The following is a 57,340-nucleotide window of genomic DNA, read 5'->3' as shown; positions in this document are numbered from 1 at the left end:
CAATGCAGGGTGTTAATCTGTGGGTCACGCAATAAGTTCGTGTCCGCCACTAAGCCCATTTCCTCGGGTTCATCAAGCGCCAATTGAATGGTCCAAGGGGCTTCGGCTTCGGTAATCGCTAAGTGAAGTGTTTGGTTGCGCAAAGCATGAATCAAATAATGATGGCGCTCCTCAATGATCTCAAGTCGTACGCTCGGGTGATCTTCAATCCATGTTTCCACTTTATTAACAATAATATCCAACAGGCGGCTACGCAAATCGATACTCGGTAATACACCTAGTAATAAACTTTGACTGAGTTGCAGACGTTGCTGTTGGCAATATTGTCCTAATAAATTAAACACATCCCACATACCTTGTTGGATTTGTTTAATGACTTGTCCCGCACTATTGAGTTGCAATTGGCGTGAGCCTGTTTTGCGCTCTAATACCCGTGTCTGCAAACTATCCTCAAACTGCTTGAGCTGCATACTCAGGGCAGGTTGCGATAAGAATAAGCTTTGTGCGGCGGATGAAACTGAGCCTTTTTCCAAAATTTCGGCAAAATAACGCCATTGCTTGAGACTGGTGTTCGGTTGCCAAGTCGGTAAGGGCGGGTTGGTGTGCCAAGCTTCTTGTAAGGCGTGTGCCAGTACATTGGTAATGGCAAGCGTGGCATCGTGCTGTAGAGCAAGCACCATGTGAGCAATCTTCGGGACTTCGGTACAATGCCAGCCCGGATGAATCGTTTCTGGCAGCAGTAAGCCATTAATAAAAATCACCGTTTTGATATCCGGTGCTTCGCGTAATAGGCTGCTCGCTTCTTGATTGCTCTGCTCAAACATGATGCGATGTTCCGTGCAAAAGAGTGCGGCTGCGTGCAAAAAAGACCAAGGCATTTGCGGAATAATCCAACGTTCCAACGGTAATTCGTTCAAACTCAAATGACGACCTTCTAGAAACTGGCTGTCATAACTCATGACATACCAAGGTGCACTCGCGATAATGGTCTGATCAGCGCTAAGCTGCTGTTTTTCGAGCACGGCTAAATTCACTTGTGCCAACTCATCCCAAGGTGGCTGCCAAGCCGTTTCTAATTCACCAAAACGCGTTTCGGCGTGCATGGGTTTCTCATCAATGGCACTTTGACCTGATAATTCGGGCCAAATTAAGACTTGTGGCGAATGTTGAGCGCACGCTTGTAGGGCATGGCTCAAATGACGGGTGAAGCTCGCATTCCATAAGCGTGCAGGAATCTTGAGGCGCACATAAGTCGGGGTGTGAACTTGAATGCGTTGGGCGAATTGCTCTAGATTTTGGAGTAATAAGACATATTTCACTAAAAAAAGAGCTTGCTCATTCGGGTATAAGCCAGCTTTGTGACGCTCTAATAAAGGTAAATCTAGAATTTGTTTCAGGCTGGAACAAGCTTCGCTAAAGCTGGATTTTGATGTGCCCAAACGCGCGGCCGCATCGGACAAACTGGGACTATAGCAGACCTCTAAGAAGGTACTCAGCATCGCGAATGTTAAGCGATTAAATCGCGGTAAGGTGTCAGTAAGATTTAGGTTCATGAGAGGGCGATATAGCCAACTCCTTTATAGATTGCTTCTTCAATAGCTTCTGGATAACCCGCATCGGCATAGCGAATAATGCTTAGGCTAGTGTCGTTAGTGAGTGATAATTGCAAGCGTTGGGCAGCCGCGGGTGTGCCATCGGCAATAATGGTTACGCCTGCCGAGGTCATATAGCCGCTGTCCCCACCACCGCTTGAGTGAATAGCGACGAGATCTGCACCGGATGCACAATTCAGCATGGCATTAATCAAAGGCCAATCAGCAATGACATCTGAGCCGTCGCGTAGGTTTTCCGTCATGAGATAAGGGTGTGCCATCGCACCCGCATCCAGATGATCACGCGTGAAGGCGACAGGTGCTTTTAAGCGTCCATCGGCCACCATTTGATTGACCGCTAGTGCCAGCTCGGTGCGTTCGCCGTGTCCTAGCCAAGCGATTCGTGCCGGTAATCCTTCAAATGGCACGTACTGCTGAGCTAAACCAATCCAATTAGTGACAATGTGGTTGTCGGCGAAACGCTGCACCATGTACTCATCAATGCGGTGAATATCGTCTGGGTCGTTCGAGAGAGCAATCCAACGGAAGGGACCAATAGCACGGCAAAATAAAGGACGTAAAAATGCCTCGGTAAACACCGGAATATCAAAGGCATCTGCTACACCAGCACTATACGCTTGGGTACGAATTAAATTGCCATGATCAAATACCACTGAACCGGCTTTGTGGAAGCCAAGCATCGCCTCCATCTGGCGTTTAATAGAGGCTAAACCTGCGAGCATTAACTCTTTAGGATTGGCTTGGCGCAGTTCGTGTACTCTGGCTAAATCATAGTCAGCGGGAATATAGCCGTATAACAAATCGTGTGCGGGGGTTTGGTCGGTCACGATATGTGGAATGAAGCCACGGGCTAAAATCTCGGGGAAAATGACTGCGGCATTCCCTAATAGCCCAAGGGAAAGTGCTTCACGCTGGGCGATGGCAGTTTTGATACGTATCAGGGCTTCTTCTAAGCTAGTGACCTGTTGTTGTAAATAACCTTTAGCTAAGCATTTTTGAATACGTTCAGGATCAATCTCCACCACTAAAATAACGGCACCCACCATCCATGCTGCTAAAGCTTGCGCACTTCCCATCGCCCCTAAACCAGCGGTGAGAATAAAGTGTCCTTTTAAGGTGTTGTTATAATAGCGCTCAGCAATTCGACTAAAAATCTCATAAGTGGATTGAATTACCGCTTGTGAGCCGATGTATTGCCAAGCTCCAGCACTCAGACCTCCCCAGCAAATTAAACCCTTACGTTCAAGTTGATAAAATACCTCGGATTTAGCCCAGTGACCCACCATATTACAGTTGGCCATAATGACCAAAGGCGCTTGGGCATGAGTTTTTAATAAACCTACCGGTTTGCCAGATTGAATAATAAGGGTGTAATCCTCGGTCATTGTTTGGAGGGCATGGACAATTGCCACATGACTAGAATAATCACGAGTAGCGCGACCTAGAGTGGCATAGGCCATCATGTCTGGCTCATTACCGACAGCTAATACATTTTCTAGCAGACGTAGTAAGGCTTCTTGACGCCAAGTTCGACAGCGTAAAGGAATGCTGTTCGTGACTTTAAAATCGTTTTTCATAACCTTTCCTGCATTTTTCAACTATAAAGAGATGCTCTGCCCAGTGCATAACACTGAGCCAACACTCAGAAAAAAATCGGTTTTAAGTTAGGCGTTAGTTTTCAAGCACTTATTGCGTTGTACCAATCCCTAAGTGCGTGTAGATGCTTAGGTCAATGGAGGGGTTTTCGCACTTGAAAACAGGGGTAGCAAGGTTTCTGGAATCTAGAAGCCTCAGGTCTTCTTTCCTTCACGCACCTTGCTGGCGCTTGACGGTTGCCCGTCAGTATTGAGAGTTATCATTATCTTCAGGCCGGTTTGCACCTTACTGGTTAAGGCTAGGAGCTAGTCTTTTATGCTTTAGCAATGATGCAAAAGCTAATGCGTTGCACACCTGCACCAAAGGTAATGATCCCCACATCAACAGCTTGCTCGGTATAGCGTAAACATAAACAGCTTGTGCTTAACCGGAAGCTAAAATCTGCCCATCCTTCATGTTACGAAGGTGGCTTACGCTAGTACGAATTTCTTTAGGCTTAGCGGTCACAATAGTCTGACCTAATCCCAAAGCGCTTACAATTTTTTCCCAGTATGACCTCTATAATGGAGTTTTGTTAGTCCAATTACAGGCCAAAATGTACCATTTTATCTGATCTTTTATTGGTGAATTCCTCATCTATTTCATAGTTTATTCATCTGCTTAATTGGGTTTGTAAGCCGTCATAGCGCCTACAATCTGGCCTAATCGATGGCTTGTATTCCACACTATCGTATAAGGTTGTCGTGTATTTGGCGGTTTAGTGTTAGTAGTTATAAATAAAATCTAGGCATTGCATAACGCTTAAACTTATGACTTATATCAAAATTAAGCGCCAAACTGATAAGGGGTTATACTCAAAGCGCTTTTAATAAGGTAAATCAGCACGATAGCAAAATTTGCTATACAGCGTCCTATGGGGAATTTTTTATTATTCTATAATATTTTTAGAACGCTACCTAAGTGCCCTTTATTACAAAGATTTTCTGTGGATTTTGCACAGCGCCTGCACAGGCTTTAGTTAGCATCAACGCTATGATAAGCATTTCTCAGCATAAAATTCGCGTTGTTCAAAAACTTCCATGGCGTTGGTTTAAGGTTGTATTCCACTTAAGTTTTATCTTAGGCGTTTTAATCTTAGGTTTTAGTTTTTGGCTTCATCACCAGATTTTTTCGCCGCCACGTCGAGCCTTGCAAGCTTATCAACAAGCCTATTTAGACAATCCCGAACAGTTTGGCTTAACTATTCGTTCTTATAACTGTCTCGCCGGTCAAGTACCTTGCTTATTGGTCGAGCCAAAACCTAACGCAACGCTAAGTCAGCGTGCACAACGCATTCGCGAGCAGGTCAAGCAGCGAGGGGTTAAGCTATTACCTTATGGGGAAACACGAGCGACTTTAGTGCTATTACATGGGCGTAATGGGCGCAAAGAAAACTTATTGCCCGTCGCTGAGCGCTTTGCTGCGCTAGGTTTTCGTTGTTTGGTGGCCGATTTACCTAGCCATGGTGAGAGTCCGCTACCAGCAATGTCGTTTGGGGCGAGTGACTTTGAACGTAGCTTGCCACGTCACTTGGTATTAGAGGCTCGCGCCCATTTTCACTTGCCGAATGACCCTAATTTTCTATGGGGATTATCGATGGGTGGTGCTTTTGCCGTGAGTGCGGCACGGGAAAATGAAGCGTTCTGGAAGGGGATGATTATTGTGAATAGCTTTGCGGATTTAGCCACGGTCATGCAGCTACAAGTATCAGAAGCATGGCGCACGGAAGCGCGTTGGCTCTATCCTTTTTTAAATGTAGCACAGCGTTTAAGCGCTCAGCCCAGTATTCCACAAATTCGACCCGCTGACTGGGCAAAGGAGGTCACCCTGCCAGCTTTAGTGCTACATGGTACACAGGATCGCTTCGTGCCTTTAGAGCAAGGGCAGCAACTTTACCGCGCGTTTGCAAGTCAGGATAAACAATGGAGTAGCGTACAGGATGGCGGACACAATAGCGTCTTAACTACCCCGCAGCCCGTTTATGCAGAGATGGGTGTATGGTTATTGCAACACCTCACAGAATGAAGAATAAGGAGTTTGGATCAACATGAAGCCACTCAGCTTAAAACAAAAATTAGCTACACTGGGCAGTATTTTTTTAATGTTATGGGGAGCACGTTTAGGCTATGGCTATATCATGAAGCCGGATGGGCAAATGCCGCGTGAACCCATTTATGATTATGCCAATTTGGCGAGTTTTACCTTGGAAAGAAAGAACTATGCCAGTAGCAAGCTAAAAGCCGAGCCAAGTCCTGCTTCTACTCAAGTTGCCATGGCAGTCGATCAAAAATATGAAAAAATTGGTACGCTAGCTAGCGTTTCTCAGGCCTATGATAAGGATGAGCAGGCACTATACGACTTGATTAAAAAAGAAGAGTTAATGATTCAGTTGGAGCAGCGCGTCGGTTTAAAGCCAGAGCGCCAATTGAATGTAGCCTTGGGAGTAAAGCCCGATAAGTTTGATGCGATGATTGCGGCCCTGCGTAATATCGGTAGCTTAAGAAGTATTCAAATCGACAAAAATGACAAAACGAATGAATACAAGAAATTAGAAGCAGAACGCGTATCCTTGGTTAAAGCACGCGATACGCTGCTGGAATTACGTCAGTCAGGCGGAAATACAGGCGAGTTAATTGAATTGACTAATCAACTTTTGGATATTGAGAAACAAATTCAAGGATTAGGAGTGAGCTTAGGGGATTTTGATGTGCAAAATGAATTTTGTACGGTGAAGTTTACCCTACAAGAAATGCGCACACTCAAGCCTGTGCATATTAGCTTGCTTGAACGTGCGAAAGTCGCGTTCTGGTGGTCTACTAAAGTGTATCTGGGTTTTTGGGCGGCACTTAGTTTTGGTTTATTCGGGATTTGGCTGTTATTGTCGATTGTCGAAAAAGTACTGCGTTGGAATCGTGAAAAACCTTAGGTTTATAACTGCCAATTAATGTCACCGCGCCCTTGCTCTGTTAAAAATCGATTGATTTTTGAGAAAGGGCGGCTGCCAAAAAAACCAGCCTTGGCGGATAGCGGCGAAGGGTGAGCGCTTTGTAAAATCAAATGATGGGGATGGGTAATCAGGGCTGTTTTCTTTTGTGCATGAGCACCCCACAGTAAAAATACGACAGGATGTGTTTGCGCGTTTACGGCTTTAATGACGGCATCTGTAAACGTTTCCCAGCCTTTTTTCTGATGACTGCCAGCCTGCGCTTGCTCGACCGATAAAACCGTATTCAAGAGCAATACCCCTTGCTCTGCCCACGCTTGTAAATAGCCCGTGTGTTTATTGTCTATGCCTAAGTCGTCTTTTAATTCTTTATAAATGTTATTTAGTGAACGTGGCAGAGGCTTTACTTCAGGTAAAACCGAGAAGGATAAACCGTGTGCATGACCCGCAGTCGGATAGGGGTCTTGTCCTAAAATAACGACCTTCACTTGCTCTAAGGGTGTTGCCTTTAAGGCATTAAAACGCTGGTCTTTGGCGGGGAGAATTATTTTGCCCTGCTGCTCTTCTTGCTCCAGAAATTGCATCAGGGTGTGGAAATAAGGTTTCTGAAATTCACTTGTCAAAACGGCTTGCCATGAGGGCGCTAATTGCTCAGGAGTCATAAAAGTCTTTCTATCTAGGTGTTAGTCATTTAACATTATTTTGAACGCTTGTATTACAGTTTTTTAAACATCACTTTCGAATTGCGCTTGTAGTTATACAGTTGACGTTTATTGGCTGGCAAATCATCCACGTGTGCTTCGAAAAAGCCGCGCTCCCGAAACCATTCATTGGTCTGCGTGGTAAGAATTAATAGCTGATCTTTGCCTTGAGCCCGCGCGACTTTAACGACATTTTGCAATAAACGCTCGCCACGATTGGCGGCTCGATAATGCGGGTGTACTGCTAAGCACGCTAACTCACCAATTTTCGGATCAGCCGTATCATAGAGCGCCACACAGCCAATAATTTGTTTATCGCGTTCAATCACTTGGAACTTGCTGATTTCAAGTTCAATTTGTTCGCGCGAACGCTTCACTAAAGTCCCTGCGTCTTCAAGCGGACGAATCACCTCCATAATGCCCTTAATATCGTCCACTGTGGCAAGGCGCACTACTTCGAACGCATCCGCCGCAATCATGCAGCCAATACCATCGCGTGTATAAAGCTCCATTAATAAAGAGCCATCAACACTCGCATCCAATAAATGCACGCGCCCAACTTTATGTTGCAAAGCTTCCATAATTTGTGGAATCAATTCGTGTTGATCGCGAAACTGACCCGCTTCTTCCAAGGTTAATTCCGCTGGCAATTGAACGGGAATTGGGCTGAGTAATAAGACTTTATCGGCCTGTAAGGCTTGGGCAGTTTCAATGGCGAGTTGTTCATAACGTAAATTATAAGCTTCTCCAGTAGGCGAATATCCCAGTGGTGACAACAATACAATATGATGCTGTTCTAATTGACGACAAATCGAGTTGTGTGACACGCGCCGAATTAAGCCAGTATGGCGATAATCCACGCCATCCAATACGCCAACAGGACGCGCACTCACAAAATTACCGGAGATCACATTCTGTCGATTGCTACTTGCACCGGGTGGATTCAGCGCTTGGGTCAAGATATTTTCGATTTGAATGCGCACAAAACCGCACGCTTCTTGGGCAGCGAGTAGGGCGGCGTCATCGGTAATCCTTAAACTATTATGGAAGCGAATAGCTTGACCACGACTGATGAGGCGATTATCAATTTGTGGGCGTGTGCCATGCACCAAAACAACCCGTGTACCCAAAGACGCAATAATCGCTATATCTTGGAGAATGCGCCGAAAATAATCTTGTTCAACCACTTCCCCCGGTAAGGCGATCACGAAAATTTTATCGCGATGTTTATGAATATAAGGACTGGCTTCGCGGAAAAATTCGACGCTAGTGCGATTAAGCATGTGCTGCGGCATAACGACATCCAACTTAAAACACATTAAGGGTTAGTGATTGGCGTCGGCACTAAAGGCATCTTTAATCCAGTGAATGGTTTCAGTATTTAGCGCCACGACATCAAAACGAACGGGGTGATCGACCGCCTGTTGCATTAAATAATACTGCGCGGTACGAATCAGGCGCTGCTGTTTGCGGGTATCAATGCTAGACAGTGCGCCACCAAAGTCCTCACATCGTCGAAAACGCACTTCAACGAACACTAGGTAGTCAGCATCGCGGCAAATCAGATCAATTTCACCACCACGCCAACGATAATTACGCGCCAACACTAACAAACCTTGGGCTTGTAGATAAGCACAGGCTTGGTTTTCGGCCAGTTGTCCTTGGGCGGTACTAGTGGCTTTCATCAGTCGAGCGCGCTTGGTTTGCCATTCACAAAGGTTGCTAAATGGAGGCGGCGTTGAATCGTGCGCTGCGGCGTTAAACGAATCGCGCCGGTTTTGCCTTGTAAAGTTTGTTGTTGAGTCAGTGCTCTTAAATTTTGTGCAATTAACACGGAGTCGGCACCCAAGGCGTATAAGCGAGGATAGCTGAGTTGGGCTAAACTGCCATCTTTAATGCTATCTAACACATAAGGAATTTCGGTATAAATAATACCATCCAAATCATTATCTTTGTTTGCCTGAATCTTACCGGAGAAAATATGTGAGGTCGCATACACGGGTAAGTTAGCGGCTTGTGCTTTCAGTAAGGGGCGAATCAGGCGGGCTTGGGTGGGGGAAGCGCCTAGAAATAACATTTGTGCCCCAGAGCCATTTGCCACAGCGTCCTGTACTTTATTCAAATACTGACTGGAAGCATCATTCGGATAAGTCACCTCGACCAGTACAGCACCACCACGCGCTTGATAAGCTGTTTTGAAGCTATCGGCCAAACGTTTACCCCAGATAGAATCAGGGACTAAAATAATCGCCTGACGTTCGCCACGTTGTGCTGACACATCCGCAATTTGTTGGGCTTCATCTTCAGGGGAGAGACCAAATTGGTATAAAAGTGCGGGAACGGCACTAGATTCTTGATAGTTTAAACTGAGTATCGGTGTACTCAAGGCATTAGCATTCGCGACTAAAAGGCTTAAGGCTTCTTTATCCAAAGGCCCAATCACCATATCAGCCCCATCACTCACCGCTTTTTGGTATTCTGCTAAAGCATTAGCTGCTGTGACTTCATACTGTTTATAGCGCACGCTGCCATTATAGGGGGCGACCGCATCTTGCACACCTAAAGCGATTTCCTTACCAACCTCCCCTAATGCCCCTGATTTGGGTAATAACAAGGCTAAGCGCTCAGTACTTTTCGGTAGAATAGGACTAGCATCCGTGATATAGCTGTTAGGTGCCGTAGTGGGGGATTGCGGATTAGTGTTCCCAGATGGTAACTGTAAGAGGTTGCCAGCCTTGGGTAGCCGACCATTTTCTAATTTACCGCCCATTTCAAGCGCGCGTTTACGCACTAATAATACTTTGTCGCGTAAATAAGGTGGCAATAAAGAAGGTTCGGGTGGCAACAAGCGCAGTGCGAGGTCCGCTTGCTTATTCTGGAGTGCAAGAAAGCCTTGCACATACTGATAACGAAAGCGTGTTTCACCTTCCAAGGTGTTTGGAGCGATTTGGCTTAGGTAAGATTGGGTTGCAGTGGTATTATTAAGTGCTGCGGTAATTTCTGCCGCTTGCAAAATAATCCGTTCGCGTTGTGGTGAGGAATAGGTGAAAGCAGCGCGATAATACATCTCTGCCGCTTGTTTTTTGTGACCAGCTTGAAATAAACGATTGGCTTGTTCAAGACTAGGCCGCGATGTAGGCATTCTAGCGCTGTCTGCTGGATCGTAGCTTGCTTTTTCAACAGGTAAATCAGCGCTGACTACATCATCCAACACTGGAGCTGTTGTACAAGCTGTTAATAGCATTGCTAAGACAGCGCCATATAAAGTCTGGCAAAAACCCTTGCTCATGTGCTCACCTATGCCAAATTATTAAATATTAATCTTGATGCTGTTTCGGCAAACGCCGCACTATAACACGGTCTGGTTCATATTTGCTGCGTATGCAATAGAAGAAACAGGCATCAACCCCAAATGATTTTTTGTTTATAAAAAGCGAGCTTTTTTTGATGGCTGGGAATTTATTTATCGTAGCAACACCGATTGGCAATTTGGGCGACATCACGAGTCGCGCCAGCAAAACCTTAGCGGAGGTCGATAAAATTTATGCGGAGGATACCCGCGTTACTTTAAAATTATTAGCCCATTTAGGTATTACCAAGCCCCTTATTAGTTTACACGATCACAATGAAGCTGAGCGTGTGGCAGGTATTATAGCTGAATTAATGGCGGGGATGAACCTCGCTTTAGTCAGTGATGCCGGAACGCCTTTAATTAGCGATCCGGGGTATCGTTTGGTGCGGGCAGTAGCTGAGGCTGGCTTAAGAGTGACTCCCATTCCGGGAGTCAGCGCTTTGATTAGCGCGCTTTCAGCCGCTGGATTGCCGACGGATCGCTTTAGTTTCGAAGGTTTTTTACCCGCAAAATCCTCAGCACGGCGTGCAGCGTTGGAGGTGTTGAGCCGTGAAACCCAAACCTTAGTGTTTTACGAGTCTAGTCATCGGATTGCGGACTTACTGGAGGATATGGCCTGCGTTTTTCCAGAGCGTGAATTGGTGATTGCGCGGGAATTGACTAAGCTTTATGAGCAATTTTATCGTGGAACGGCTGGGGCTTTAGCACGGCAAATAAAATCTGATGCGGATATGCGGCGTGGCGAATTGGTTGTTATGGTCGGCGGTGTACCAGAACGCGTAGAAAATACAGAAAGCAATACCATCGACACAGTGCAATTAATGCAAGTGTTGTTGGCAGAAAATTTGTCTGTGAAGCAAGTTGCTAAAATAGCTGCCCAATTGACAGGGCAGCCCAAGAATCAACTTTACCGTCAAGCGCTTGGCTTAGCTGGCTCTGCTACTGAAGAGTGAGTGTCAACACCTTCAGTCGCTGCCGCTGAAGAAGGCGTTTCGACCCCCTCAGTCGCTGCGGGTAGTTCAAAGTCTGGAATAGGCTCAGCGCCATCTTTATTAATCACAACCAACTTATCGGGGTCAAGCGCTTGAATTTGTTCAGCAATCGCTAAAGGAATTAGGCAGCGCTTACCGTCCATAAAGGTAATCGCTAAGCTGCCATCCGCTAGGGACTTTTGTTGGTCTTCGGTCACGAACAAATATTTTACCGTTTCCCCCACCACAAAATTATAGCGAATGCTCGCATCTTCAACATTTTGTTGGTTCGCTGCAATTAACTCACGTACTTGCGCACGAGTGAGTTTTTTGCGCTCGGCTTTTTCACGGCGTAATTGTTCTTCACGTTCACGTTCCGCACGCTCAACGCTATCACGCTCTTTATAGAACTGTTCTAAATCAGAGGATTGGCGTGGTTTTGCAGGACGAGGCATGTGCGTCTGTTTAGGACGATCTGATGCAGGCCGCTGTTCAGCCTTAGCTTTGGCAGCAGGTACATGTTGCGCCTTTACCGGTGGCTTGGGAGCATTTTTTTGTTGTTGGCGTGCTTTAGCTTGTTCTTTTTGTTGCTGTTTGGCCTGTTCCGCCTGATCAATCTGTTGTTGAGTGATCAGGCCGGCCTTCAGCAATTGTTCGCTGAGTGAGTTTGACATCAATTAAATGACTACTAACAGTTAATAAAAGCCCTATTGAGCTACAATTTAGCTAACTCGGCTTGCATAGCGCGGCTAATGTCTTCCATTTCGCCAACGCCATTAATCCGAATAAGTTTGTTTTGTTTGTCATAGTAGTCAATGAGTGGTGCGGTGTTTTTCTCATAGACCTCTAGACGGTTACCAATGGTTTCTTCATTATCATCCGCACGATGATAAAGTTCAGTACTGCCGCACACATCACACACACCATCAACTTTCGGTGGTGAGAAGTAGCGGTTATACACGGTACTACATTGTTTGCAAGATAAGCGCCCCGTTAAACGTTTCATTAAAATATCAAAATCAACGTCAATTAATAAGCCCGTATCCAACGGTTGCCCTAATTCAGCTAATAGTTTATCTAAACTATCGGCTTGGCTGAGATTGCGCGGAAATCCATCTAAGATAAAACCATTTTCGGTATCAGATGCTTGTAAACGTTCGCGAATCATACCAAGCACGATCTCATCTGACACTAAATTCCCAGCATCCATAGCTTGTTTAGCTTGTTTACCAAGTTCAGTGCCGGTACTTACCGCAGCACGTAACAAATCACCCGTAGAAATTTGTGGGATATTATAAAGCTTAGTGAGGCGTTGTGCTTGCGTGCCTTTGCCCGAGCCGGGCGCTCCTAACAGAACAATGCGCATGGGGTTGTTTCCTTATCTGCTCCAATCAAAGTCAGAATCCTTATACTCTAATTAAATGTTGCAGTGCAAGTTAGACTTAACAGCAGTTATAATAGGCTATTTTTAACCAAAGGAAGGATGGTATGAATATAGACAATATCGCCGTAGGCAAAGATGTCCCAGAATCAGTCAATGTCATTATCGAAATCCCCGCGCAATCATCGCCGGTTAAGTATGAAGTTGATAAAGATAGTGGGGCGTTAATGGTTGATCGCTTTATGTCAGCGCCCATGTTTTATCCAGCAAATTATGGTTTTGTACCACATACCTTGGCGGATGATGGCGATCCGGCGGACGTATTGGTAGTCACACCGGTACCGTTGGTGCATGGTTGTGTGATTCCAGCACGCCCAGTAGGTATTCTGAAAATGTCGGATGAGGCAGGTGGCGACTCTAAGATTGTTGCTGTACCCGCAGGTAAATTATCACCTGAGTACAAAAATATTACATCCTATAAGCAATTGCCTGAGTTATTGATTCAACAAATCAAGCATTTCTTTGAACATTACAAAGAATTAGAACCCGGTAAGTGGGTAAAGGTTGAAGCTTGGGGCGATGCAGATGAGGCTAAAGCAGAAATTTTAGCAAGCGTAAAGCGTTACAACGATAAAGCAAAAGGCTAAACTAGGGGATTGGCTTCAGACCATGGGGATGAAGCCAGTCAAGCTCCCATAATGGCGATTCGCTAAAGAGCTTGTTGTGTAATCCATTATTTATAATTCTATTAACTAGCAATCACAAAGCATGGGCGAGCGTTTATCTATAAAAACTGATCGCGATGAACAGCAGTTGTTCAATCGTCGTGCTATCGTGGCTGCGGTTATCGTCTTGTTTGCCTTGGGTGGTATTGGTTTTCGTTTATATTTTTTACAGGTCGAAAAATACGATTTTTATACCGAGTTATCCAAGCAAAATTATCAAAAACGTATTCCTATCGCGCCCAAACGTGGGCAGATTTATGATCGAAATGGCGTGCTATTAGCCGATAATCATGCGCAATATGTGTTAACGGTTGTACGTGATAGCGTGCCTGATCAAAATAATGATGGTAAAAAGAATTGGGCAGATATGGAAATTATGCTCAATCGCCTGAGTAAGTTGGTAGCCCTTTCCGAAAAAGATTTACGTATTTTCAATCAGCAAATTCGCCGTCGTAGCCGTTATCAGGCAACCCCGCTCAAAGAAAATATGACTGAGCAAGAGGTCGCTATGTTTGCCGTGAATAAATCCCGTTTCCCTGGAGTGGACTTAGATCGGCAAATGCAGCGTTATTATCCTTGGGGGCAAGTCGCAAGCCACGTCATTGGCTATGTAGGGCGGATTGATGAGCAGGATATGAAAAACCTGAACAAGGATGAGTATGAGGGAACTACTTATATCGGCAAATTGGGTGTAGAAGGTGCGCATGAAAAACGTCTGCATGGTAAGGCGGGCTACACCTTAGAGGAAGTGGATGCGCATGGCCGTCAACAAGATACCTTAAGTCGACAAGAGGCGGTCGGCGGTGAAGATCTGATCTTAGGTTTAGATATTAAGTTACAGATTCGTGCTGAAAATTTACTAAGAGGGGAGCGCGGTGCGATTGTCGCGATCGATCCTAATAATGGGGAAGTTCTTGCGCTAGCGAGCGTTCCTACCTTTGATCCTAATTTGTTCGTCGATGGGATTTCGCATAAAGATTATATTGAGTTGCGGGATCATCCCGATCGTCCTCTCTATAACCGTGCTTTGCAGGGGACTTATCCGCCCGGTTCTACCGTGAAGCCTATGATTGCGATGGCAGGCTTATTCGAAAAAGTAGTGTGGCCGGGTAAGTCGGTCTATGACCCTGGCTTCTTCCAAATTCCAGGCCATAAGCATCGTTATCGCTGTTGGAAAAAAGTAGGGCATGGTTCGGTGAATATGGATGTGGCGATTGCCCAGTCCTGTGATACCTATTTCTACGATCTGGCCTATCGTATGGGCATTGATAAGTTTAATACCTACATGAAAACCTTCGGGTTTGGGTCACGTACCGGTATTGACTTAACCTCGGAGTCAGCAGGATTAATGCCAAGTGCGGATTGGAAGCAGACTCGACATAAACAAGTTTGGTATCCGGGTGATACGGTTAATATTGGTATCGGTCAGGGCTATTGGCTTGCGACACCCTTGCAACTGGCTCATGCAGTGGCCACTGTGGCTATGAAGGGTAAACGGATTAAGCCGCATGTACTGCGTGGTTATCGCCTAGCCAAAGATAAACCAGAACAGCTTTTAGTGCCTGAAATCGTCGAGCAAGTGAAGTCGAATAGTCCTAAAGATTGGGAATTGGTTAAACAGGGCATGGTGAATGTAGTACATGCCTCCTATGGAACCGCCAAGCGCATTAATCAAGGTCTGCAATATCACATGGCGGGTAAAACTGGGACTGCACAGGTTTTTGGGATTGCTCAGAATGCCCGTTATGACGCAACACGCTTAGATAAACGCTTACATGACCATGCTTTGTTTGTGGGTTTTGCGCCAGCGGAAGCCCCCAAAATTGCCGTAGCCGTTATTGTAGAAAATGGCGGTGGTGGAAGTGCGACCGCTGCACCTTTGGCACGTAAGATTATGGATGCTTATTTATTAGGCAAATACGAAGATGATCCAGTCGAAGATGGCAAACCTGCCGATGCTCCAGCACCGGTTAACCAGCGTGATTAAGAGTGATGAATGATTACTAGCTTATTACCTAGTTCTTGGATACGTGCTTTCCAGCGCATCGATTTAGTATTGCTGGCAGTTTTGTCTTTACTGATTTTCTTGGGATTGATTACGCTTTATAGTGCGGTCGATACCGAAATGGCGGTGGTTTATCGTCAGGCAATAAACTTCGTATTAGGTTTATTGTCACTTTTAGTCTTTTCGCAAATACAGAGTAAAACCTTAAAGCAGTTTGCTATTTGGCTATACGGCATTGGGATTATTCTGCTGATTTTAGTATTGTTATTTGGAGAGATTAAAAAAGGAGCACAACGCTGGCTTTATGTGGGGATTGATGTTCAACCTGCAGAGATCATGAAATTAGCGGTACCTATGATGGTGGCCTATTTCTTTGCGAATAAAAATCTTCCTCCACGTCTTTTGGATATTGGTATTGCCTTAGTATTAATTGTTGTACCTGTTTTGCTTATTATGAAGCAGCCAGATTTAGGGACTTCGCTATTGATTGCCGTTTCGGGTTTATTCGTTATTTATTTTGCAGGTATTTCATGGTGGCTAATTGCAGGGGCTATTGTATTAGTTGCCGTGGGAGCACGCTTGATGTTTGAGTATGGAATGCATGATTACCAACGTCAGCGCATTATGACCCTCTTAGACCCAGAGGCTGATCTACAAGGAGCTGGGTATCATATTCATCAGTCGAAAATAGCCATTGGTTCGGGTGGATTCTATGGCAAGGATTGGTTGAATGGCGATCAGTCACATTTAGATTTTTTGCCAGAGCGACATACCGATTTCATCTTTGCTGTATTTGGTGAGGAGTTTGGCTTTGTCGGGAATCTTATTTTACTAGGGCTATATATTATTATTATTTGGCGCGGCTTGTATCTAGCTACGCAAGGGGAAGATACCTTTGCACGTTTGTTGGCCGGTAGTTTAAGTTTGACCTTCTTTATTTATCTATTAGTTAATACAGGAATGGTTAGTGGTATTTTACCTGTCGTGGGTGTGCCTTTGCCATTAGTGAGTTTTGGTGGAACTTCGATTGTTACCTTGATGATTGCATTTGGCATTATTATGGGTATGAAAAAGCGCAAAAGAATTTACCAAGCAGAAGACTGAGTGGATTGCTTATGTTTTCAGCGTAGCTGTGCTAGACTGTTCGCTATCTGTGGGCTTGATTTAAAAAGATGATAACAATGATTAAATTAACCAAATTGGCTCCGATCATGTTTCTGCTATTAGCACTGGGGAGTCTTAGTGCTTGTAGCTCAAACAAAAGTAAACTAGCACCAGAGCCTAGTGCTAAAGTAAATCCTACACCTACTACAACTACGCCAACTCAAACCAGTTGTGGCAATGAGCCCAGTTATACTTTGGAAGGCAAAACTTACCAAGTATTGCCGAGTACTACAGGCTATCGCGAAGAGGGGCTAGCTTCGTGGTATGGCGCTGAATTTCAAGGAAGTTCAACCGCCGGTTGTGAAGTCTTTGATATGAAGGCATTTAGTGCAGCACACCGCACTCTACCTTTACCGAGTTTTGTGCGTGTGACCCGACTCGATAACAATAAATCCGTGATTGTCCGCGTAAATGACCGTGGGCCTTTCGACAAAGAAGGGCTAATCCAGTTATCATTTGCCGCAGCAAATGCGCTAGGCATGACGGGTAGCAGTCAGGTAGCCAATGTCAGGGTTGAAGCGCTAGATACTAAACAGCCATCGACTAGCGCTTCCAATACAACCGTTGATAAACGTACAGTGGTGAAACCTTCTCCCGCTCAAAAGAAAGCGATTAGTGAGGCAAAAGCGACTGGTAAAAGTTTTTACATTGTGGTCAAGAATTATCAAGACCAGATGGATGCCTTAGATATGTTTGTGCGCTTGACCTCGGTGGGCTTGAGTAAAACGGAAATGGCGAGTGCAAGACAGGATGGTCGCCCAGTACATCAAGTGCGTATTGGTCCTCTGTATACCCAAGATCAAATTGATAATGTGAAAGATGCTTTAGAAAGCAATGGCTTGGCCACCTTTAAAGTGGTTCCAGTTGAAGAATAATCGCGCTAATAGACGAAATCGGTAGTAAGGAATGCTTAAAAAATTAGTTTGGATCGTTTTCTGCCTGAGTTTTACTGCAGGCGTTATTGCCGCTCAAGAAAAAGGCGAAGTCGATGATAATGGTAAGCCTGTTGCGGCTAGTACTGAGGCAACTGTAAAGCCTACTCAAAATGCAGGCACAGTCATGGCATTAGCCGATGGCACACCGATTGTGGATGCATCCAGCTTTTTATTAGTCGATTTTCAAAGCGGTGAAGAGCTTACGGCAATGAATCCGGGGAATCGCATCGAGCCAGCGAGTATTACCAAATTAATGACCGCGTATGTGCTCTATCGCGAATTGGCCAAAGGAACTATCAAGCTTGCGGACGAAGTTTTGATTAGCGAGAAAGCGTGGAAAATGGAAGGGTCACGCATGTTTCTTGAACTAGGTAAGAAAGTGCAACTTGAAAAACTCCTGCGCGGCCTCATTATCCAATCGGGTAATGATGCTGCAGTGGCTTTATCAGAGCATGTTGCGGGTAATGAAGCCTCTTTTGTAGAAAAAATGAATGCCACTGCCACAGAGCTTGGCATGAAAGATACCCATTATGAGAATGTAACGGGCTGGCCGTCCCCGAATCATTACACCACAGCGCGCGATATTGTGAAGTTGACACGAGCGTTGATTATCGATTTTCCTGATCGTTACAAGTTGTATTCTGAAAAAGAATTCACCTATAACAATATTAAGCAACATAATCGTAATCGCTTGTTATGGCGTGATGCGAGTGTGGATGGGGTTAAAACAGGACATACCGAATCAGCCGGTTATTGCTTAGTAGGTTCTGCGAAACGTGACAATATGCGTTTGATCGCATTAATTTTTGGCGCAAAAAGCGAAAATAGCCGGATTGAAGCAGCGCAACAATTATTAGAGTATGGTTTCCGCACGTTTGAAACGCATAAGCTTTATAAAGGTGGCGATGCTTTATCCGAAGTGCGTATTTGGGGTGGTGACCAAAAACAAGTAGCGGCGGGGGTATTGGATGATCTTTATGTTACCACTATTAAAGGCCGCTACGACCAGCTTAAAGGCTCTATCCAAATGGATAAGAATGTAAACGCACCAATTCAACGCGGTGATGTATTAGGTAAAATTATTTTAGCGGATCAAGATAAGCTTCTGAAGGAAACTAAGTTGCAAGCTTTAGAGGATGTGCCAGAAGGTGGTTTTTTACGACGCCTATCTGACAAGGTGCAGCATTGGTTCGCAGATTAGCGCGGATTTAGCAAAAAGCGAGGGATGGCAAATGAGTAATTGGACTAATCCAGAATTAAAATTGGAGTTTCCAGCCCATTTCCCTATTAAGGTGGTGGGTGCTGCGCATGATGAGTTTGAGATTCAGATTATTGCGATTGCCTTGCGCCACGATCCTGAGTTTTTGCCGGAAAATCTAAAGCGTAATCAAAGTAAAAGTGGTAAATACCAAAGTGTTACCCTGCCCATTACAGCGATCAGTCGTGAACAATTAGATGCTATTTATACGGATCTTAAAGCTTGTGAGCATGTAATGTGGGCGCTTTAAGAGTTCGTGTGTTGGAAGGTTTGCAAGCTTATCTGCCCGTTTGGCACAAGATGCAAGCTTTTACAGCCAATCGCACTTCGGAAACCCCCGATGAAATCTGGATTCTTCAACATGAGCCAGTGTTTACTTTGGGGCGTAATGGGCGTATGGAGCATGTATTAGCTTCAGGTGATATACCTGTCATTCCTATTGATCGTGGCGGTCAGGTCACTTATCACGGCTCTGGCCAATTAATTGTCTATCTACTGCTGGATTTGCGCCGCAAAAGTTTAGGTATTCGCCAAGTTGTAGAGGCGATTGAGCAGGCGATCATTGCTTTTCTCGCAGAGCATCAAGTGCTTGCTTTAGGAGATCGCAAGGCGCCCGGCGTCTATGTGGATGGAAAAAAGATTGCAGCTTTAGGCTTACGGGTGAGCAAAAGCTGCACTTATCATGGGTTAAGCTTGAATGTGGCGATGGATACTGAGCCTTTTACACGCATTAACCCTTGCGGCTATGCGGGCTTGCAAGTAACGCAATGCCAAGAGCTCGGCATTAGGTTGAGTGTGATGGAGGTGGCTAGCGAAGTGGCCACACAGTTAGCGCGACAGCTAGACTATGACTTACTTGAATGGATGCCGGATCCGCCTTAAAAGCGGAAACTGGCACTGGTCATCACTTTTGATAGCAGGGGCATTAGGACTTTGCGAATTGGCAGTGGCAATGTAGCAGCACCTGCTTGTTGCGCGACATGGGCATGATGCTGTTCATCTTCACGCATTTGCTCCAGAATAACACGACTTTCTACATCAGTGCTGGGCAAGCGGCGAAGGTGGTCATCAAGATGTTTCTCTACCTGATCTTCCGTTTCTTTGACAAAGCCTAAACTCCAGCGATCTCCAGCTTTGCCCGCTAGAGCGCCAATCGTAAAAGAACCCCAGTACCACAGTGGATTGAGGAAACTTTTGCGGCTATTCAGCTCATTTAAGCGCTTTTCACACCACGCTAAATGGTCATTTTCTTCAGCAGCAGCACGCTCCATTTGTTCACGTACTTCAGGAAGTCGAGCGGTCAGGGCTTGTCCGCGATACAAGCCCTGTGCTGAAATTTCGCCAGCATGATTCACGCGCATTAAACCCGCCGCTAATTTCCGTTCCGCCTCACTCAAAGGCTGAGTATTAGAGTAATCTTTAGCGGGATTGGCACGCTCCGTGGTTGGCGGTTCGGCGTGAACAGTCCGTAGTGATTGATCAATTTCAGCAAGTAAGCGATCTAACGGAGATAAGGCGCGCATCTGGGTTACTTTTTATTAACGAGGTAGTTCAATACATCAATTAGCTTAGAGCCTTCTGACATCATCGCAGGGCCTGTTAAATATTTGCCGCCCACAATTAAACTCGGAACCGATTGGATACCCGATTTATTAGTGACTTCTTTGGCATAATTTAACGAAGTCTGCAATTCCATCGACTTCAATACTGTATCAACTTGAGCAGCCGTAAAGCCTTGAGCCTCAAAGAAACGTTTAATCGCGTCATCGTTATCAATCCGACGACCTTGCTTGTGTAAGGCATCGAAAATCTTAGTATGAATGCCTTTGCTACCATCGCTATCCAACATTTTACCGACATAAAAGAGCTTAGCGTGGAAAGTCCATTTTTCACCTAAGGTAGCAGGCACGCGATTGAAGTAAACATTCGCAGGCTTAGTTTTTAGGTATTCATTGATAGTAGGCTCGAGTTCATAACAATGTGGGCAGCCGTACCAAAAAATTTCGGTGACCTCCACTTGATTAGACGGTGCTTGAGTAGGAATCGAGGCGGATAAGGTAGCGTATTGTTTGCCATTGGTGTAATTCGTCGTAGCCGCAGCAGCCGTTGATGTGGCGGTAGTGGATTCTGCCATGCAACCCGATAGCAGGCCTAAGCTCAGCGTGGTCGCTAACAAAACGTTAACAGCATACTTCATGCGTGTTGTCTCCATCAATTGTCATTATTACGGGGGCTTTTGTTTGAGACCCATGGACTTGTTTAAAGTTCACCATAAGAATGCAAGCCAGACAAAAACATATTGACGCCTAAGAATGCAAATAAAGTGACAAATAAACCAATAATTGCCCACCAAGCCATAGTGGTGCCGCGCCAACCTTTGGTAAAGCGCAAATGCAACCAAGCCGCGTAATTTAACCACACAATTAATGCCCATGTCTCTTTAGGATCCCATGACCAATAACCGCCCCAAGCTTCAGCAGCCCACATCGCACCTAAAATCGTAGCGATGGTGAAGAAAGCAAATCCCAAAGCAATGGCTTTATAAGTGAGATCATCGAGCATGTCTAAAGAGGGTAAGCGTTTGGCAGTCCAGCCGTCGGGTGCACGCTTAACCGCAGCATCTTTAATTAAATAGGCCACGCTCACCATAGCAGCCAAAGCAAATGCGCCATAACCGATGAAATTTGCTGGAACGTGTATTTTCATCCAATAGCTTTTTAAAGCAGGAACTAAGGGTTGGATTTTGTGAGCGTCACGATCAAAGCTATACCAAAGCAAAAAGGCAACTGCCGCACTAATAATTAATAAAACAAAACCACCTAGTGTACGATTGCGATAGCGTTGCTCATAAAACAGATAAAGCAGGCCTGTGATAACACAGAATAAAATAAAGACTTCATATAAATTGCTAACAGGAATATGGCCGAATTCAGGATCCACAAGATACGATTCATACCAGCGAATCATAAGACCAGACAGTCCCATAACTAAGGCAGTCCAAGTTAAGCCTGAGCCAGTTTTTTCCAGAAATTCACTATTGCCAAATAAGCCAGCGAAATAGAATAAAGTGGCTAATACGAATAAAGCACTCATCCACATAATAGCGGATTGGCTGGAGAACATATATTTTAGGCCAAATACTTTTTCGGCATTGGCATAATCACCGTGATAAAGCCAAATGCCTAATAAGCTAATGAGGGTGACTGCGAGGGTATAAGGCTCTATGGAACGCCAATGCCAACCTAAGCCCACTAAGCCTGGTACAGCGAGCACGAGAAACGATTTCTCGTAAACATCCATCGCTGTGTGATAGCGCATGAACACAAAGGCGGCACCTAACACGACTAAGGCAGCCCAAATCCAATCAAAAGTTTTTAGACGTTGCAATAAACTCGGTTTGTCGAGAAATTCTTGCATCGCTTCTTGTGGAACAGACATTATGCACCTCTTGCTGTTAGCGCGCGCTGGAAAGCGCTTTGTAAACCTTGAAAATAGTGATCAAAATCTTTCTGATTACGATTGGTGGTACCCGCTAAAATCACGTCACTTTGACCATCGTCGCGCGGCTTAATCAATATCCATAAACGTCGACGCGCTATATAAAATAATAAGAACACGCCGATAGTAAGCATAATACTCCCTAGATAGACAATGTTTTGTCCAGGTGAGCGCGTCATTTGTAAACCTGAGGCTTGAATATGTTTGAAGTTCGTCATTTGTACATACCAAGGCGAACCATAGAAAGGCAAATTAGCAATGGCTGCTAAGCTATCATCAAAAAATAACCAGTCTTTATCGGTGAGTTCGGTTTTGCCTTGTTCGGCTAAGGTATCCATATAAACAGCTCTTAAAGCTGCTTGTAGTACTTTCATAAAGGCTTTACTGGCTTCTTCTACTTTTTCTTTCGGGAAACGTTGTGCTAAATCCTGTTGAATCCCTTCAAAACCTGAGCTTGCAAACATTTCGGTCAGGCGAATCATTGAATCAATCACTTGCTCCTGCATGGCTGGATTACTCAGCTCACTGTCTTTCATGGAGTCTTGTGTCATGTTCGTGACGGCTTTACGTACCGCAGCATTGTCTTGTAGTTTGCGTAGATAGTTAAAAAATAGATCAACACTACTGTTGCTATCGGCCGGAATATGTAAAAAGCGTTGTGGATCAGCCGGAGAAGTACGCACGCCACTAATAAAATAGGGACGCCCCTCTATCTCAACGGGGGCCATATAATTGGTGTATTCAATCGCCTCGCCCGCTGCATTACGCAAACGAAAGATTAAACTCGGCCCCATATTTTTTTGATGCACTTTACCTTTTTCATCAGTAACTGGATTAATATTGAAAATTCGAAAATCTTTTAATTCCACTTGATAGTTAGCATTAGAAGCTTTCAACGTATAGTTTTGAAAAATATTGCCTTTTACATCTTGGTTAGCGTACTGCACATTAAAGGGGCGCAGGCGCATATCGATCTCAGAGCCACCATCACCAAAACTAGCCTGATAAATTGCAGTGCCCTTATAAATCATGGGATGATTGACCGAAATAGTTGTACTAATCGGTTCTTTGTGATCTGGATCATAAATCACAATGTCACTTTCAAACGATTTCGGCTGGCCAGTAGAATAATGCTCCACACGAAAGTCTTTGACCTCAACTTCAAAGGGTAAACGCTGTACCAAATACCCATCGCGCACATTCAGAAAAATAACATTGGCACGTTTACCTTCCGGCACATCCACTGAACCGCGATAAGCAAAACTTTGCGGCCCTAAACGGCTGATTTGCGGTACTTCAGAGGCTGGAATATTACGGGTTTCCGGTTTCAGCTTGCCCTGCCATTCTGCCAACATCAACGGCAAACGGCTATCTAACAAACCTCCCAAAAGTAATACAATCATGCCCAGATGCGTGAACCAATAGCCCCAACGATTACCTGCGCCACTCATGGCTGCCAAGGTAGTGTGGCTATCGTTATTAGCAATGCGGAAACGAAACTTTTCACTTTTTAAAGCTTGCTGAGCAATGGCTTGAATATCTGGATTAGGCAAATTTGTCGTAAGCACCGCATGATGTTTCATCGCCAACAAGGATTTTTCTTTTGCGGATTCACGATAATGGCGCAACTCGCGCAAAATACCAGGCGTATAGCGAATGACACATACCGTAATGGAGAGAATCAGAAACGCAAGAATAACCAAAAACCAAATAGCTGAATAAACATCATAGAGGCCGAGCATTCGGTAAATTTCGAACCAAAATGAACCAAATTTAACTTCGTAATCAGTATAAGGCTTATTCTGCTGCAAAATAGTGCCGATGACTGAGGCAATCGCTAGTAATACTAATAGTGTGATGGCTAGGTTCATCGAGCCTAGAAAATGGAACAATCTGGAGCTAGTGGAGCGTGCGTTAGTCATCATGAGGTTTGGGTCTTGTGAGCGCGTCATCTGATCATAAAAACAAGGGGTGGACAATGCCACCCCTGTTTATACGCTATACGGCAAATGTACCGCAAATTACTGTTGTAAACCTGAGATATATTCAGCAACTGCATCCATTTCCGCGTCACTCATTTTATTAGCGACATTTTGCATCATTTTGCCAGCATCATTATTGCGAGCCCCTTGACGGAAGGCTTGTAATTGAATCTTAGTGTAAGCAACGTGTTGACCGCTTAGCGCAGGGAAATTAGCAGCTGGATTGCCTAAACCGGTTGGGCTGTGGCAAGAAGCACAGGCAGCAACGCCTGTTGCAGTGTTTCCACCTTTGAAAACAAGGCTACCCAATTGTGCTTTAGTTTGATCAGCTTTGCCGGGCGCCGCTTTTTGGGTTGAAAAATAAGCAGCCAAATCCGCCATATCTTGTGGATTAAGTGGCGCAACCATCGGTGCCATGGAAGCATTAACACGTTTTTGGGCTTTGAAGTCCATTAGTTGTTTAAACAAATATTGCGCATTTTGCCCAGCAAGCTTTGGCCATTCTGGGTTAGTGCTGTTACCATCTGCGCCGTGACAGGCTGCACAGGTTGCTGATTTGGTTTTGCCAGCAGCGGCATCTCCTTTTATTTCCACATCAGCCGCCCAAACAGCAGAGGATCCAAATGTCATGACGGCTAGTGCCATGATCAGTGTCTTTTTCATCTAAAGGTGCTCCCAAAAAACATCTACTAAGAAAGCTGCATATTTGCTTGCCCGAGGGGATGACCGCCCGTTACGCTCCAAAATTGGCTGGATTGTATATCATATCCGTTCATCCGTCCGCAAAAAAACATTAGAGAACGCTACTTTATGAATCATTACTTTCAACAAGCCACCTTTGCTCGCAGTGCTGCTGGAAGCTCTTCGTTACCGCCGGAAAGTGGTATTGAGGTGGCTTTTGCAGGACGCTCTAATTCAGGTAAGTCCAGTACCATCAATAAAGTTTGCTCACAAAAATCATTGGCACGAACCAGTAAAACGCCGGGACGTACTCAATTGATCAATTTCTTCGCGTTACCCGATGCTAACTATTTGGTGGATTTACCGGGATATGGATATGCCAAGGTTCCGCTCAATGTCAAAATGCAATGGCAACAATTTATCGAGGCATATCTTAGCACGCGCTCAAGTTTGAAAGGTTTAATATTAGTCATGGATATTCGTCATCCTTTGACTGAATTTGATTCAATTTTATTGAATTGGGCAGCGTATCGCCAGCTGGCAGTCCATGTGCTTTTAAACAAAACCGATAAAATTAGCCGTGGCGCAGCAGGTAATACTTTACTGCAAGTGCGCAAAGATCTGAAGCAGCACGGGGAGCAAGTGACTGTACAACTGTTTTCTGCTGAAACAGGGCAGGGCTTGGAGGACATATGGGCTGTTTTGGAGCGCTGGCTTGGGCAAGCAGAAAAAGAGTAATTCAGGAAAGATTCATTTGGAGCTGTTTATAGTGGTTCTATAAAAAAAGAACCCCGGCCAAACAGGGGGTCTAAAAGCCGGGGTTTAATAAACAGGCTTGGATTGGGGATGCCAAACCTGTATCCACGATGGTAATGTAACAACGCCGGGCTTTAGCGTTTAAGTATTACACCGCCATAGTTCGTGGAACTTTTCCAGTAAAACTTGAAACTGAATGCAAGCTTTACCACTTGATCCATTTATAACACCTTTTACGCTATTGTCAAATAATACAACAGCAAAAGGGTTTTAAGTTCCTATCTTTTCACGCGCTTATTCAGCTTCCCAAATTGGCGGACGTTCTGGCGTAGTAGTACCAGCCGCACCACGGGCGGCCTGAATGGTAGCAGAGGCTTTAAAGGTTTTGCCAGAGCGCAAGTACACAATATCTAAGCGAGTGCCTGCCCGAATTGAACCAATAATGCTCTTGACATCACTAGCGCCGTTAATTTGCGATTGATTGATGTTAAGCACAATGTCGCCTGCTTCCAAGCCGGCCTTGTCCGCCGGAGAGCCGGGAAATACACGCTCAATAATCGCACCCCGATTGTTCGGGAGATTAGAAGCGGTAGCGGTTTGCGAGTCAACATTGCCGACTTCGATGCCTAAAAGACCGCGCTCAACTTGTCCAAAGCGAATGATTTGATCGATAATGCCCGCTGCCGTATTGACCGGAATGGCAAAACCAATGCCAATATTGCCACCGCTTTGTCCGCCTAGGATAGCCGTGTTAATGCCAATCAACTCACCCCGCAAATTGATTAAAGCACCGCCAGAATTACCCAAATTGATGGAGGCATCGGTTTGAATAAAGTTTTCGTATTCACCAATGCCCGGATTGCGGTGTAAGGCACTGATAATGCCTGAGGTGACGGATTGACCTATGCCATAGGGATTGCCAATCGCTACGACGAAGTCGCCTACTTTCAGGCGATCAGAATCACCAAAACGCACTGCTGTTAGACGATTGGCTGAAATAGCAATTACCGCTAAATCAACTTTGGGGTCAGCACCAATAATGGTGGCTTCAAACTGGCGACCATCGTTTAAGGTGACAATAATGCGTTCTGCACCTTCCAAAACATGGTAGTTGGTTAGAATATGGCCTAGTTGTGCATGAATAATAACGCCCGAGGCTGTTCCATCAATTTTTCGATCGGTTTGGGTTTCTCCAAAAAATCGCCTAAAAAATGGATCATTTATCAGTGAGTCATCGAGTTTTTGACGTCCCTCTGTGGTGATATTGACTACAGCAGGGGTGACTCGCTCTAGCATTGGCGATAAGGACGGCAAAGCCTGTCCCTCCACGTGACTTGGCAAGACACCGGCAGCAACGCAGCCTTGTAGGCTTATCATTAGTGCAACAGTCATAAAACCATGTTTCAATATTTGGAGGGCCATTGTTTAGAGTTATCCCAAAAGATCAATACGATAAGTTGTTATATATCTTTTCGGTGCGAGCAGCACTTACTCTGCGTGTATTTTGTGTATTGAAAATACCACTATGTGGTCTATTGTGCCAAAAAAACAACTAATTATAAATGAGTCGTGATTAAAATTTAATGCTTACGTGGATTCCAACTAAATAATTGTTGCATACGTTGATAAAAATCGCGCTGAATTTCACTATAGGCGGGCGGGGTGTGAATAACCAAGGTGACATACATATCACCCTGCATCTGATCCAGTTGTAAACCTTTGCCCGCTAAACGTAGTTTCGAGCCATTTTGGCTACTGGGTGCAACTTTTAATTTTACAGGCCCTTGTGGGGTCGGAATAGAAATCGTCGCACCTAAGGCTGCTTCCCATGGTGTGATCGGCAAATCACGATAAATATCCGCCCCTTTAAATTGATAGTGCTCATGCGGTAGCACCCGCAGCGTCAGCATCAAGTCTTGGCCTTTGGCTCCATGCCCGGGTAAGCGTAATTTTTTGCCGTCCGTTGCACCTTTCGGTACGCGAATTTGAATAGCCTTACCCGCTGGAGTGGTTACCGATTTAATTGTATCACTGAATGTTTCTTCAATATGCAATTCTACCACCGTTTCTGGTGAGGCAATTTGCGCTTGGCTAGCAGGATTGGGTTTATTTTTACGCGAGAAAATACTGCCTAAAAAACTGCCAAACCCATTGCTTTCAGGAACATGTGCAGCGGTATTTCGATTGATATCTTCAAAAAACGCCACATCTGGGCGGTCGCGTTTGGGCTGCGGATTGGTTTTTGGAGCGGAATAAGTGCTGCTACTGCGTGGAGAACGTGATTCTCTAGGCGGCTCAGGTTTTTTAGCGTCATAGAGCACACGCTTATCAGGTGAGCCTAAGACATCATAAGCCTCATTGACCGCCTTAAAGCGTTCTTCAGCATTTTGTTCTTGGCTTACATCAGGGTGGTATTTACGTGCTAAACGCCGGTAAGCTTGGCGAATAGTCGTAAGATCTGCCGTGCGACTGACGCCTAAAATACTGTAATAATCCTTATATTCCTTGTGATGTAGTGCCATAAATCATCCAATGTTGCGCCCAATTGCTCTTATTATTTTTTGAATCGGTCGTCGTGTAGCGTTGACTAACCGCCTTATTCTATATTTTGAATCTGTTCGCGCATTTGCTCAATTAACACCTTTAAATCGACGGCTGCCTGCGTGGTTTCTGTGTCATTCGATTTAGAGCCTAAAGTATTCGCTTCGCGATTCAATTCTTGCATTAAGAAGTCTAAACGTCTGCCAATCGGCTCATCACGTTCTAAGACGGCTACAATTTCATCCAAATGCGCCAATAAGCGATCCAGCTCTTCATCAATATCCAAGCGTTGTGCTAACAAAACCAATTCTTGTTCTAAACGGTTGCGATCGGGAAGAATATCCAGTTCTTCTAAACGCTGATGAATTTTTTCGCGAATGGACTGTATAATCTCTGGACGACGTTTACGAATGCGTAAAATAATTTCTGCAATCTGCTCACAGCGTTGGTCAATCATCTCGGCAATACGCTTGCCCTCACGCTCGCGGGTTGCAATTAAATCATCCAGCGTTTTTTCGAGCAATGCTCTGGCTTGTCTAGCGAGTGCGTCTAAATCAGTCGGGCTGTCTAGGGTAACACCGGGCCAGCGTAAAATATCCACTGCCCGTAAAGGTTCTGGGCTATTGGTGAGTAATTCAATTTGGCGACAAGCAATAATTAAAGCACGCGCTAGGGGTTCATTGACCACAATCGTACTATTTTCTTTGCTCCCTGCAGTAAAGCGTAAACTGGCTTCTAATTTGCCGCGTTGCAGACGATTTTGGAGAATCGTGCGTAAATGATTTTCCAGCGCGCGAAATTCTTCGGGCAAACGTAGGCTAATATCTAAGTAACGGTGATTGACGCTACGCAATTCCCAACTCAGCTTGCCTTCTGGACTCGCTGACTCTTGGTGCGCAAAAGCTGTCATACTACGAATCATAATCACCGTTCCTAGCTAGTCTTCATCAATCGATGAAGTATCATATTCGATTGCAACTGGGTTGGCGACGTTATGCCATTGTTTTGTTTTAGCAACACTCCAAATTTCTACTGTTTTTACCCCCGCCTTCAGTAATAAGTGGCTGAGTATTTGTGTTGTTGCGCCTGTTGTGACGACGTCGTCGAAAATCGCAATATGGGTGTAAGGCAGTGGATGGTTGAGAATAAAGGCGTCTTTTAAGTTGGTAGTGCGCTGGTTGGCGGCCAAATATTTTTGTTCGCGTGTGTGGCGTTGACGTGATACGGCCTGTTTCAAAATAGGAATATTTAAACTTTTCGCTAAGTGGCGCGTTAATTCAAGGGCTTGATTAAAACCACGCTGGCGTAGGCGATTGATATGTAAAGGAACCGGTAGAATAGCTTGTGGTTTTTGACGGGTTTGTAGTTGATTTAAAAAGTAGGGCGTTATTAATTCGGCTAGTAATTGCAAACGATCTAAACGCTGGGTTTGTTTGCCAGTCAGGATGAGTTGATCTAGGGGCGAGTCATAATAAAAGGCGCTCAGAATATCAAGACGTTGATCGTCAATTCCAACCCAAGGCAAAACCTTATAGCAGCTTTCACAGACCGCGTGTGTAGTTTTAGCGAATGGCATGGCGCAAAGTGGACAAGGATGGGCGAGCCGAAGACCTAAGTAGCTGCGCCAATCATGCGGCATAGTTAAACTTTTGGTAATGTTGATAAATATCGAAGCTTGCTAAAATGCTTGCAATGACTAGGCCGCTGTAATGAGCACTGAGTATGACGGGTGCACCAATAAGCGCAGAACTATTGGCATCCGGTTCGAAGGTGTCCAGTAAGGCTTTACCGATCACTAAAACTACGAGTGAAACACCTATTAGATAATCTTTAGTGAGTATTAGGCGCACACCGCTGAGTAGAAATAAGCCATACAATGCGCCTGATAAACCGACATACCACATGAGATGTGGCTTCATTAGTAATAAAAATAGGCTGATGCCACTGCTAAGAATAAGTAAAGTAATACTCAAACGTTGGGCAGTCCATACGGAGTAACTCAGTGCTAGTAACAGCCATAAACCAGAAAGATTTAGCGCAAGATGCGTATAATTGGTGTGAACCAAGTGACCTGTCCAAATTCGCCACACTTCGCCCGCGATGATCAAATCACGTTGATAACGCAATTCGAGGGGAAAAGCTTGAAAAGCTATGATGAATAAAGAAAGCGCCACTGCCCATAGCACCAAGGACTTAGACATCGTTGACCTAATAAGTTACAAGTTTGGCTTAGTATGCCATGATTGCGCCCCCATTGACCTAGATTGAAGGATAATAGGATTAAGAGATGATGATGCGACACGTAAAACAAGGCTCAGCCGCCGGTTATACCCTGATTGAATTATTGATTGTAATTACGATTATTGGTGTGCTACTGGGTATTGCGGTAGTGAATTTTGCCGGAGCGCCAGATCAAGCGCGCAAAACTGCAGCGGAGCAAGAAATTCGTACTATGGAAACTGCTTTGGATATGTATCGTATGCATAATGCGAAATATCCTAGTACCGAGCAGGGCTTGAAAGCTTTGGTCGAAAAACCGGCAGACGCAAAAAATTGGCCAGAAAATGGCTATTTAAAAGATAAAGCCGTTCCAGCCGACCCATGGGGCAATGCTTATAAATACCTAAATCCAGGTACGCATGGCAATCCGATTGATGTGTTCAGTCTTGGTCCTGATGGTCGCGAAGGCGGTGAAGACGATATTGGCAATTGGAATATTGGTAAGTAATAGCGCTTAATGATGAAACTGTGCGGCTCATTACACCAAGCTCGCCCCAAATCCTCTGGCTATACCTTGCTGGAGTTGTTAATTGTGTTGGTGATTTTAGGTGTTTTGATTTCAGTAGCTAGTTTATCTATCACCAGTGTTGAGAAAAATCCAGCGGAAGAGGCGTTGCAGCGTTTAAAGTTTGACGTGGATTTGGCCTTGAATGAATCGATTGTACGCTCCGAGCCTTTAGCGATGGTTTTTGCTGATGAGGGTTATGGATTTTATGCGCAAGATGAAAAAAGCGATCAATGGGTATTGATTGAAGACGATGGCTTATTAAGCAAACGCGAATTAGCGAAAGGGCTGAAGACCCGCTTGTTAATCGAACAAAATGAAGTGTCTTTGCCAGCAGAGTTAGTCGACGAGCTAGAGAGTGAATGGCCTGAAGAGGCGTCAGTCGTATTGATAGAGCCGAGTGGGGAAATGACCCCCTTTAGCTATCAAATTATGGCTGAGAAAAAGTCGCCTGCCTATGCGAGCTTTAATAGTATGGGGCAGGTGGAGGCCGATTTAGAGGCAGCCGATGCGGAGACTAAGGATGATAAAAGCTAGTCCACGCAAACAAACTGGTTTTAATTTGCTAGAAGTATTACTCGCCTTATTTATTGTCGCCTTGGTCATTGGCATGGCAACGCAAGTCGTAGGGACAAGTATTCGCAATACTACTGCTATGCAGGAAAGCACTTTTGCGCGTTGGGTCGGCTTTAATCAAATTGAATGGTATAAAATTAAAAAGGCTAATTCAGAAGTCCTTCCTGCATTAGAGGAAGGCGAAGAAGAAATGGGCAATATGAAGTGGCATTGGGTGCGCGAAGTGGGTAATTCAAGTGCGGCTGATATTGCTGAAATAAAAGTTAAGGTCTATCGAGAGGGTAAACAGGGCGAAGAAGATCCGGTAGCTATTGTAAAAGGCTATACGGAAGCTTTGAATTAGTCCTCGCTTTTCTATCTCTCTAGTCTGACTAGAAGTATTACAGGTTAGCGGCTATAGTGGCTGCCCATCGGGCTAGCTATGTTATTGGTATTGCCGTTGAGGAAGAGAGAACTGTTGATGAGAAGACAAAGTTTTGCCAGCACGGCCATCGCATTGCTACTTAGCGTTTGGTATTCAACCACTTTAGCGGCGGAAGTAATTTCTGTCGAATCCGCCCCTTCCCAAGCTCAGTCTGTTCTCGGAAGCTCGGTTATTCCTTATCGTGAAGTAACCTTGGCGGCACAAATTCCTGGTGTGGTTAAGTTTTTGGGTGGGGACGTAGGTGCTTCTTTTCAGTCAGGTGCTGTATTGGCACAAGTGGATGAAGCCCAATTAGTGGCTAAGCGCAATGCCGTATTAGCCCAAATTCAAACCGCCCAAGCCGCCTTGCAAAATTCTGAGGCTCAATATCGCCGCGAAATCATCTCACCACGGAGTAAAGATGTAGGAGCGATGCCAGGTATGGGCTTGCCTTCTTTAATGGATAATATGTTTACCCGTCCCATGGCCGATGCCTTGATGAATAATTATGACTCAGACATGGGGCGTTATTCAGATTTGATGGCAAGTGCGACTGGTGTGTCACAAGCGCGTAGTAGCCTGCAACAAGCCTATTCACAACTTCAAGAAATTGATGCGGCCTTGCAGAATGCAAAAAGTGTTGCGCCCTTTGAAGGCATTATTATGGAAAAGCTGGTGGAGGTAGGCGATACCGTCCAGCCCGGCCAGCCTTTAATGCGCTTTGGTTTTGTAAAATATAAGCGTTTACAAGCTGATGTTCCCTCAGGTTTGGTCAGTTACTTGAAAGAGGGTATGGTGGTACCCGCGCGTATTGATGGTGATTTGGATGTGGTTGCTAAAGTAACGCAGATTTATCCAGTAGCGAATCCAGAGCGCCACACCGTGACTGTCAAGTTTGACCTGCCGATTGATATTTCTGCCGCCCCAGGCATGTATGCAGAAGTACGTTTACCTAGCAGTAGTGGTGATACGAATCGAGTGGTAATACCTCGCTCAGCTTTATTAACGGGACGTAGTCTTCCGAGTGTTTTGGTGGTGGAAGACAATACCTCACAATTGCGTTTAGTGCGTTTGGGCACTGAGCTAGGGGATAATAAAGTTGAAGTCGTATCAGGTTTGAAGCCGGGGGCAAGGATTATTAATAATCCACCCGCGAGTGCGGTGTCGGGTTGGATGCCAACGGCTACTAATTAATTCCTTGTTTTGATCTTGCCTCCGGTAGATAGCGTATGAATGATTCCCCACAGCCTGTTACCGGCAAAGCCCATGCTTTGGGTTTAGCTGGCAAAATTGCACAAGCTTTTATCAACTCACCTTTATCCTTGCTGCTGTTGCTATCCTTTTTGGCCATCGGCATTTTGGGTTTGATGGTCACGCCCCGCCAAGAAGATCCTCAAATATCAGTCCCCATGGTCGATGTATTTGTGCGTTATCCCGGGGCATCGGCACAAGAAGTGGAAGCGATTATTGCGCGCCCTTTAGAAGCCATCCTGTTTGAAATGACCGGTGTTGAACATGTTTACTCTGCTTCTGCACGGGGCGAAGCCATGGTCACCGTACAGTTCAAGGTAGGTGAGCAACTAGAACCCTCACTAGTCAAGCTATACGACAAGCTGAGTTCAAATCGTGATGCGATTCCAATAGGCGCTAGTGAACCTTTGGTAAAACCTAAGGGGGTGGATGATGTGCCCGCGGTCACACTCACCTTGTGGTCGAATCAAGTCGACGACGCTTCCTTGCGCTTAGTAGGCATGGAGGTTTTGCAAGCTTTGCGCAGTGTGCCGAATACTAGCCAAAGTTTCATCGTCGATGGACGCAGAGAAGAATTACAAGTCGATATTATGCCTGAGCGCTTGGCTAATTTTGGCGTATCGCTAGATCAAGTCGCCAACACGATTCGCATGGCGAATTCAGAGCGTGCCGCAGGCGCAGTCGAGCCTGATAATCATGTTTATAAGGTGTATACCGGTTCTTTTCTGACATCAGCCGAAGATATTAATCGTTTGATGGTCACTGTGGTCGATGGGCGACCTGTTTATGTGCGCGATGTTGCGGATGTAAAAGAAGGGCCCAGTGAAGCAAAGAGTATGGTCGGTTATTATACCGGTCCTGCGTATCAAGCTAGCAATAATAAACCTATCGAAGTCGCAGCCAATGCTGCCGCTGTCACCTTAGCGATTGCGAAAAAGCATGGCACAAATGGGGTTGATGTTGCTGAGGCTATTTTAAATAAAGTCGAAACCCTAAAAGGGCGCATTATTCCCGATAATATTCATGTGGAAGTCACACGAAATTATGGCGCTACGGCTAAGGCTAAAGTCGATGAGCTATTGAAAAAATTATTCATCGCGACTGGCATTGTGACGGTATTGGTGTGGCTGGCCTTAGGTTGGCGTGCGGCCATGGTGGTGTTAATCGTTATTCCGGTGGTTATTACCACGACGGTTTTTTCGGCGTGGATTTTGAATATGACGATTGACCGTGTGAGTTTGTTTGCACTGATTTTCTCAATCGGTATTTTAGTCGACGATGCTATTGTCGTGGTGGAAAATATTTATCGACGCTGGCTATTGGCTGCTGAACAATCGTTGGCTACGGCGGTGGATGCTGTGCGCGAGGTCGGAAATCCAACGATTTTAGCGACTTTTACGGTCATTGCGGCTTTACTGCCGATGGGCTTTGTGAGTGGTATGATGGGCCCTTATATGATGCCGATTCCGGTATTAGGCTCAGTGGCTATGATTATCTCATTATTTGCCGCTTTTGCTTTCACACCTTGGTTAACAAACCAATTAAAGCCCAGCCTAAGTAAATTGAATCAAGATGCGGAAAAAGAGCACCGTCAAGCCCAGCGCTTAGATCGCTTCTTTCGCCAATTAATTATTCCGCTCGTGAATAATCGCGCTTTAGGTTATGGCGTTTTATTGGTGATTATTTTGGGCTTTTTTGCCTTGATGACCTTATTTTATCCTTTCAAAGCAGTTCCGGTGAAGATGCTGCCTTTGGATAATAAGCCAGAATTTAATGTAGTCGTGAATATGCCCGAAGGCACAGCCTTACCTGTGACCGCCAATTTGATTCAGGACTTATCCGTTGAGTTAAATAAAATTCCTGAAGTAGTGGCTTTACAAACCTATTCCGGCACTGCATCGCCTTATAATTTTAACGGTTTGGTGCGCCATTATTATTTGCGTCAGCAAGCATGGCAGGGCGATATTCAAGTTCAGTTATTGGATAAAAAACAACGTAAGCGCACTAGCCATGAATTAGCTGTGTTAGCACGTGAAGTCTTAACGCCGATTGCAGCAAAGCAGGGCGCTAAAATTCAGGTAGTCGAAATGCCGCCGGGGCCTCCAGTGCTGCAAACAGTGGTAGCAGAAATTTACAATCCTGACGCAGCAACACGCCGAAAAGTGGCTGAAGATATGACCGAATTTTTCGGCAAAGTCGATAATCTAACCGATGTCGATAATATGCTGGAAGCAGACCACAATATTTTGCGTTTTATCGTGGACGCTGATAAAGCGCAGCGCAAAGGTATTTCTGTCGAGGATGTAAATCGCACCTTAGAAATGGCGATGGGTGGTTATGTGCTAGGCGATATTAAGAAAAACGCCCTTATCGACCCGACCAAAATTGTATTACAAGTGCCTTTAAGTGCGCGTTCGCAAATTATGCGCTTGATTCAATTACCGGTCACAAATCAACAAGGGAAATCTGTTCCCTTGTCTGAGTTAGGGCGTTTTGAATCAGATCAACCACAAGATAAACCGATTTATCATAAAGATTTGGCGGCGGTTGAGTTTGTTACTGCGGAAGGTACAGGTCGTTTGGCAGCGCCGGTTTACGGTCAATCTGCCGTTGAAGGCTTATTGCAGACGGCTAATGAAGGTAAAGGCTATGTGACCCCAGATGGTACTACCTTAACACAGGGGCATTGGTTTAAAGCACCCGATTTAACCAAATTCCAAACAGCCTTTGTCTGGAGTGGTGAGTGGACAGTGACCTTCGAAACTTTCCGTGATATGGGTATTGCGTTTATGGCAGCACTCGTTTTGATCTATATGCTGATCGTGGCGCAGTTCGGGAACTTTATTTTACCTGCGATTATTATGGCGCCGATTCCTTTGACCTTGATGGGGATTTTACCTGGTCACTGGATTATGGGGGCGGAATTTACCGCTACTTCCATGATTGGATTTATTGCCTTGGCAGGCATTATTGTGCGCAACTCCATTTTATTAGTGGACTTTGCGCGTGAAGCAGTGGCTGAGGGTACCCCCGTCATGGAGGCCGTCATTCGCTCCTGTGAAGCACGGACACGCCCCATCATGATTACTGCTTTGGCCTTGTTGGGTGGTTCGATGGTTATTTTATCCGATCCCATTTTCCAAGGCATGGCCGTTTCCTTAATTTTCGGTGGGGCCGTAGCTACCTTATTGACCTTAATTATTATTCCTTTGGGTTGCATTAGTGCCGGTAATTCCTTAGTACCACCGCCAAATGATCCACACCAGCCTTTAAATTCAGATGGTTTACCTGCCCAAACAGTGCTCGGCGAGCAGTCTCATGCTAGTGGCTCTACTCGTGACTCAAGCTTGATGCAAAAGCTGATTTTGGTAGGGCAGTACTTCGTCATGTACTGTATTGCCTTAGTGAGCAGTTTTGTTATCGGCTTACGCGATACTTTTAAAGCCTTATTAAAGTGGATAAAAAAAAGACAATCTGCTAAAAAAGCGCAGCAATCAAGACGCAAGGCTCAGACTGTGGCAAACTCCGCGAGTAGGTCTGCTGAGTTACCCAAAACTATAATTGTTGATGAGCCGACTCATACATCTGTTGAACCATTATCGGTACTTGAGCCAGTAGCCAAAACGGCAGAAGCTGAGTTGAATGCAACTGAGCAAAAACCGGAGGCATTAGAGCCAGAGCCGATGACAGCAGTCAAGCCCAAGGCTAAGCGGGTCAAGTTAACAGTTGATCCGGTCGAAGCACACGCAACAGATACTGAGTTAAACCATACGGAAACCTCGCAGGCGATAGAACCGAACGCTGATGTTCCAAAGCCCACTAAACGGCGCGGCATCAAGCTTAAGAAGGATATTTAGTTTAAGGAGTGGAATTTATGAAATTTTTTAATAAAAAAACCTTGGCATTAGCTGTTGCCGCCGCTCTATTTTCATTAGGCGTGCAAGCCGGTGATTTGCCTCCACCACCACCAGGACCTTTTTCAGATTTTGTAACCGCCCCTTTGCCGCTACCCACTCCAGCTACTGGGAATGGGACAGCTACGAATGTAGCTCCGGTTGCACCGATGACGGGTATGGCTGCACAAGCGCCCACTGCACCGGTCGCCCCCGCCGCCGTTCCAGTTGCACCGATGACGGGAATGGCCGCACAAGCGTCCACTGCGCTGGTAGCCCCAGCCGCCGTTCGAGTTGCGCCTGAAGTGCCTCAAGTAGGAATGGCCGCACAGGCGCCCACAGCGCCGGTTGCCCCCGCCGTTGTTCCAGTTGCACCTGAAGCGCCTCAAGCAGGAATGGCCGCACAAGTGCCCACTGCACCAGTTGCACCAACGGCAGCCTTAGAGCCACCCGCTCCAGCACCGGTAACACAGCCTAGTTTGACAGCACCACAAGCTCCGACCGCTCCTGTACCACCGGCTGCTGCTATTCAAGCTGTCGTTCCGCAAGCTGCTGCGCCTGTTGAAAATGTACAAATTCCAGCGACCAGTTTGGAGATGGTTCCACAATTCAATGAGGAACCTATTGCGCCAAGTGCACCCACGGCACCACAAGCCGCGACAGCACCTCAACAACCTGCTGCACCGACCCATGCGGGGTCAGTACCACCAGCATCATTAGAAATGGTTCCACAGTTAGCGGATATACCGCCTCAGCCTGTCGTACCAGCTGCGCCGCAAGCACCTATTGCACCCAACAACCCGCCTAATGCAGCATTGGAAATGGTTCCGCAATTAAATGAAGGTGTGCCTATGACTGTACCATCCGCTCCACCCGTGCAAACGGAGCAGACGATGGCAATGCTAGAAGGTCAGCAGTGGGCAAACCCACCACAAATGGCTATGCCTCATCATTATGCGATGCCGCCTATGCCAACGCCTTATGGCCAAATGCCACCCATGGGAATGCCTCAGCCACAGTACATGATGCCGCCTATGCCTTATCCGCAGCAGCCTATGGTGCAATATTGGTATGTGGTTCCAATGAATCCAAATGGGCAAGCACAAGTAGCACCTGGCGGCTTTCCGGTGATGATTATGCCACCCGCTGGTTTCCGTGGTATGGGAATGCATCAACGCCATCAGGGTAAAGGCCATCGTGGTTGTCCTATGCATGATGCATGCCCAGAACGTAAAGAGCGCGAGCGTGGCGATAAAATGCGCAGTTGCAAGCACTAAAGGACAAGGCGTCATGATCACAGTCGTTGGTAATTTAAAAGGGGGTACTGGAAAAAGTACGGTCGCTTTTAATCTGGCTCTGTGGTCAGCAACGCGTCGCAATGTCCATGTGGTGGTTTACGACTTAGATCCGCAAGCCACGACATCGGATGCGTTTGAAATTCGGGCGGAGGAAGGCTATTTGCCAGCCATTAAACCGCGCCACCTATTGGATGGTTTGGACGACATTCCAGACAATACGGATGCAATTATTGATGTTGGGGTCTCGAATCAGGCCATGGTAGAAGCTGCTTTAGCGGTAGCGGATCGTATTATTATCCCTGTCACGCCGAGCCAAGCTGATGTTTGGGCGACACAACGCTTCTTGAAAACAATAGAAAAAGTGCGCCAAGGTAAAAAAGTTGCTATTTTTGGTTTGTTGAACCGCGCGGATACGCATACGGCTGTGCGTGAAAGCAATGAGACCTTGGAAGCTTTACGTTTACTTAGTCTAACTGGGGTATTAAATACCCGTTTATACTTGCGTACCACCTATCGACGCTCATTTAGTGAAGGGCTGGCTGTATTTGAAATGGAACCTCGCTCAAAAGCCGCTGCTGAAGTAGACGCTTTGGGGCGAGAGTTGTATAACCTCAGTTAATGATTTACTACCAAAATTTTAGAGGAGATGTTCATGGATAAACAAGATTGGAAAGATAAAGGTATGTGGTTGCTACGTCGGCCTGATGCCTTAGTAGCATTACTGGCATTATTAACCATCTTTTTATTGGCGACCGCTCCTGACTGGGGACATAAGAACGATCAGGCTGCTGAAGCGAAAGGTGGCAAAGGTGAGATGCACGCTGATGCAAAAGGCAAAGCGGGTCATGAAACTAAGGGCGGTGAAGCAAAAGCACATGGCGCAGATAAAGCGCAAGCTGCGGCTACTCAAGAAATGGCAGCTACTTCAGCCGCAGTTTCAGGTGAGGTAACAGCAACGGCTGGGGCGGTTGCGGCAGGGGGTGGCGCCGTAGCACAAGGTGCTTTGGATAAAGTACAGGGGGCGGTTAATCAGGCAGTCGATGCGGGTGCAACGGCTGGGCAAACTATCGTAACCTATACCACTAATGATCCATCCGGTGTTACTAATGCTACTGCTACCGCAGATGGCGCTTCGGTTTCGTATACAGCTCAAGCGGGTGCGCCAGCTGCACAAACAGGTATGTCTGGCATGTCGGGTATGAGCGGAATGCAGGGCATGAGTGGTGGTATGGCCGGCATGTCGGGTATGAGTGGAATGCAGGGCATGAGTGGTGGTATGGCCGGCATGTCGGGTATGAGCGGAATGCAGGGCATGAGTGGCGGTATGGCTGGCATGTCAGGTATGAGTGGAATGCAAGGCATGAGTGGCGGTATGGCTGGCATGTCGGGGATGAGCGGAATGCAGGGCATGAGTGGCGGTATGGCTGGCATGTCGGGGATGAGCGGAATGCAGGGCATGAGTGGCGGTATGGCTGGCATGTCGGGTATGAGTGGAATGCAAGGTATGGCTGGTGCTGAGCAGTTAGCTCAAAGTGGCATGTCGGGTATGGGCGGCATGGCCGGAATGTCAGGCATGAGTGGAATGGCCGGTATGGCGGGTGTACAAACGGCGGTGCAATCGAGCCCTGAAGATTTGTTGCGCGCAGCACGTGAGGCTTATTGGAGCCAAGAGTTTGATCGTTCGATTGAGTTTTATCAAGCTTTACTCAAGCAAGATGACCAGGCTGCCTATCAAGGTGAATTAGCCAATGTATTCTGGAAACAGGGCAATGGCATGGCAGCTGTTGATATTTACGTCAAGATTGCACCTTGGTTAGCCGAAAAACACCCTGAATCTTTACGTGGCATTCAGAATTTTGCAGCAACAATTGATGCTAATAAAGCGGCTGAAATTGGCAAGTATCTAAAATAATAGCTAAGCCCAAATAACTATACGCTATCGAGTACTCTCAATAGCGTTCTGCTCGATTACCACTAAACTCGTGATACAACCGGTTTCGCTGAGAGACGAAACGGGTTGTTTTTTTGATCCAAAAGCTCAATAACTAGCGGGCTTATCGTTTTGGAGTTAGTGGAGAATGTCAGAAACTACTCAACCACAGTCGGTTTTAGAGCCGGAACAAGAGCTAAAACTTATTGATAAACAATCAGAAAATTTAACGCAAGCTCAACAAGTACAAGTTACACGCACCTTACAAATGTTGGTTTATCCATCCTTAGTGGCCTTTGTCATTTTGGCGGCTTATGGTTTTTACTTGGTACAATCACTCACCACAGATGTACATCGCTTAACCTTGACGATTAGCTCCATGAATCAAAGTATGCAAGGTAATATGAATAATATTGCAGCAAGCATGACCAATTTGTCAGGGCAAATCGACAAGATGGTAGCCTCGACTCATCAGATGAGTGCAAATATTCAGGGGATGAGTCAAAATATTGCCAGCATGTCGAATGATATGAGCCAAATGAATAGCTCAACACAAAATATGGCCGTATCGACTTATAATATGCAGCGTGATATGTGGAGTATGAATCGCAATATTTCTAAGCCAATGAAAATGTTTAGTAGCTTTATGCCGTTTGGTTCTAGTGATAACCATGCACCGTATGTGATTCCACCGCCTGCCTATTATGCTAATCCTTATTATATGCCATCATATGCGCCGTCTACGGCATTGGGCGCAGCTAACCCAACGGTGACACCACCAGAGTCGACCGCAAAAACGAATTAAGAATCGCAAAGGAAGATAACAAAGGATGAGTATTACACCTGCCAAGCGAATGGATCAGCGCTTAAAACGTCTCCAAGAACACTTGAAACGCGAAAATCCAGCCCTTGTTGATGTGGTTGATAAGTATCGTCAACTCGATAGTGTGGCCATTAAATTAGGCTTATTACAGCAGGGTGAGTCGTATTCAACCCGTATTTCATGGTGGCCGCTCATTTCTATTTTGGGAACATTTTCAGCAGGTAAATCGAGCTTTATCAATACCTATTTGGGTGTGGACTTACAGCGCACCGGTAATCAAGCGGTAGATGATCGTTTTACTGTGATTACCTATAGCCCCGATGGACAGCAGCAAACCTTGCCCGGTTTGGCCTTGGATGGAGATCCACGCTTTCCGTTCTATCAAATTAGTGAGGAAATCGAGAACGTCGCACCAGGCGAAGGCTCGAAAATCGATAATTATTTGCAAATGAAAGTCGTGCCTAGTGAGCAGGTGCGTGGCAAGATTTTGATTGACTCGCCCGGATTTGATGCAGATGCGCAGCGTCGCGCGATTTTGCGCATTACGGATCATATTATTGATATATCTGATTTGGTCTTAGTATTTTTTGATGCGCGTCATCCTGAACCGGGCGCGATGCAAGATACTTTGGAGCATTTAGTACGTGGTGCCCAACGCCGCAATGACTCCTCGAAATTTTTATTTATTTTGAATCAAATCGATACCTCAGCACGGGAAGACAATTTAGAAGACATCGTTGCTTCATGGCAGAAAGCGCTGATTCAATACGGTTTGTCCGCAGGCAGTTTCTTTGTATTGTTTAACGATAAAGTGGCTGTGCCAGTACAGGATGAAAAAGTATGGGCACGTTATGTGGCAAAACGTAATGCCGATTATGAGCGTATTTTAACCCGTATGGATTCGGTCAATACCGATCGTGTGTATCGAATCATTGGCACAATGGAATCTATTACTAACCAAATCGAACAACAAGCGATGCCTAACTTGCAAAATCTCTTAGCACGTTGGCGGCGTAATACCTTAATTTGGGATGCCATCGCCTTTGGAACTTTAGGTGTCTTGGCCTTAATTCTAAGTGTGTCGTTGGGTTTTTGGCAGGGCGGCAGTTTTACTCCTCCATGGACGGATTTGTGGGGTAGTCCACTGTTAGCTGCTGCGGTGATTGGTATTCCGCTTATTTTAGCGCTTCTCTTGCACTTTTTTATTCGTAACAAAGTCGCTAAGCGTTTAAGCAAACCTCTGAGTGAGAACGAAGTTTACGGTAGTTTACTCAGTGCTTTCCGCAAAAGTACGGGCACTTGGCGCAGTATTATTCAAACTACTCCTTCCGGTTGGTCAAGTCGTACACGTCGTCATTTAGATGCGATTCGTGATGCGGCTGATCACTTAATTCAACGCATGAATGATCGCTTTACCAATCCTTCGGCTGGTCAAGCAAGCCCTAAAAAGTAGTGTGAGCTTGCGGGGTCTTTTTTTTAAAAGCAGCCTGTTTTTGGCGGGGTGCTTTTGTTTCTTATTGCTCAGTGCTTGTGGTGCAGAGAATTCTTTGCAGTTACAAGGTGAAACCATGGGCACTACTTGGCATGTCACTCTGACCGAGCAGCCGCAAACGAGGAGCATGGAAAGCTTGCAACGCGGTCTGGAAGATACCTTTATTCGCGTTAATGCACTCATGTCCACATGGCAAGTGGACTCTGAATTATCACGTTTTAACCAATCCACTAGCAAGGATTGGGTCTATGTGTGGCCGGATGTGGCGAAAGTGGTGGCAATCGCTCTACAGCTTAGTACGGAAAGCGAAGGTGCCTATGATATTACTGTAGGCCCCTTGGTAAATTTATGGGGATTTGGGCCGGGCGAACATGCGGGTGATTCAATCGCCCCTAGCCCAGACGCTATTCAAGCAGCCCTGAAGCGTGTTGGTTATATGAAGCTGCAAGTGACCGAGCATCCCCCCGCTTTGCGTAAATCACAGCCCGATCTCTATGTGGACTTATCGTCAATTGCCAAAGGCTACGGTGTTGATCAGGCACGCCAATACCTTGAGTCGCAAGGTATTCGCCATGGTATGGTAGAAGTTGGCGGCGAAGTGACCACGTGGGGTAAAAGTGCGCGTGGTGATGAATGGCGTATTGCCATTGAGCAGCCGAACGATACGGGCCGTGTCGTGCAGCAAGGTGTGAAATTGACTAACCAAGGGCTAGCAACTTCGGGCGATTATCGAAATTTTTTTAAGCAAAACGGCAAGCGTTACTCACATACCATTGACCCTAAGACAGGTTATCCCGTGGATAATGTATTAGCTTCGGTTTCGGTAATTGCGGAGAACACCATGCTTGCAGACGGGTATGCCACGTTACTAATGGCTTTAGGCTTGGAACGTGCGCGTACTTTTGCCCAAAAGCATCAGTTAGCCGCTTATTTTATTTGGCGTACTGATCAAGGTTTTGCCAGCGAAGCCAGTGCAGCTTTTAAACCATACTTAATTCAGGAACAGTAGTGTGGCGCGCCTCATTTTATTTAACAAACCCTATGATGTTCTTTGTCAATTCACCGACGAGCAAGGGCGTAAAACATTAAAAGATTTTATTCCAATTCCTAATGTTTATGCAGCAGGACGTTTGGATCGGGATAGCGAAGGTTTAGTCGTGTTAACCGACGATGGTGCTTTGCAACAACGGATTACTCATCCGCGCCATAAAACTAGCAAAACGTATTGGGTACAGGTGGAAGGCATTCCTAGCGATCAAGTGCTCAGTATTTTGCGTAATGGTGTGATGCTAAATGATGGTATGACGCGCCCTGCGCAGGTGGAACTCATCGCTGAGCCAGCGCAGTTATGGGAACGTATTCCACCGATTCGTGAAAGAAAAATGATACCTACGACGTGGTTGGCTCTCACCATTTCTGAGGGGCGAAATCGTCAGGTAAGGCGCATGACAGCAGCCGTTGGCTTACCAACGTTGCGCTTAATTCGGTATCGCGTGGGAAGTTGGTCAATAGATGAGCTTGAAATCGGCCAGTTCCGTGAGGTATAACTGGCCGTTAGAATAAAGAGCACTTGCAGTGGTATATGATTGGAGGAGAGGAGGAGTCATGTACCTATGTAACCACAAGTGCTGGCAACTGTTTAGCTATTTTTTCTTTTTGTTCTTGCTATGTAAGCTATCTTAGAAATTTTGCTGCAAGTGCACAAGCTATTATTTATTACCTGAATTAATAAAAAAACTAACCTGAAAATGTCGAGTTTATTTTACTAATTCTTCTAGCTCGGCGACGCGCCGTTCTAAAGTCTCTAAGCGTTGAACCAAATGTTCATATGACTTGCTATCTATTGTAGCGCTGTCTTCTAAAAACGCATTGCGCCTTATCAAATTTTCTTGATGCAGTGCAGCTAAATGTTCTGTCGTTCCCAAGCTATGGTAATAGCGATCTTCGCGTTGTCCAACATTAGCAGCTAAACGGATGATTAGGGGAGATTGGCCTTGAGTCCATGCCTCTAATTGCTGTTGAATGTCTGTTCCGCTCAATTCAGCCATTCTTTCCGTGCGCTGTTTAATTTCACTCAGTGTTTGCGGGCCACGTAGCAACAACACACACAAAATAGCCTGTTGCTTGCTATTAAGGGTCAATTTTTTGTTAACTCGGTGTGCGATACGCTGGGCGCGCTCACTGTTTTGGATCACAATCCAACCAAATTCTACGAGGCCACGGGCTATATGACCTACATCACCTTCTTTCAAATTCATCACCGGCTCACGATTGGTTTTTTGATTGCAGGCTAAGGTTAAAGAATTGATAGTTAAAGGATAATTATTCGGTGTGGTGAGTTGTTTTTCCATTAAACAACCCAATATTCTGAGTTCCTCAGGCGTAAATGGGGGCTTAGTCACGTCATCCAAAAGCGTCATAGGTTCGACCTGTTAGTGTTATTAATTTAATCAGTATGTGACACATAATCGCATTTTCTAAGCAATTTTCAAAACTAGCCTAAAGGAATTTTTGGTATGGAACATATATCCATCCAGCACTTAACGATGCAATTGGCTGAACTTTTGTGTGCGCGGCAGTGGCAGTTGGTTTGTGCTGAATCCTGTACAGGTGGTGGAATTGCTAAGGTTTGTACTGATTTGGCGGGAAGTTCAGCGTGGTTCGATAGTGGATTTGTTGTGTATAGCAATCAAGCTAAGCAGCAGGTATTGGGTGTCTCCAGTGACACATTACAGCGTTTTGGCGCAGTGAGCGAAGCTGTCGTACAAGAGATGGCGCAAGGTGCTTTACAGCAGTCTAGTGCTCACGTCTCTATTGCTGTGAGTGGTATTGCAGGCCCCAGTGGCGCTAGTGCTGAAAAACCAGTCGGTTTCATTTGCTTTGCATGGTGTTTGCCTAACCAAGCGGTAGCGTCGTCTGTTCAGTATTTTCAAGGTGACCGTGTGGGGATACGAGATCAAGCGGTTGAGTTTGCCTTACAGGAATTAGTTAAGCGTTTGGCCGCGTCATAAGCTGATGCGAGAAGTGCTTTTGTGGCTTATGGAGTTGTGGGATAATCGCGTGCTCGCAAGCCACGGGCTGTTAAAAAATTTTATTTTGGAGTAACGCATGGACGATAACAAAAAGAAAGCATTAGCTGCTGCTTTAGGTCAAATTGAGCGTCAATTTGGCAAAGGCGCCGTAATGCGTATGGGTGATGCGCCATCAGTTCGTAATATCGAAGCCATTTCAACTGGTTCTTTAACCTTAGATATAGCCCTCGGTATTGGTGGTTTGCCAAAAGGACGGATTGTTGAAATTTATGGGCCTGAGTCGTCGGGTAAGACAACGTTGACGCTGCAAGTGATTGCAGAATGCCAAAAAAATGGGGGGACGGCTGCTTTCGTTGATGCTGAACATGCACTTGATCCTGTTTATGCTGAGAAGTTAGGCGTTAATATCGATGATTTATTGGTCTCTCAACCTGATACCGGTGAGCAAGCCTTAGAAATTACCGATATGTTAGTGCGTTCGGGTGCGGTTGACGTCGTTGTCGTGGACTCGGTAGCAGCTTTGACGCCGAAAGCGGAAATTGAAGGCGATATGGGTGATTCGCACATGGGTCTCCAAGCGCGCTTAATGTCCCAAGCCCTGCGTAAGTTAACCGCCAATATCAAACGTTCTAATACACTGGTTATTTTTATTAACCAAATTCGTATGAAAATTGGAGTGATGTTTGGTAATCCTGAAACCACCACGGGCGGTAATGCGCTGAAATTCTATGCGTCAGTACGCTTGGATATTCGCCGCATTGGAGCATTGAAGAAAGGTGAAGAGATTATCGGTAATGAGACGCGTGTCAAAGTCGTTAAAAACAAAATGGCGCCACCTTTTAAACAAGCTGAATTTGAAATTCTGTATGGTGAAGGGATTTCACGTTTGGGTGAGCTGATTGAAATTGGTGTCGCTCAAGGTTTGATCGGCAAAGCAGGCGCTTGGTATAGCTATAACGGCGAGAAGATTGGTCAAGGTAAAGATAATGCCAAAAATTATCTGAAAGACCATCCGGAAATTGCAGCAGCGATTGAGCAAACTATCCGGTCATCTGCCTTGACTTTGCCAACGGTGGCGGTCGATGAGGATGACGAAGTAGTGGCGGACGATTAAGGGGAAGTAAGTGGGTGATATCGAAAATGGCTTACGTGCCAAAGCGATGCGCCTACTGGCTTCCCGTGAACATTCACAGACGGAACTGGCTCGGAAGCTGAGCCAGTTTTCTGAGGCTAGCTCAGAGCAAATTCAAGGGGTCGTGGCTGAGTTTGTCGCTGCGGGTTATCTTGATGATCAACGTTTTACTGAAATGCTGCTGCGTTCAGCCTTAGCGCGTGGCTATGGACCTATGAAGTTAGCTTTATCAGCGCGTGAAAAGGGTATTTCAGCTGTGCTGTTAGCAGAAGTTTTAGCGGCTGCTGACGTTGATTGGTTGGAGCAGGCGAAGCTTCAACGTGCAAAAAAATTTGGCGATACAATCCCACGGGATTTCAAGGAACGTGCTCGACAGTCGCGGTTTTTGGCGGGGCGCGGTTTTTATAGCGAATTAATTAATGCGGTTTTCCATGAAAAGTGCTGAATTACGACACAAATTTCTCAATTACTTTGCTGAACGAGGGCACTCGATTGTGTCATCGAGTTCATTAGTACCGAGTAATGATCCTACTTTACTGTTCACCAATTCTGGCATGGTTCAGTTCAAAGATGTCTTTCTGGGCATGGAAAAACGCGATTATGTCCGAGCAACCACGGCGCAACGCTGCTTGCGCGCCGGTGGCAAGCACAATGACTTAGATAATGTTGGCTACACGGCACGCCATCATACTTTCTTCGAAATGCTCGGCAATTTTAGTTTTGGCGATTACTTCAAACGTGATGCCATTCGTTTTGCTTGGGAGTTTCTGACGGAAGTAATTAAGTTACCCAAAGAAAAATTGTGGGTGACGGTTTACGCTGAAGATGACGAGGCTTTTAATATTTGGGTTCAGGACATTGGTTTTCCTGCCAACCGCATTAGCCGCATCGGTGATAACAAAGGCGAGCGTTATGCCTCCGACAATTTCTGGCAAATGGGTGACACTGGCCCTTGCGGTCCTTGCTCAGAGATTTTCTATGATCATGGTGAGCATATTTGGGGTGGCCCCCCAGGCTCTCCTGAGGAAGATGGCGACCGTTATATTGAAATTTGGAATTTGGTGTTCATGCAATATGAGCGCACCAAAGATGGCACGATGAATAAGTTGCCTAAGCCTTCGGTTGATACCGGTATGGGCTTAGAACGTTTAGCCGCGATTTTGCAAGGTGTGCATAGCAATTACGAAGTCGACACCTTCCAAACTTTGATTCAATCCATTGCTAGCTTAGCCAAGCGTGACGACTACGATAATCCCTCCTTAAAGGTTATCGCAGATCATATTCGCTCGTGTTCGTTCTTAATAGTGGACGGTGTATTGCCTTCCAATGAAGGTCGTGGCTATGTGTTGCGTCGTATTATTCGCCGCGCTGTGCGTCACGGCTACAAATTAGGTTTAGAAACACCGTTCTTCTACAAACTGGTTCAACCTTTAATGCAGGAAATGGGTGAGGCTTATCCTGAATTGGTGTCAGCGCAAGCCCAAGTAGAACAGGTATTACAGAAAGAGGAATTACGCTTTGCTGAAACCTTAGAGCAAGGCATGCGTATTCTGGAAGAGCGTATTGCCAATCTATCCGGCGATACCCTTGATGGCGCTACCGTCTTTGAGTTGTATGGTACTTACGGTTTCCCTGATGATTTAACGGCTGATATTGCGCGTGAGCGTAATTTGAAAGTTGATGCGGATGGTTTTAAAGCCGCGTTGGATGAGGAGCGTGACCGTGCGCGTGGAGCGGGTAAATTCGGGGCGGATTATCATAATCGTTTAGATGTGAGCGACGAGACTGAATTCCACGGCTATGACACCTTAGAGGAAACTAGCACGGTGACTGCTTTGTTCCGTCAGGGGCAAGCGGTGCAAAGCCTTATTTCTGGCGATGAAGGCCAAGTCATTTTAGATCATACCCCGTTTTATGCAGAGTCAGGCGGCCAAGTGGGTGACTCTGGGGTATTGCGTACAGCTAATGGCGTTTTCCGTGTGTATGATACGCGTAAGCAAGGCAAAACTTTTGTCCATACTGGCTTAGTGGAGGCTGGGGCGTTAACAGTCGGCACGCCAGTTGATGCACAAGTCAATAAAGAACGTCGTCACGCCATTATTCTCAATCACTCTGCCACGCATTTAATGCATGCCGCTTTGCGTCAAGTGCTGGGGGCGCATGTCGAGCAAAAAGGCTCACTAGTTACGCCTGATCGCTTGCGTTTTGACTTTTCCCACCCTGAGGCAGTGACACCTGAGCAAATCCTCAAGGTCGAAACTTTAGTTAATAGTGAAATTTTGGCGAATAATAGTGCTAGTGCGCAATTGATGAACATGGATCAAGCGAAAGCAGCGGGCGCTATGGCATTATTCGGTGAAAAGTATGGCGATATTGTACGCGTGATGAAGATTGGTTTCTCCACGGAGTTATGTGGGGGTTGCCACGTCGAGCGAACCGGCGATATTGGCTTATTCAAAATTATCAGCGAAGGTGGCGTGGCTGCTGGGGTTCGCCGGATTGAGGCGGTTACGGGTCTCAATGCTTTAGCATGGCTCAATGAAACCAATGAGCGCTTAAGTAGCGTTGCACGCTTATTGAAAGCCAATCAGGGCGAAGTCATTGATAAAGCTGAAGCTTTATTGAACCGCAATCGCCAATTGGAGCGGGAGTTAGAGCAGCTTAAAGGTAAAATGGCCTCTCAGGCTGGTTCTAGCTTAGCGGATCAGGCTCATGAATTGGGGGGTATTAAGATTTTAGCCGCGCATTTAGAAGGTGCTGACCCCCGTTCATTGCGCGATACAGTCGATCAATTAAAGAATAAATTAAGCCGTGCTGTGGTGGTATTAGCCACCGTGAGCGATGGCAAAGTCAGCTTAGTGGCGGGCGTGACCAAAGAGGAATCCGAGCGCTTGAAAGCTGGTGAGGTATTGCAGGCCGTTGCTGCGCAAATCGGTGGTAAGGCGGGTGGTCGTCCTGATATGGCACAAGGTGGTGGCACAGATGTCGCAGGATTGCCGGCTGCTTTGGAATCAGTAAAAACATGGGTTGCACAAAGGTTATAAGGACAGAGAAGGCGCATGGCGTTAATTGTACAAAAATATGGGGGTACTTCAGTGGGTACTCCAGAGCGTATTCAAGCAGTGGCTGATCGCGTAATTCGTTGGGTGAAAAAAGGCAACGAAGTGGTGGTGGTGGTGTCTGCCATGTCGGGCGAAACCAATAAATTGGTCGCTTTGATTAATGCAGTCAATCCGCAAGGTTCGGCGCGTGAAAAAGATGTCATTTTGGCGACGGGTGAGCAGGTCACGATTGGCTTATTAGCCTTAGCTTTAGAAAGCAAAGGTCAACCAGCACGTTCTTATACTGGCGCGCAAGCCGGTATTGTGACTGATGATGCCTTTACTAAAGCGCGGATTCGACACATTGATGACACAGCCATTCGAGCTGATTTAAAGGCTGGGCGCGTTGTAGTCGTTGCTGGCTTTCAAGGTATTGATGAGCAAGGCAGTATAACCACCTTAGGGCGGGGTGGTTCGGATACCACAGGCGTAGCCCTAGCTGTTGCCTTAAAAGCCGATGAGTGCCAAATTTATACCGATGTGGATGGAGTTTATACTACTGATCCACGGATTGAACCTAAAGCACGTCATATTCCGCGTTTAACGCTCGAAGAAATGTTGGAAATGGCCAGTCAAGGCTCTAAGGTTCTCCAAATTCGTTCGGTCGAATTCGCTTATAAATACGATATGCCGATTCGCGTCTTGTCCAGCTTTGATGAGCACGACGAAGGCAAAAGTACATTAGTTACCCGTGAGGAAGATGTAATGGAAGAGGTTTTGGTTCGGGGCATCGCTTTCAATCGCGATGAGGCGCAATTAACGATTTCTGGCGTACCTGACCAGCCAGGGGTGGCTTTTAGTATTTTAGGGCCCATTGCTGATGCGAATATCGAAGTCGATATGATTCTGCAGAATGTAAGCACGGATAAAACAGCCGATTTCACCTTCACTGTTCATAAGAACGACTATGACAATGCCCGTAAAATTCTGGCTAAAACAGGCGAGAAATTAGGTGCAGCAAAATGGGAAGGCGACACCAATGTTGCCAAAGTTTCCATTGTCGGCGCCGGTATGCGTTCTCATGCAGGTGTCGCGAGCAAGATGTTCAAAACGCTCGCAGACGAAGGCATTAATATTCGCATGATTTCTACCTCAGAAATTAAAGTATCCGTAGTGATTGATGAAAAGTATTTGGAATTAGCCGTGCGGGTTTTACATGAGGCTTTTGGCTTAGCTGCCTAATTTCTTTAGCTTTTCCTCTTACTGCAAACCATCTGTTGTGTATAGCTTCAGATGGTTTTTTTCTATTGGGCATTAAAAAATTAAGCTATTTGTGATGTAATCACTGTTGCTTTTTGCCACTAAATGGTAAAAGTGCAACAGAAGCTGAAAAAGTTCAGGCTCAGTTCAGACGCTCTATGCGAAGGTATCACGCATGATGTTGTAGTCTGGCTTCGGGGTATCAGCTTCTCTAGGAGCTTGGTGGTTTAATACAGCGATAGGGAGATTGGTGATATGTTAATATTAACCCGTAGGGTGGGGGAAACCCTGATGATCGGGGATGAAGTGAGCGTTACCGTATTAGGCGTGAAAGGTAATCAAGTCCGTCTAGGTATTAATGCTCCAAAGGATGTTGCTGTACACCGTGAAGAAATTTACGAGCGTATCCACCATGAGAATACAGGACAACAACCTGCCATCGTTGCCGAAGAAAATACAAATTAGTGCAATTTAGGACTTTACCTTATTCACTTTGGCGGTTATCCTTACCGCCTTCGTAAATGTTCGCATGGAGAGGTGGCCGAGAGGCCGAAGGCGCTCCCCTGCTAAGGGAGTATACCCCAAAAGGGTATCGCGGGTTCGAATCCCGCCCTCTCCGCCATTCTGTATGAGTATAATGACAAGTAACAACAAATAGTACTTGACCCAATACTCAAAAATCAGCACAATGCGCGACTTCACAAAGCGTCCATAGCTCAGTTGGATAGAGTACCTGGCTACGAACCAGGCGGTCGGAGGTTCGAATCCTTCTGGACGCGCCATATTTAAAAAGCTGCTTATTAGGCAGCTTTTTTGTTTTTAGCCTTTTCAATGAATTATCAGCTAATCAGCACATAAAAAACCACCGCCCGGTATAGGACGTCCAGCGACATCTCTTGCCTTGCTGTTATAACCTATAGCGCGTCTAAAATTCGCTGCTTGGCAAACAACTTCACCTTCTTTGAGCAGTGATTTTGGTATGGGGTAAAAGTCTCCTTCAAGGCGCCACTCTAGATTATAAGGATGTCGGTTGGCTTTAACCTTCATCATCTGAGGGGGGGCTGAGGGTTCATGTTTCATCATTCGACCCGAGGTTGTACAGGCACTAATCCCAAGAGAGCAGGCTATTAAAATAGGTATTTTCCTTGCGTTGAGCATAGTTGTATCTCCATTACAGCTAGCTACTAGCCCTTAATCATGCTTTGATAGAAGCAAGTAAGTTTTAGATTTCTTATGGGTATAGTCCGGCATAGTGTCTCTGCATCTTCAAGAGTTACACGACTAATGGTGCGGAATTTTTGGTGGAGTTCAGTGGGCTGAAAAATATGAAAAAATCATCAGGGATGAAGCATTTTTGTTAGGACTGGCCAGATAAGCCGGTGGTTTAATGAGAGCGGTTGACAGAGAATCTTGCTAAAGATTCGAGGGCTAGGCGGTAGTTTGATTCAGGCAAGCAATATAATTGGCTAATCGCATTGTCGGCCTCTTGGCGGGCCAATTGCATGGTGTAGTCAATGGCTTTGGTATCCGCTATTGTTTTCAACACCGTCTGAATGTGCTCCAAGCCACCTTCTTCAATGGCGGAGCGTAAAATGGCGGCAGTTTCACCAGAACTACGTTGTAAAGCAATGATAACGGGTAAAGTGGGTTTTCCTTCCGCCAAGTCATCGCCCACATTCTTCCCAAGCGTTTCACTATCAGCGGTATAGTCGAGTACATCATCAACCAATTGGAAGGCAGTGCCTAAATGCATACCATAACGCGCGACCGCATCTTCCACTTCAGTGGGTAATTGTGCGAGTACCGCGCCTAAACGACACGCGGCTTCAAAGAGTTTGGCGGTTTTGGAATGAATGACTTCCATATAACGCGCCTCAGTGGTATCTGCATCCCCACAATTTAAAAGCTGAAGGACTTCACCTTCGGCAATAACATTCGTGGTAGAGGCAAGGATCTCCATAACACGCATTTGCCCTACGGCAACCATCATTTCAAAAGAGCGCGAATAGAGAAAGTCGCCGACTAATACGGCTGCTTGATTGCCCCACACATTGTTGGCGGTTTCGCGCCCACGGCGTAATTGCGATTCATCTACCACATCGTCATGGAGTAGGGTGGCGGTATGAATAAACTCGACAATCGTTGCAATATCAATATGCTGGGAACCTTGATAACCACAAGCACGTGCACATAATAAGGCTAATAAGGGGCGCAAGCGTTTACCGCCACTATTAATAATGTAGTGGCTCAACTGATTCACCAATGAGACGTCGGAGTGCAAACGGCGCTGTATTAAAGCATTAACCGCCTGCATATCCGCCTCAGCGAGCTTGAGAATTGCGTTAAGATCCATTCGAGCTAAACCCATGAAAGCACTGCATCCTAGGAAGCCTAGTCTATCCTGTCAAGCTTGATTGAGCCTAGATAGTCAATAGGGTGATTAAAGACAGTATTTACCTGACTGCATACGGAAATATATTTGACCAATATCTTTGAAACCAGTAAAATCCGCCGACTTTTCACAGGACATTTTTTGGAGCTACAGATTTTATGTACGCGGTTATTGAAACAGGCGGTAAGCAATACCGTGTCGCTCAAGGCGACATCATCCAAGTAGAAAAATTGGATGCCGAAGAAGGCTCTAATGTTGATTTTGCTAATGTCCTGATGGTTGGGGAAGGCGAGTCCGTAAGGATCGGCGCTCCTTTTGTAGAAGGCTGTAAAGTGACTGCAACTGTCAAATCCCAGATGCGTGGCGAAAAAATTGAAATTATCAAATTCCGTCGTCGTAAGCACCATCAGAAGCGTACTGGTCACCGCCAGTATCTGACACAGATTGAAATCAATACGATTACAGGTTAAGGGGATTTTGACATGGCACATAAGAAAGCGGGTGGTAGTACCCGTAACGGACGTGATTCCGAGTCCAAACGCTTAGGTGTTAAGCGTTATGGTGGTCAGTTCGTTATTGCAGGTAATATTATTGTGCGTCAACGTGGCACCGAATTTCACCCTGGTGAAAATGTGGGCTGCGGAAAAGACCATACCTTATTTGCAAAAACAGACGGCATTGTAACTTTCCAAGTGAAAGGCATTAAACAACGTCGTTATGTAAGCATTCAGCCTGTAGAAGCTCAGGCTTAAAACGCAATACGGTTTTACTAAAAGCCCCGCATTGTCGGGGCTTTTTTGTATGCTTAACGGACACAGAGCTGTTAAGCGAGGCAAGGATTATGCAATTTGTAGATGAAGTCGTTATTCAAGTGAAGGCCGGCGATGGCGGTAATGGCGCGGTGAGTTTTCGTCGCGAAAAATTTATTGAATACGGCGGCCCTGACGGGGGCGATGGGGGTGATGGCGGCGATGTTTATTTAGTGGCTGAGCAAAACCTTAATACTTTAATCGATTTTCGCCATGAACGTCATTTTGAGGCGGGGCGCGGTAAGAATGGTGCTGGCCGCAATATGACGGGTGCACGCGGTGATGATAGATTGATTGCAGTGCCCGTTGGAACCATGGCTTATGATGACGAAACTGATGAGCTAATTGGTGATTTGACGGTGGCGGGTCAGCGTTTAATGATTGCTAAAGGCGGCTTTCATGGCCTCGGAAATTTGCGCTATAAAAGCTCCATTAACCGTTCACCCCAACAGTCCAAACCAGGAACAACGGGTGAGTTGCGCCAGGTTCGTTTAGAGCTAAAGCTATTAGCGGATGTGGGTTTATTAGGTTTACCCAATGCCGGCAAATCGACCTTGATTAGTGCGGTATCCTCAGCACGCCCTAAAATTGCTAATTATCCGTTTACAACCTTGTATCCGAATTTGGGTGTCGTAAGAGTCGGGCAATTACAAAGTTTCGTAATGGCGGATATTCCGGGCTTGATTGAGGGTGCTGCGGAAGGGGCTGGTTTAGGTATTCAGTTTTTAAAGCATCTAGCGCGCAATCGTTTGTTATTGCACGTAGTGGATGTAGCACCCTTGGATGAACAAGAAGAGCCCGTCAAAGCAGTCGGGATTATTGAGCAAGAACTCGCGCAGTATAGCGAAGACTTAGCTGAATTGCCGCGTTGGCTAGTCTTGAATAAAATTGATGTCTTGCCAGAAGAAGTGCGTGAAGCACATTGTGAATCCATTGTTGAGGCACTCGATTGGCAGGAGCCAGTGTTCTATATTTCAGCAGCGACTGGAATGGGCACGCAAGAACTGTGTTATGAAATTATGCAATATTTAGAAGAACATGCAGAACAGGTCTGAATACATTACAAAAACACGACGTTGGATTGTCAAAATCGGTAGCGCGCTCTTAACGGGTGATGGGGCTGGCTTAGATCGCAATGCTTTGGCCCAGTGGGCGGGGCAAATGGCTCGGTTACGCAAGCAAGGCATTGAGATCGTATTAGTGTCTTCGGGTGCAGTAGCAGAAGGCATGAGCCGAATGGGTTGGAAGCAAAAACCCAAAGCGCTATTTGAAAAGCAAGCTGCCGCTGCCATAGGTCAAATGAGCTTAATTCATGCTTATGAGGTGTGTTTTCAAGAGCATGGCTATTTAGCGGCACAGGTTCTCTTAACCCACGATGATTTAGCAGATCGCCGTCGTTATTTGAATGCACGTAATACACTACGAACCTTGGTAGCGCTCGGCACCATTCCGATTATTAATGAAAATGACACTGTCGCTTCAGCCGAAATTCGGTTTGGCGATAATGATACCTTAGGCGCCTTAGTGGCTGGCTTAGTAGAAGCCGAATTGCTCATTATCCTCACAGACCAAGCGGGCTTATTCGATAAAGATCCGCGCAAATTTGCCGATGCTGTACTCATTAGTGAAGGGCGGGCCATGGATGAGCGCTATCTGGAATATGCTGGCGGCGCAGGAACTGCTATTGGTAGCGGTGGTATGCGTACCAAGGTATTGGCGGCGAAAATTGCAGCCCGTGCTGGTTGTGCCACGTTAATTGCTTCAGGACGTGAACCTGACGTATTAGAGCGTATTGCACGCGGTGAAAATTTAGGTTCGCTCTTATTACCGGATCAAGCTCCCCTAGCGGCTCGTAAGCAATGGATCGCTAGCCAAATTCAATCCGGAGGCGTGTTATGGTTGGATGCGGGCGCTACCAATGCGATTGTCACGACAGGACGCAGTTTGTTGCCTGTGGGCGTAAAGAAGATTGACGGCGAGTTTGAGCAAGGGGAAATTGTGACTTGCGTCAGTCCAGACGGCAAGCTCTTAGCCAAGGGTTTGGTCAATTATGCAAGTGATGAAGCGCGCCAGATTTTAGGGCAGCCTTCCAGTGCTATTGAAAGTATTTTAGGCTATGTAGAAGCACCGGAATTAATTCATCGCGATAATCTAGTGATCTTGTGAGCCTATCCTAAGATGCATCATAATATTGGCCTTATGTTGACCCAGACGGTGTTTATGCTATGAGTGACCCAGAAACCTATCACATTCAAGTCTTAGTTGAGGCTCAATATGTGGATAGTGAATCCGAACCTGCGCGTAGCCGTTATGTATTTGCTTATACCATCACTATTATTAATCAAGGTACGATTCCTGTGCGTTTATTGAGTCGTCATTGGTTAATCACTGACTCTAATGGTATGACCCAAGAAGTGCGTGGTGACGGTGTGGTTGGTGAACAACCTTATTTAGAGCCGGGCGAAGGTTTTCGCTATACCAGTGGCGCGGTTTTAGACACACCGGTTGGGGCTATGCAAGGTAGTTATCTCATGCGTGCAGACGATGGTCATGAATTCACTGCGCCCATTAAGCCTTTTAGTCTTTCTGACCCTAAAAAGCTTCACTAATACCCCACCGTTTTGGCGAAAAAAAACCCAAACAACATGTGTCTGGGTTTGATGGTTGCGGCCTCACATTCCTTATGAAGCGCCGCGAACTGATTAAAGATTCAAGGTGATGCTAATCTCGTTACTCAGTCAGTATAAGCCTTCAGTAAAAAATCACAGGTTTTCAGGCCAATTTTCCGATAACCGCCACTAAATTCTTTATAAAGTCCATTTGTCGCCCCATTTGTCTGCTCTCTAATGACAAGTACTAAAGTTTTACTTATAAAGGCTTGAATTAGAAATATAACGAAGCCCCAACTTCATAATGCAAACTAGCCAAACTAGAAAAGTATAAAAATTATGAAAACCACAAGTAATGAGCGTGGCCGTTTGAGTGCCTATGTTTTGCCTTTTATGTTGATGGCTACCACAACAGTAGCTAGTCAGAATGCTTCTGCGGATATTTATTCGTATGTGGATAAAAATGGTACGC

General features: G+C 45.8%; 55 protein-coding genes and 2 tRNA genes (2 of these 57 only partly in view). 37 read left to right on the top strand and 20 right to left on the bottom strand.

Annotated features, from left to right (window positions below):
* Positions 1-1,553 carry the 5' portion of a LysR family transcriptional regulator gene (locus A3IE_RS0109940; RefSeq protein ID WP_020395468.1) on the bottom strand. It extends 346 nt beyond the left edge of the window, so 1,553 of the gene's 1,899 nt are visible here — the first part of the coding sequence; the start codon lies at positions 1,551-1,553; its stop codon lies off the left edge, out of view.
* Positions 1,550-3,190 carry a thiourocanate hydratase gene (locus tag A3IE_RS0109935; protein ID WP_020395467.1) on the bottom strand — a complete coding sequence of 547 codons (1,641 nt, stop codon included), beginning with the start codon at positions 3,188-3,190 and terminating at the stop codon, positions 1,550-1,552. Before A3IE_RS0109935 ends, A3IE_RS0109940 begins: the two co-directional genes overlap by 4 nt.
* Before the next feature lie 1,051 nt (positions 3,191-4,241).
* Between A3IE_RS0109935 and A3IE_RS0109930 the strand changes: the two genes are divergently transcribed.
* A complete protein-coding gene (locus A3IE_RS0109930) occupies positions 4,242-5,273 on the top strand; it encodes an alpha/beta hydrolase (protein WP_020395466.1) in 1,032 nt (343 codons plus the stop codon).
* A 22-nt stretch (positions 5,274-5,295) separates the two neighbouring features.
* On the top strand, positions 5,296-6,174 hold the full coding sequence (locus tag A3IE_RS0109925; RefSeq protein ID WP_020395465.1) for a DUF4349 domain-containing protein: 879 nt from the start codon (positions 5,296-5,298) through the stop codon (positions 6,172-6,174).
* 2 nt (positions 6,175-6,176) lie between these two features.
* Here the strand turns inward: A3IE_RS0109925 and ung are convergent, their stop codons facing one another.
* From ung to A3IE_RS0109905, 4 genes are read right to left on the bottom strand one after another with little or no spacing between them, the layout of a single operon-like run.
* A complete protein-coding gene (ung, locus tag A3IE_RS0109920) occupies positions 6,177-6,854 on the bottom strand; it encodes a uracil-DNA glycosylase (protein WP_020395464.1) in 678 nt (225 codons plus the stop codon).
* 53 nt (positions 6,855-6,907) lie between these two features.
* On the bottom strand, positions 6,908-8,188 hold the full coding sequence (argA, locus tag A3IE_RS0109915; RefSeq protein ID WP_020395463.1) for an amino-acid N-acetyltransferase: 1,281 nt from the start codon (positions 8,186-8,188) through the stop codon (positions 6,908-6,910).
* 30 nt (positions 8,189-8,218) lie between these two features.
* On the bottom strand, positions 8,219-8,578 hold the full coding sequence (locus A3IE_RS0109910) for a YraN family protein (protein WP_020395462.1): 360 nt from the start codon (positions 8,576-8,578) through the stop codon (positions 8,219-8,221).
* A complete protein-coding gene (locus A3IE_RS0109905; RefSeq protein WP_020395461.1) occupies positions 8,578-10,182 on the bottom strand; it encodes a penicillin-binding protein activator in 1,605 nt (534 codons plus the stop codon). Before A3IE_RS0109905 ends, A3IE_RS0109910 begins: the two co-directional genes overlap by 1 nt.
* Before the next feature lie 158 nt (positions 10,183-10,340).
* Between A3IE_RS0109905 and rsmI the strand changes: the two genes are divergently transcribed.
* The gene (gene rsmI / locus A3IE_RS0109900) at positions 10,341-11,198 is read left to right on the top strand and encodes a 16S rRNA (cytidine(1402)-2'-O)-methyltransferase (RefSeq protein WP_020395460.1); all 858 of its coding nucleotides are present in this window, start codon (positions 10,341-10,343) and stop codon (positions 11,196-11,198) included.
* On the opposite strand, the gene A3IE_RS0109895 is transcribed toward rsmI, so the two are convergent.
* Positions 11,159-11,890: a DUF2058 family protein gene (locus A3IE_RS0109895; RefSeq protein WP_020395459.1), complete on the bottom strand. Its 732-nt coding sequence runs from the start codon at positions 11,888-11,890 to the stop codon at positions 11,159-11,161. The genes rsmI and A3IE_RS0109895 overlap by 40 nt on opposite strands.
* Positions 11,891-11,931: 41 nt before the next feature.
* The gene (locus A3IE_RS0109890) at positions 11,932-12,582 is read right to left on the bottom strand and encodes an adenylate kinase (protein WP_020395458.1); all 651 of its coding nucleotides are present in this window, start codon (positions 12,580-12,582) and stop codon (positions 11,932-11,934) included.
* Between the two features lie 122 nt (positions 12,583-12,704).
* Here A3IE_RS0109890 and ppa point away from each other — a divergent pair, with 122 nt between their 5' ends.
* The 7 genes from ppa (at position 12,705) to lipB (ending at position 19,566) form a co-directional block, all read left to right on the top strand.
* Complete coding sequence (gene ppa / locus A3IE_RS0109885; RefSeq protein WP_020395457.1) at positions 12,705-13,244, top strand: inorganic diphosphatase; 540 nt, start codon at positions 12,705-12,707, stop codon at positions 13,242-13,244.
* Between the two features lie 121 nt (positions 13,245-13,365).
* Positions 13,366-15,309 (top strand): penicillin-binding protein 2, encoded by a 1,944-nt coding sequence (gene mrdA, locus A3IE_RS0109880; RefSeq protein WP_020395456.1) that lies wholly within the window; start codon positions 13,366-13,368, stop codon positions 15,307-15,309.
* A gap of 9 nt (positions 15,310-15,318) precedes the next feature.
* Complete coding sequence (rodA, locus tag A3IE_RS0109875; RefSeq protein ID WP_020395455.1) at positions 15,319-16,431, top strand: rod shape-determining protein RodA; 1,113 nt, start codon at positions 15,319-15,321, stop codon at positions 16,429-16,431.
* A 77-nt stretch (positions 16,432-16,508) separates the two neighbouring features.
* The gene (locus A3IE_RS0109870) at positions 16,509-17,366 is read left to right on the top strand and encodes a septal ring lytic transglycosylase RlpA family protein (protein WP_020395454.1); all 858 of its coding nucleotides are present in this window, start codon (positions 16,509-16,511) and stop codon (positions 17,364-17,366) included.
* A 31-nt stretch (positions 17,367-17,397) separates the two neighbouring features.
* Complete coding sequence (locus A3IE_RS0109865; RefSeq protein WP_020395453.1) at positions 17,398-18,627, top strand: D-alanyl-D-alanine carboxypeptidase family protein; 1,230 nt, start codon at positions 17,398-17,400, stop codon at positions 18,625-18,627.
* A gap of 31 nt (positions 18,628-18,658) precedes the next feature.
* Positions 18,659-18,934: a YbeD family protein gene (locus tag A3IE_RS0109860; RefSeq protein ID WP_020395452.1), complete on the top strand. Its 276-nt coding sequence runs from the start codon at positions 18,659-18,661 to the stop codon at positions 18,932-18,934.
* The gene (gene lipB / locus A3IE_RS0109855) at positions 18,922-19,566 is read left to right on the top strand and encodes a lipoyl(octanoyl) transferase LipB (RefSeq protein ID WP_026154866.1); all 645 of its coding nucleotides are present in this window, start codon (positions 18,922-18,924) and stop codon (positions 19,564-19,566) included. The genes A3IE_RS0109860 and lipB overlap by 13 nt, the downstream gene beginning before the upstream one ends.
* Here the strand turns inward: lipB and coq7 are convergent.
* The 5 genes from coq7 to A3IE_RS0109830 all read right to left on the bottom strand — a co-directional run bounded on the left by coq7 (position 19,563) and on the right by A3IE_RS0109830 (position 24,827).
* Positions 19,563-20,207 carry a 2-polyprenyl-3-methyl-6-methoxy-1,4-benzoquinone monooxygenase gene (coq7, locus tag A3IE_RS0109850; RefSeq protein ID WP_020395450.1) on the bottom strand — a complete coding sequence of 215 codons (645 nt, stop codon included), beginning with the start codon at positions 20,205-20,207 and terminating at the stop codon, positions 19,563-19,565. The two genes, lipB and coq7, sit on opposite strands and share 4 nt — an antisense overlap.
* Before the next feature lie 5 nt (positions 20,208-20,212).
* Positions 20,213-20,881, bottom strand: coding sequence for a thiol:disulfide interchange protein DsbA/DsbL (locus tag A3IE_RS0109845; protein ID WP_020395449.1), 669 nt, complete (start codon positions 20,879-20,881; stop codon positions 20,213-20,215).
* Between the two features lie 62 nt (positions 20,882-20,943).
* Entirely contained in the window at positions 20,944-22,122 is a 1,179-nt protein-coding gene (ccsB, locus tag A3IE_RS0109840; protein ID WP_020395448.1) for a c-type cytochrome biogenesis protein CcsB, read from the bottom strand.
* The gene (locus tag A3IE_RS0109835; RefSeq protein ID WP_245539188.1) at positions 22,122-24,107 is read right to left on the bottom strand and encodes a cytochrome c biogenesis protein ResB; all 1,986 of its coding nucleotides are present in this window, start codon (positions 24,105-24,107) and stop codon (positions 22,122-22,124) included. Before A3IE_RS0109835 ends, ccsB begins: the two co-directional genes overlap by 1 nt.
* 96 nt (positions 24,108-24,203) lie before the next feature.
* Positions 24,204-24,827 (bottom strand): c-type cytochrome, encoded by a 624-nt coding sequence (locus tag A3IE_RS0109830; RefSeq protein WP_020395446.1) that lies wholly within the window; start codon positions 24,825-24,827, stop codon positions 24,204-24,206.
* Positions 24,828-24,974: 147 nt separating this feature from the next.
* Between A3IE_RS0109830 and yihA the strand changes: the two genes are divergently transcribed.
* Positions 24,975-25,583, top strand: a complete 609-nt coding sequence (gene yihA, locus A3IE_RS0109825) for a ribosome biogenesis GTP-binding protein YihA/YsxC (protein ID WP_020395445.1) — start codon at positions 24,975-24,977, stop codon at positions 25,581-25,583.
* Positions 25,584-25,895: 312 nt separating this feature from the next.
* Here the strand turns inward: yihA and A3IE_RS0109820 are convergent, their stop codons facing one another.
* The 5 genes from A3IE_RS0109820 to rrtA all read right to left on the bottom strand — a co-directional run bounded on the left by A3IE_RS0109820 (position 25,896) and on the right by rrtA (position 30,343).
* The gene (locus A3IE_RS0109820) at positions 25,896-26,993 is read right to left on the bottom strand and encodes a trypsin-like peptidase domain-containing protein (RefSeq protein WP_169333056.1); all 1,098 of its coding nucleotides are present in this window, start codon (positions 26,991-26,993) and stop codon (positions 25,896-25,898) included.
* Between the two features lie 188 nt (positions 26,994-27,181).
* The gene (locus A3IE_RS23275; RefSeq protein ID WP_020395443.1) at positions 27,182-28,123 is read right to left on the bottom strand and encodes a DnaJ C-terminal domain-containing protein; all 942 of its coding nucleotides are present in this window, start codon (positions 28,121-28,123) and stop codon (positions 27,182-27,184) included.
* A gap of 74 nt (positions 28,124-28,197) precedes the next feature.
* Positions 28,198-29,064 carry a YicC/YloC family endoribonuclease gene (locus tag A3IE_RS0109810; protein ID WP_020395442.1) on the bottom strand — a complete coding sequence of 289 codons (867 nt, stop codon included), beginning with the start codon at positions 29,062-29,064 and terminating at the stop codon, positions 28,198-28,200.
* Between the two features lie 15 nt (positions 29,065-29,079).
* Positions 29,080-29,718 (bottom strand): ComF family protein, encoded by a 639-nt coding sequence (locus tag A3IE_RS20365; protein ID WP_157832860.1) that lies wholly within the window; start codon positions 29,716-29,718, stop codon positions 29,080-29,082.
* Positions 29,719-29,770: 52 nt separating this feature from the next.
* Complete coding sequence (gene rrtA / locus A3IE_RS20360; protein WP_020395440.1) at positions 29,771-30,343, bottom strand: rhombosortase; 573 nt, start codon at positions 30,341-30,343, stop codon at positions 29,771-29,773.
* Between the two features lie 86 nt (positions 30,344-30,429).
* On the opposite strand from rrtA, the gene gspG reads away from it, so the two are divergent.
* The 12 genes from gspG to A3IE_RS0109740 all read left to right on the top strand — a co-directional run bounded on the left by gspG (position 30,430) and on the right by A3IE_RS0109740 (position 44,140).
* On the top strand, positions 30,430-30,870 hold the full coding sequence (gene gspG, locus A3IE_RS0109795) for a type II secretion system major pseudopilin GspG (protein WP_020395439.1): 441 nt from the start codon (positions 30,430-30,432) through the stop codon (positions 30,868-30,870).
* Positions 30,871-30,879: 9 nt separating this feature from the next.
* Complete coding sequence (gene gspH / locus A3IE_RS22025; RefSeq protein WP_083900612.1) at positions 30,880-31,464, top strand: type II secretion system minor pseudopilin GspH; 585 nt, start codon at positions 30,880-30,882, stop codon at positions 31,462-31,464.
* Positions 31,451-31,846 carry a type II secretion system minor pseudopilin GspI gene (gene gspI, locus A3IE_RS0109785; protein ID WP_020395437.1) on the top strand — a complete coding sequence of 132 codons (396 nt, stop codon included), beginning with the start codon at positions 31,451-31,453 and terminating at the stop codon, positions 31,844-31,846. The genes gspH and gspI overlap by 14 nt, the downstream gene beginning before the upstream one ends.
* Before the next feature lie 117 nt (positions 31,847-31,963).
* The gene (locus tag A3IE_RS0109780) at positions 31,964-33,100 is read left to right on the top strand and encodes an efflux RND transporter periplasmic adaptor subunit (protein WP_020395436.1); all 1,137 of its coding nucleotides are present in this window, start codon (positions 31,964-31,966) and stop codon (positions 33,098-33,100) included.
* A 35-nt stretch (positions 33,101-33,135) separates the two neighbouring features.
* Positions 33,136-37,014 carry an efflux RND transporter permease subunit gene (locus tag A3IE_RS0109775; RefSeq protein WP_020395435.1) on the top strand — a complete coding sequence of 1,293 codons (3,879 nt, stop codon included), beginning with the start codon at positions 33,136-33,138 and terminating at the stop codon, positions 37,012-37,014.
* A gap of 17 nt (positions 37,015-37,031) precedes the next feature.
* Positions 37,032-38,327 carry a hypothetical protein gene (locus A3IE_RS22020; protein WP_020395434.1) on the top strand — a complete coding sequence of 432 codons (1,296 nt, stop codon included), beginning with the start codon at positions 37,032-37,034 and terminating at the stop codon, positions 38,325-38,327.
* A gap of 13 nt (positions 38,328-38,340) precedes the next feature.
* The gene (locus A3IE_RS0109765; RefSeq protein WP_020395433.1) at positions 38,341-38,967 is read left to right on the top strand and encodes a ParA family protein; all 627 of its coding nucleotides are present in this window, start codon (positions 38,341-38,343) and stop codon (positions 38,965-38,967) included.
* A 33-nt stretch (positions 38,968-39,000) separates the two neighbouring features.
* Positions 39,001-40,260: a tetratricopeptide repeat protein gene (locus tag A3IE_RS23080; protein WP_020395432.1), complete on the top strand. Its 1,260-nt coding sequence runs from the start codon at positions 39,001-39,003 to the stop codon at positions 40,258-40,260.
* 166 nt (positions 40,261-40,426) lie between these two features.
* Positions 40,427-41,083: a methyl-accepting chemotaxis protein gene (locus A3IE_RS20340; RefSeq protein ID WP_020395431.1), complete on the top strand. Its 657-nt coding sequence runs from the start codon at positions 40,427-40,429 to the stop codon at positions 41,081-41,083.
* Positions 41,084-41,108: 25 nt separating this feature from the next.
* Positions 41,109-42,554, top strand: a complete 1,446-nt coding sequence (locus A3IE_RS0109750; RefSeq protein WP_020395430.1) for a dynamin family protein — start codon at positions 41,109-41,111, stop codon at positions 42,552-42,554.
* A gap of 40 nt (positions 42,555-42,594) precedes the next feature.
* Positions 42,595-43,602, top strand: coding sequence for an FAD:protein FMN transferase (locus A3IE_RS0109745; RefSeq protein WP_020395429.1), 1,008 nt, complete (start codon positions 42,595-42,597; stop codon positions 43,600-43,602).
* A gap of 1 nt (position 43,603) precedes the next feature.
* A complete protein-coding gene (locus A3IE_RS0109740) occupies positions 43,604-44,140 on the top strand; it encodes an rRNA large subunit pseudouridine synthase E (RefSeq protein ID WP_020395428.1) in 537 nt (178 codons plus the stop codon).
* Between the two features lie 210 nt (positions 44,141-44,350).
* On the opposite strand, the gene A3IE_RS0109735 is transcribed toward A3IE_RS0109740, so the two are convergent.
* Positions 44,351-45,013 carry a YceH family protein gene (locus A3IE_RS0109735; protein WP_026154863.1) on the bottom strand — a complete coding sequence of 221 codons (663 nt, stop codon included), beginning with the start codon at positions 45,011-45,013 and terminating at the stop codon, positions 44,351-44,353.
* A 96-nt stretch (positions 45,014-45,109) separates the two neighbouring features.
* Here A3IE_RS0109735 and A3IE_RS0109730 point away from each other — a divergent pair, with 96 nt between their 5' ends.
* The 8 genes from A3IE_RS0109730 to A3IE_RS0109695 all read left to right on the top strand — a co-directional run bounded on the left by A3IE_RS0109730 (position 45,110) and on the right by A3IE_RS0109695 (position 51,840).
* Positions 45,110-45,604: a CinA family protein gene (locus A3IE_RS0109730; RefSeq protein ID WP_020395426.1), complete on the top strand. Its 495-nt coding sequence runs from the start codon at positions 45,110-45,112 to the stop codon at positions 45,602-45,604.
* Positions 45,605-45,701: 97 nt separating this feature from the next.
* Positions 45,702-46,739, top strand: coding sequence for a recombinase RecA (gene recA, locus A3IE_RS0109725; RefSeq protein WP_020395425.1), 1,038 nt, complete (start codon positions 45,702-45,704; stop codon positions 46,737-46,739).
* 10 nt (positions 46,740-46,749) lie between these two features.
* The gene (locus A3IE_RS0109720; RefSeq protein WP_020395424.1) at positions 46,750-47,202 is read left to right on the top strand and encodes a regulatory protein RecX; all 453 of its coding nucleotides are present in this window, start codon (positions 46,750-46,752) and stop codon (positions 47,200-47,202) included.
* On the top strand, positions 47,189-49,801 hold the full coding sequence (alaS, locus tag A3IE_RS0109715; RefSeq protein ID WP_020395423.1) for an alanine--tRNA ligase: 2,613 nt from the start codon (positions 47,189-47,191) through the stop codon (positions 49,799-49,801). Before A3IE_RS0109720 ends, alaS begins: the two co-directional genes overlap by 14 nt.
* 15 nt (positions 49,802-49,816) lie before the next feature.
* Positions 49,817-51,040 carry an aspartate kinase gene (locus A3IE_RS0109710; protein ID WP_020395422.1) on the top strand — a complete coding sequence of 408 codons (1,224 nt, stop codon included), beginning with the start codon at positions 49,817-49,819 and terminating at the stop codon, positions 51,038-51,040.
* Between the two features lie 273 nt (positions 51,041-51,313).
* Positions 51,314-51,523: a carbon storage regulator CsrA gene (csrA, locus tag A3IE_RS0109705; RefSeq protein WP_020395421.1), complete on the top strand. Its 210-nt coding sequence runs from the start codon at positions 51,314-51,316 to the stop codon at positions 51,521-51,523.
* Positions 51,524-51,589: 66 nt separating this feature from the next.
* Positions 51,590-51,680: transfer RNA gene (locus tag A3IE_RS0109700), tRNA-Ser, on the top strand.
* Between the two features lie 83 nt (positions 51,681-51,763).
* Positions 51,764-51,840, top strand: a tRNA-Arg gene (locus A3IE_RS0109695).
* Positions 51,841-52,442: 602 nt separating this feature from the next.
* Here A3IE_RS0109695 and ispB read toward each other — a convergent pair.
* The gene (gene ispB / locus A3IE_RS0109685) at positions 52,443-53,411 is read right to left on the bottom strand and encodes an octaprenyl diphosphate synthase (RefSeq protein ID WP_026154862.1); all 969 of its coding nucleotides are present in this window, start codon (positions 53,409-53,411) and stop codon (positions 52,443-52,445) included.
* A gap of 197 nt (positions 53,412-53,608) precedes the next feature.
* Here ispB and rplU point away from each other — a divergent pair, with 197 nt between their 5' ends.
* From rplU to A3IE_RS23270, 6 genes are all read left to right on the top strand, one after another.
* The gene (gene rplU / locus A3IE_RS0109680) at positions 53,609-53,920 is read left to right on the top strand and encodes a 50S ribosomal protein L21 (RefSeq protein WP_020395418.1); all 312 of its coding nucleotides are present in this window, start codon (positions 53,609-53,611) and stop codon (positions 53,918-53,920) included.
* 12 nt (positions 53,921-53,932) lie between these two features.
* Positions 53,933-54,202 carry a 50S ribosomal protein L27 gene (rpmA, locus tag A3IE_RS0109675; protein WP_020395417.1) on the top strand — a complete coding sequence of 90 codons (270 nt, stop codon included), beginning with the start codon at positions 53,933-53,935 and terminating at the stop codon, positions 54,200-54,202.
* Positions 54,203-54,291: 89 nt separating this feature from the next.
* Complete coding sequence (gene cgtA / locus A3IE_RS0109670; RefSeq protein WP_020395416.1) at positions 54,292-55,314, top strand: Obg family GTPase CgtA; 1,023 nt, start codon at positions 54,292-54,294, stop codon at positions 55,312-55,314.
* Complete coding sequence (gene proB / locus A3IE_RS0109665; RefSeq protein ID WP_020395415.1) at positions 55,298-56,425, top strand: glutamate 5-kinase; 1,128 nt, start codon at positions 55,298-55,300, stop codon at positions 56,423-56,425. Before cgtA ends, proB begins: the two co-directional genes overlap by 17 nt.
* Positions 56,426-56,484: 59 nt before the next feature.
* Complete coding sequence (gene apaG, locus A3IE_RS0109660) at positions 56,485-56,868, top strand: Co2+/Mg2+ efflux protein ApaG (RefSeq protein WP_020395414.1); 384 nt, start codon at positions 56,485-56,487, stop codon at positions 56,866-56,868.
* A 339-nt stretch (positions 56,869-57,207) separates the two neighbouring features.
* Positions 57,208-57,340 carry the beginning of a lytic transglycosylase domain-containing protein gene (locus A3IE_RS23270; RefSeq protein ID WP_020395413.1) on the top strand. The gene runs 665 nt beyond the window's last position, so the window shows 133 of its 798 coding nt (coding positions 1-133); the start codon lies at positions 57,208-57,210; the stop codon falls past the right edge of the window.

The sequence above is a fragment of the Thiolinea disciformis DSM 14473 genome (assembly GCF_000371925.1).
Taxonomy (GTDB): Bacteria; Pseudomonadota; Gammaproteobacteria; order Thiotrichales; family Thiotrichaceae; genus Thiolinea; species Thiolinea disciformis.
Note: the sequence above shows the minus strand (reverse complement) of the source record. Positions and strands in the feature narration are given on the sequence as shown.

What these genes read in the sequence shown, in the direction of transcription:
- A3IE_RS0109905 (WP_020395461.1), bottom strand. Translation starts at nt 10,182, where the DNA reads ATGAGCAAGGGTTTTTGCCAGACTTTATATGGCGCTGTCTTAGCAATG.
- rsmI (WP_020395460.1), top strand. Translation starts at nt 10,341, where the DNA reads ATGGCTGGGAATTTATTTATCGTAGCAACACCGATTGGCAATTTGGGC.
- argA (WP_020395463.1), bottom strand. Translation starts at nt 8,188, where the DNA reads ATGCCGCAGCACATGCTTAATCGCACTAGCGTCGAATTTTTCCGCGAA.
- A3IE_RS0109865 (WP_020395453.1), top strand. Translation starts at nt 17,398, where the DNA reads ATGCTTAAAAAATTAGTTTGGATCGTTTTCTGCCTGAGTTTTACTGCA.
- csrA (WP_020395421.1), top strand. Translation starts at nt 51,314, where the DNA reads ATGTTAATATTAACCCGTAGGGTGGGGGAAACCCTGATGATCGGGGAT.
- A3IE_RS0109895 (WP_020395459.1), bottom strand. Translation starts at nt 11,890, where the DNA reads ATGTCAAACTCACTCAGCGAACAATTGCTGAAGGCCGGCCTGATCACT.
- cgtA (WP_020395416.1), top strand. Translation starts at nt 54,292, where the DNA reads ATGCAATTTGTAGATGAAGTCGTTATTCAAGTGAAGGCCGGCGATGGC.
- alaS (WP_020395423.1), top strand. Translation starts at nt 47,189, where the DNA reads ATGAAAAGTGCTGAATTACGACACAAATTTCTCAATTACTTTGCTGAA.
- ppa (WP_020395457.1), top strand. Translation starts at nt 12,705, where the DNA reads ATGAATATAGACAATATCGCCGTAGGCAAAGATGTCCCAGAATCAGTC.
- mrdA (WP_020395456.1), top strand. Translation starts at nt 13,366, where the DNA reads ATGGGCGAGCGTTTATCTATAAAAACTGATCGCGATGAACAGCAGTTG.
- rpmA (WP_020395417.1), top strand. Translation starts at nt 53,933, where the DNA reads ATGGCACATAAGAAAGCGGGTGGTAGTACCCGTAACGGACGTGATTCC.
- A3IE_RS0109890 (WP_020395458.1), bottom strand. Translation starts at nt 12,582, where the DNA reads ATGCGCATTGTTCTGTTAGGAGCGCCCGGCTCGGGCAAAGGCACGCAA.
- A3IE_RS0109750 (WP_020395430.1), top strand. Translation starts at nt 41,109, where the DNA reads ATGAGTATTACACCTGCCAAGCGAATGGATCAGCGCTTAAAACGTCTC.
- A3IE_RS0109710 (WP_020395422.1), top strand. Translation starts at nt 49,817, where the DNA reads ATGGCGTTAATTGTACAAAAATATGGGGGTACTTCAGTGGGTACTCCA.
- coq7 (WP_020395450.1), bottom strand. Translation starts at nt 20,207, where the DNA reads ATGCGCGCCTTATCTCCGTTAGATCGCTTACTTGCTGAAATTGATCAA.
- A3IE_RS0109830 (WP_020395446.1), bottom strand. Translation starts at nt 24,827, where the DNA reads ATGAAAAAGACACTGATCATGGCACTAGCCGTCATGACATTTGGATCC.
- A3IE_RS20365 (WP_157832860.1), bottom strand. Translation starts at nt 29,718, where the DNA reads ATGCCATTCGCTAAAACTACACACGCGGTCTGTGAAAGCTGCTATAAG.
- gspG (WP_020395439.1), top strand. Translation starts at nt 30,430, where the DNA reads ATGATGATGCGACACGTAAAACAAGGCTCAGCCGCCGGTTATACCCTG.
- A3IE_RS0109835 (WP_245539188.1), bottom strand. Translation starts at nt 24,107, where the DNA reads ATGATGACTAACGCACGCTCCACTAGCTCCAGATTGTTCCATTTTCTA.
- A3IE_RS22020 (WP_020395434.1), top strand. Translation starts at nt 37,032, where the DNA reads ATGAAATTTTTTAATAAAAAAACCTTGGCATTAGCTGTTGCCGCCGCT.
- A3IE_RS0109775 (WP_020395435.1), top strand. Translation starts at nt 33,136, where the DNA reads ATGAATGATTCCCCACAGCCTGTTACCGGCAAAGCCCATGCTTTGGGT.
- A3IE_RS23275 (WP_020395443.1), bottom strand. Translation starts at nt 28,123, where the DNA reads ATGGCACTACATCACAAGGAATATAAGGATTATTACAGTATTTTAGGC.
- recA (WP_020395425.1), top strand. Translation starts at nt 45,702, where the DNA reads ATGGACGATAACAAAAAGAAAGCATTAGCTGCTGCTTTAGGTCAAATT.
- A3IE_RS0109910 (WP_020395462.1), bottom strand. Translation starts at nt 8,578, where the DNA reads ATGAAAGCCACTAGTACCGCCCAAGGACAACTGGCCGAAAACCAAGCC.
- rodA (WP_020395455.1), top strand. Translation starts at nt 15,319, where the DNA reads ATGATTACTAGCTTATTACCTAGTTCTTGGATACGTGCTTTCCAGCGC.
- A3IE_RS0109930 (WP_020395466.1), top strand. Translation starts at nt 4,242, where the DNA reads ATGATAAGCATTTCTCAGCATAAAATTCGCGTTGTTCAAAAACTTCCA.
- ung (WP_020395464.1), bottom strand. Translation starts at nt 6,854, where the DNA reads ATGACTCCTGAGCAATTAGCGCCCTCATGGCAAGCCGTTTTGACAAGT.
- yihA (WP_020395445.1), top strand. Translation starts at nt 24,975, where the DNA reads ATGAATCATTACTTTCAACAAGCCACCTTTGCTCGCAGTGCTGCTGGA.
- A3IE_RS0109730 (WP_020395426.1), top strand. Translation starts at nt 45,110, where the DNA reads ATGGAACATATATCCATCCAGCACTTAACGATGCAATTGGCTGAACTT.
- ispB (WP_026154862.1), bottom strand. Translation starts at nt 53,411, where the DNA reads ATGGATCTTAACGCAATTCTCAAGCTCGCTGAGGCGGATATGCAGGCG.
- rplU (WP_020395418.1), top strand. Translation starts at nt 53,609, where the DNA reads ATGTACGCGGTTATTGAAACAGGCGGTAAGCAATACCGTGTCGCTCAA.
- A3IE_RS0109735 (WP_026154863.1), bottom strand. Translation starts at nt 45,013, where the DNA reads ATGACGCTTTTGGATGACGTGACTAAGCCCCCATTTACGCCTGAGGAA.
- gspI (WP_020395437.1), top strand. Translation starts at nt 31,451, where the DNA reads ATGATAAAAGCTAGTCCACGCAAACAAACTGGTTTTAATTTGCTAGAA.
- A3IE_RS0109765 (WP_020395433.1), top strand. Translation starts at nt 38,341, where the DNA reads ATGATCACAGTCGTTGGTAATTTAAAAGGGGGTACTGGAAAAAGTACG.
- A3IE_RS0109845 (WP_020395449.1), bottom strand. Translation starts at nt 20,881, where the DNA reads ATGAAGTATGCTGTTAACGTTTTGTTAGCGACCACGCTGAGCTTAGGC.
- rrtA (WP_020395440.1), bottom strand. Translation starts at nt 30,343, where the DNA reads ATGTCTAAGTCCTTGGTGCTATGGGCAGTGGCGCTTTCTTTATTCATC.
- A3IE_RS0109935 (WP_020395467.1), bottom strand. Translation starts at nt 3,190, where the DNA reads ATGAAAAACGATTTTAAAGTCACGAACAGCATTCCTTTACGCTGTCGA.
- A3IE_RS0109780 (WP_020395436.1), top strand. Translation starts at nt 31,964, where the DNA reads ATGAGAAGACAAAGTTTTGCCAGCACGGCCATCGCATTGCTACTTAGC.
- ccsB (WP_020395448.1), bottom strand. Translation starts at nt 22,122, where the DNA reads ATGTCTGTTCCACAAGAAGCGATGCAAGAATTTCTCGACAAACCGAGT.
- A3IE_RS23080 (WP_020395432.1), top strand. Translation starts at nt 39,001, where the DNA reads ATGGATAAACAAGATTGGAAAGATAAAGGTATGTGGTTGCTACGTCGG.
- A3IE_RS0109870 (WP_020395454.1), top strand. Translation starts at nt 16,509, where the DNA reads ATGATTAAATTAACCAAATTGGCTCCGATCATGTTTCTGCTATTAGCA.
- gspH (WP_083900612.1), top strand. Translation starts at nt 30,880, where the DNA reads ATGATGAAACTGTGCGGCTCATTACACCAAGCTCGCCCCAAATCCTCT.
- A3IE_RS0109860 (WP_020395452.1), top strand. Translation starts at nt 18,659, where the DNA reads ATGAGTAATTGGACTAATCCAGAATTAAAATTGGAGTTTCCAGCCCAT.
- A3IE_RS0109925 (WP_020395465.1), top strand. Translation starts at nt 5,296, where the DNA reads ATGAAGCCACTCAGCTTAAAACAAAAATTAGCTACACTGGGCAGTATT.
- A3IE_RS0109810 (WP_020395442.1), bottom strand. Translation starts at nt 29,064, where the DNA reads ATGATTCGTAGTATGACAGCTTTTGCGCACCAAGAGTCAGCGAGTCCA.
- proB (WP_020395415.1), top strand. Translation starts at nt 55,298, where the DNA reads ATGCAGAACAGGTCTGAATACATTACAAAAACACGACGTTGGATTGTC.
- apaG (WP_020395414.1), top strand. Translation starts at nt 56,485, where the DNA reads ATGAGTGACCCAGAAACCTATCACATTCAAGTCTTAGTTGAGGCTCAA.
- A3IE_RS0109820 (WP_169333056.1), bottom strand. Translation starts at nt 26,993, where the DNA reads ATGACTGTTGCACTAATGATAAGCCTACAAGGCTGCGTTGCTGCCGGT.
- A3IE_RS20340 (WP_020395431.1), top strand. Translation starts at nt 40,427, where the DNA reads ATGTCAGAAACTACTCAACCACAGTCGGTTTTAGAGCCGGAACAAGAG.